Raw genomic sequence first — 57671 nt, 5'->3', positions numbered from 1 at the left:
TGATAGCATTTTGTTAACACTTTGCTATCTTTCTATCAACAAATTGCTTGCACCTACGTGCAGCCTATCCACTTCTTTTTTTAGAGCAACATAAAAACGTAGCAGGTCCCACCTTCGCTCGCGAAATTATTCTTTTAACTTATCCCGAAAAATCTTGCTCCCTTCGCCCACTAAGTTTTTAACATTGTTATTTTTGCGGTCTTGTCAGACAGCCTCTCACACGCATAAACGCAGCAAATTCGTCTCATACACGCTAACTCCACGAAGCTCATAGACAAGATCGACTAAAAACCACCACCAAGCGCTCGCGCATACAAAAAATAGTGAAAATTTAGGGGGTGAAGCGCCTCCTACCTCACGTCGTTACAGGTTTACAACAGAGAGGAGACCCCCTAGACGCTTCGGGTATCAAAAATCATGATGTGAAAATGCTACTACACCAGCTTTTTCTGGTAGGAGACGCTTCGTGGTAAGAGCATAAGGAGTGTGTATGTCAAAAAATGCTCCGCCGCATTTTTCTCCAGCCAGCAGAGCTGCCCCCACTCCTTACTGCGGAAATCACTCAGCCGTGATATTCCTTGCCCTCATTAGCATTCGGGTGCTCCAGCGACTTTCGCCGCGTTATTTATAAGTGATTTCGCCATCATGTATGGCGCTGTGAAGTGGGTGACAAACGAAAAAGGAGCTGATTACAAATGATCTACTGTATTTTAGCAGAACTACTCAATGATGCTGATCTATCATTTTACATCATGATGTTGATCGTAATTGCGGTGTACAATGTGAGTAAAATAATTCGAGAAAAAATTCATCAACATCGATATGAACGTGAAATCGAAATTGGAGAAAGACAAAAAGCGATCATTACAAAAGAAGAAATGACTCGTTTTGAAAGAGAACAACTAAAAAGGATTGAAATGGAGGATTCTTGGTATGAACGATAATACTATTTGCGAGGAAATTATGACATTGAAGCAAGTCAAAAGAAAACGTAAAAATAAAGATATACCTGAAAAAATCACATCGTCTATCAGCTTAGCACAATGGATGTCTAATTTGATCGGTAATGAAACAAGGGAGCACTTAATTGTTGTTTGTCTGGATACAAAAAATCAGATTAGCAGCTACTCGACGGTCAGCATAGGCTCATTGAATCAATCGATTGCTCATCCGCGCGATGTGTTACAGCGAGCATTGCTATCAAATGCTGCAAGAATCACGATCCTTCACAATCATCGTGAGACACGTTCGTAATTGAAAAGATTACGCGCACTGTCTTAAGTTTAAAGCTTAAAGAGAGTTGTGAACTCTTTGCCTGACAGGTGAAATGATAGAGTAACGCCTTGAAGCGCCTGCTCTAATACTCCGACATGCGTTAATTTTATGTGTTGAAAATTGGCGTGTGAATCTCGCTGAAGTCGGCCGAAAGATACCGTCTGTTGATTAATAAAATAGTGAACTGCAACGAAATCTCTCCAGCGGTGGAGGGTGTATCCGATAGGCCGGGAGTCGTTAAAAACTCGATAAGGTGAGAATGTGATAAAACACTGACGAATTGGCGAATGAAATGTCTATAAGTGGCGAGCACCTAGAAATGGGTTCGGGGCTGACAGTATGTCAGTTGTGTTCCGTGGGCAAGTACCTATGATGGTTTCGAAAGCACCATGCACAGTTACAGGCTGTGGAGAGGACACTAGGCAAGAGCCAGCACCTAAGTTGAGACATTTTGATAAGGCGAAGGGAACGTGGAAAGCTGTCAACGTGGAAAGAGCACACTTTAGGAAACGTTTGAAAGGAAAATCTTTGATATAACTTTCATTTATGGCAGTGAGAGTGGAGGCACGAGCAATGAAGTTTCTGTAATGGAAATGGAGCAACAGCCTCTAGTCGTTGTTTAATTTTATTTCAACTCAGTCATAAACAAGGATTCTCGTATGACTAAAAAGGTCACGAGCCTGTGAAGGGACGTGATAGACCTTGAAAGACAATTTTAAAAAGATACCAAGAATGAAAAACACACGGTTGCGCCATGCAGAATATTATGGCATGGCTGAAATCTTTGATTCACTCTATGAGCGCAGTACAAAAGGAGAAAAATTCACCAATCTAATGAACATTATCATGTCTGAAGACAACATTTTGTTAGCATACCGTAACATCAAAAGAAATAATGGGGGCGCTACTCCCGGTATCGATAAAGTAACCATCAAAGATATCGAAAAATTAGATACGGATGAATTTATCCAAACTGTACACAAGCGTTTCAATCGCTATAATCCGCGTAAAGTTCGTCGCATTGAGATCCCCAAACCGAATGGGAAAACCAGACCATTAGGAATACCATCTATGTGGGATCGAATCGCACAACAATGTATTTTACAAGTCTTGGAACCGATTTGTGAACCGAAATTCTATAAACACAGTTTCGGTTTTCGCCCCAATCGTTCTGCTGAAAATGCCGTTTCAATCTGTGCTCAACGAATCAATCTTTTAAAAATGCAATATGTTGTAGATGTTGATATCAAAGGATTTTTCGATGAAGTCAAACACACGAAATTGATGCGGCAAATTTGGACATTGGGAATTAGAGACAAACAATTACTTGTAATACTGCGAAAAATGTTGAAAGCACCTATTCAAATGCCGAACGGAACAACTGTTTATCCAACGAAAGGTACACCACAAAGCGGAATCTTGTCTCCGCTTTTGGCAAACATCAACCTGAATGAGTTTGATTGGTGGATTGCTGGACAATGGGAAAGCTTTCAATGTCGTGAAATCAACGATTATTACAACAAAGTAACCGGGTTAATGTCACATAGTTACCGCTACAAACACTTACGTAAAACATCCGGTTTGAAAGAAATGTATATCGTTCGCTACGCAGACGATTTCAAAATTTTTGCACGAACAAGAGCGGAAGCAAGTCAGATTTTTATCGCAAGTAGAATGTGGCTGGAAGAACGACTTGCCTTGCCTATTTCAGAGGAAAAATCTAAAATCACAAATTTAAAGAAACACAGTAGTGAATTTTTAGGCTTTAAGCTCAAAATGGAACGAAAAGGCTATACTCGCAACGGCAAAAAGAAATTTGTCTGTCAAAGCCACATTTGTGATAAAGCGAAAAAGCGAATCAAGAAACAACTCAAAGACCAAATTAAAGTGATACAGAAATCAGCAAACGGCTCTGAAATCACCAAGAACATCCAAATATACAACAGCATGGTGGTAGGGATTCACAACTATTATCAAATTGCGACCCAAGTCAATGCCGATTTAATGCCGATCCAGTATCAGCTGACCCAAGTGGAAAAACATCGTTTTAAACACTTAGGTCTAAAGAAAACAGCAAAATACATTACCCGTGATAAAGGAATCAAACCGTACCTTAAATCAAAAATGACAAGGTATGTCAATGACGTACCCATCATTCCGATTGGTTTTATCAAAACGAAAGCGGCATTATCGTTGAAAAATGGTGTTTGTAAATACACCAAAGCTGGAAGAACACTTTTGCACAAACAGCTACATAACGTTAGTGATGCACAATTACAATGGTTACGAAGCCATCCCATCATCAACGAGCGTGCAACAGTGGAATTCAACGATAATCGAATTTCGTTATATGTAGCGCAAAAAGGCAAATGCGCAATTACCGGAAAGGATCTAGTTCTAACCGAAATGCACTGCCACCACAAGATTCCTTGGTCGAAATCTAAAGATGACAGATATTCTAACTTAATCCTTATTTCTGACAGTGTTCATCAGTTGATTCATGCCACAAAGGAATCAACCATCATGGCTTATCTAAAAGAGTTAGACTTGACGAAAAACCAGATGGTTAAGTTAAATAAATTACGGGTAGCGACAGGAAACACATCACTTTCATTCTCTAATCAATTTAAAACTGGACTGAGACAACATGAAATAAGTAAATAACGATGGAACGCCGTGTAAGGTGAAAGCCGTACGTACGGTGTGAAGCGAGGGAAAAGCTGGAGATTATCTCAAAGGCTTACCTATCGCTATCTAGCGGCAATCCTGCACCGTCAAAAAATGACGACGACTTTACAAATCGTATGCAATCAGCCTGCGAAATCATCGGTATCAGTCTTCTTGATCATATCATCGTCACTGATACGAACAGGTATTACTCATAAATCGTTGTTACATCAAATTAAAGTAAGTAAAACACACCAAACACAAGTATAAACATTACAATATAGAAAAATATAATGTAATGGATATAAGTGAAGTAATATTACTAAGATCATCTAATTCTGTGTTTTCTGTGTCCATGGACTTCAAATTGTACTAAATGCTGTTGTATCAATCATTATCACTTTCTTCTTTGCACATATACAAAAATACTTATTGTACTTTTGCACAAAAAAAGAGATACAGTTCCCTGTACCTCTTTTTGTACTCAAGGACGCCATTAACTTGGCTTCAAGTTTTTTATCACCATCATCCAAACATTAAGAAAATCACAGTTCACGGATTTCGACATACTCATGCCTCATTACTCTTTGAGGCAGATGCGGATATGAAACAAGCGCAAGATCGCCTTCGCCATTCCAATATTAAAACACCTATGAATACCTATATCCATGTAACACAAGAAGGAAAAGATGAAACAGCCTCACTCTTTGATGATTTTATGGCTAATGGTAAACATGTGGGTCAAAGTTTGGGTCAAAAGAAAAACCCCACTCAATAAGAGTGGGGTACACGTTGATGCGACAACGTTTATTTGATTATTTAGCTAAAGCATCTTTAGCTTGGTCAGCTAATGCAGTAAATGCTGCTGCATCGTGGACAGCTAAGTCGGCTAACATTTTACGGTTGATGTCGATTTCAGCTAATTTCAAACCGTGCATCAATTTTGAGTAGCTCAAGCCATTCATACGTGCTGCTGCGTTGATACGAGCAATCCACAATTTACGGAAGTCGCGTTTCTTTTGACGACGATCGCGATATGCGTAGTTGTATGAATTCATTACTTGTTCTTTTGCTGTTTTAAATAAAGTGTGTTTTGAACCGTAGTAACCTTTTGCTAATTTTAGCATTCTTTTACGACGTTTACGAGTGACTGTTCCACCTTTAACACGTGCCATGTTTAATTCCTCCTAATAAAAATAAATCTTCAAATTTCGATCTTTTTGTTTTTTTTATTTCATTTTTGCTAGTTGTTGGCGAATACGTTTGAAGTCGCCACTAGAAACCATGCTTGCTTTACGCAATTGACGGCGTTGTTTTTTAGTTTTACCGTGGAAACGGTGACTTGTAAACGCGCGGAAACGTTTTAATCCGCCTTTACCAGTACGTTTGAAACGTTTTGCTGATCCGCGGTGTGTTTTTTGTTTTGGCATGACTATATTTCCTCCTCAAAATCTTTCGTTATCCGACTATCGACTGTCCAACAGTCAGTGAGTCATTCAAATTACTTACTGTCGTTTTTCGGTGCCAGCGTCAAGAACATGCTGCGTCCGTCCATTTTCGCTTTTTGCTCAACTGTCGCAATATCAGCAGTTTCTTCAGCTAAGCGATCCAAGACTTTTTGACCAATTTCTTTGTGGGTAATGGCACGGCCTTTGAAGCGGATAGAAGCTTTCACTTTATCGCCCTTCTCTAAGAACTTACGTGCATTACGAAGTTTTGTATTGAAGTCATTCACGTCAATTGTTGGACTTAAACGAACTTCTTTAACATTGATCACTTTTTGTTTTTTACGCGCCTCGCGGTCTTTCTTTTGTTGCTCGAAACGGTATTTTCCGTAGTCCATGATTCGCGCAACTGGTGGCTTCGCACTTGGGGCAACTAACACAAGATCTAAATTTGCTTGTTCTGCAATTTTCAATGCTTCTGCTTTTGTCTTAACTCCTAATTGCTCACCATCTGAACCGATCAATCGTAACTCACGTGCACGAATGCCGTCGTTAACCATCATATCCTTTGCTATGGTCATTCACCTCCAAATATTATGAGAGAAAGAAAAGCGTACCGAATATTCGGCAATAAAAAAACGAGTTCTCTTCCAGAACCCGCACGTACTTCACCTAATTCAATAGATGAAAACTATCTAGCCCAGTGACTGAATCAACTAAGGCGAGAAGCGGGTGCTTCTGCTTTTATTTCTCAACTTCAATAGTATAGCAAATATAGATTTCTTTGTCAATCTTTTTCACTAGAGACTCTCAAAACATTTCCCTATCATTTATTTGCTTTAGTTGGATACTTGCCTAAACCAAAAACCTCTTTTCACTATCAAAAAACACACTTCAGCAGACACTCAACTTTTTTGGTGACCGTCTTCCTTGAAACTACCGAATCCTACGCCACAATGCGATCAGCATCCAAACTGACAATATCAGACTGATGAATAAGGCGATCCCCCAACCAAAGACAGAATGTGTAAAAGGCAATTGTAGATTCATACCGAAAAACCCTGTCACAATGGTAGGAACGGTCAGAATCAATGACCAGACTGTCAAAAATTTCATCGTGTCATTTAAGTTGTTGTTCAACAAATTATTATACGTTCCCGAAAGTTGATCAAGGATCTGGGAGGCCAAATTGGTCATTTCCACTGCCTGTTTTGCTTCAATCAATGCATCATCCAATTGTTCCTTCTCTTTTTCAGTGAGCTTTCGATAAATCGCTAATGCTTTGATTTGTTCTAATAATACGACATTTTGTTTTGTACCAGTCACTAGATAAACTAAACCAACTTCGAGGTCAGATAAAGCTAGTAAATTGCGGTTCGTAGTTTTTTCTCGCAACTTTTGGTTTAAGCGTTGTCGTTCACTATTCACTTCTTCAATCAACGGGAAGAAGGAATCTGAAATCAGAAAGAGCGTACGAAAAAGTAAACTATATACATTTATCTCGGAATCTCGATCTAAGATTGAACGAATCAGGCGAATCACATATTCTGTATTTTGAGTCGTAAATGTAAATAGACCATTTTCTTTTAGAATAAATGCTACTGGACTTGTTTCATAGTGGTTTTCGATTTTTTGTTGATGAGGAACATTAGTGACCAAAAGTAAAATATCATCAAGAGTATCATATTCCACACGAGCTCGTTCATTTTTATCTAAAGAATAGGTAAGCATCTCATCACTAATGCCATACTCTTCCTTAAGATTTTTGATTCCCATTACATCATCTCTAGGCACATTCAGCCAAAAATTTTGATCAAAATTAAAAAAATGTTTTTCTCTCATACCGTCCCCTTCTTCCTGTGCTGATAGATTCATTAGGTATCTCACGACGATTCTTCTAAGTATTCTTGGCGAATTTACAAATCGTTAGCACTTCTGACCGCTGTCTCGCTTTTAAAAATAAATAAGCCGATGAAAAGCGAAAATAGCTCTCCTATTTTCAATTTCTTCGGCTTAGATATCGAAGTTAGATCCTGTCTTCTTTATACTATCATTTTTTATTGGACTCAAGAAACAAAGACTTCTTGACGAATTTCTGCTAACTTTGCTTCAATCATGTTCAGCACTTCTACTTTTGCTTGGGGATCTTCCACAAAATTGAATCGATCGCCATCAATTTGGATTTTGGGACTTTCATTGTACTCGTCATACCATTGATCATAGCGACGATTCAATTCTTTGTAATAATCATATAAACTTGGATCGAAGGAAAGTTGTTCATATGATCGTCCTCTTTTTTCGATCCGTTCAAGCATCGTATCAAATGAAACACGAATATGAACCAATAAATCCGGATGTTTTTTATGTGCGGCATACGGCAACTCTTCCAGCATATTGGCTAATAGCTCGTCGTATACTCGAACTTCTGTTTCAGTTGCCCGCCCCAAATCAGCATTCAAATGAAAAAGCAAAGAATCTTCATAGATCGAACGATCTAAAACATTGTTGTCTTCTTTCATTGCCTGCTTGATACTTTCAAAACGTTTATTCAAAAAATAGATTTGTAACAAAAACGCATACTGCTCAGGATTGGCATAAAATAAAGGCAATACCTCATTATCCTCGATTGACTCATAAAAAGCTCGACTTCCAAAGTGTTCAGCCATCATTTCTGTTAAACTTGATTTTCCAGCGCCAATGGTACCTGCTAAAACAATCACACTCATTAACCTCCAACTCACTTTATCACTAAATGTTGTGTCTTTTTCCAATTCTTTTTAAATATACCCCCAATATCTGGTGGTGTCAATTAGGAATAACAGGATATTTCCATTCATAAAATTCAATAAAATCTTAAGAAAAAAGAGGTTTTTCAACAGAAAACGTATTCTTTATTTTACTTCTGGGAAGGTTTTAGTAAAATAAAGATGAATTGTTTTTTGAACTTCTATGTTATACAATCTGTTCGTTAGCGCAAAGGATCCAAGGCGCTTTATTTTTTGCTCAAAAAAGTTATGGGAATAAAAGAAGGAGTTAGATTATGGCAAATTATGGCCAAGGGGAATCAAATGGTAAAATTATTCTGATGGGCGAACATGCAGTTGTCTACGGCGAACCGGCAATCGCTTTTCCTTTTCAGGCAGCAAAAGTAGTTGCTTCCTTGAATGAACGCATCACTTCGTCAGGAGATCAGCTTGTTTCTTCCTACTATACAGGAATACTGCGCGATGCCCCACATTCGTTAAAAAACATCAAGCAGTTAGTATTCAACTTAAAAAAGAAACTGCAAATTGAGCAATCATTAGAGTTAACTATTCACAGCACTATCCCTGCCGAACGTGGAATGGGCTCAAGCGCTGCAGTAGCTACGGCAGTTACTCGTGCCTTTTACGATTATCTCGAACAACCACTTTCTCGCGAACAGCTCTTGACAAATGTCCAAATTTCAGAAAAAATTGCCCATGGTAATCCTAGTGGTATCGATGCTGCGGCAACAAGCAGTTTAGAACCAATCTACTTTGTGAAAGGACACCCGTTTGATTATTTCTCTTTAAATATCGACGCTTTTTTGATTGTCGCTGATACCGGAATCAAAGGTCAGACGCGAGCAGTGGTCAAAGACGTTGCTCATTTATTTGAAAAAGATCAGCAGAAAGTTGGACAAAAAATCCAACAACTAGGATACTTAACAAGGCAAGCCAAAAAAGCCATTGTTAAAAATAACCCCGAGCATTTAGCCCAAGCGATGAATGAAGCCCAACTAATTTTAAAAAATTTAACGATCAGCAACGATTTTCTTGATGTATTGATCGAAACCGCTAGAGATTCAGGCGCTTTGGGAGCAAAACTAACTGGTGGTGGTCGAGGTGGCTGCATGATTGCGCTAGCTCAAACAAAAACAAAAGCCCAAGAAATCAGCGAAGCCCTCTTACAAGCGGGAGCAGCTGCAACTTGGATTCAAGGATTAGGAGTACATACCTATGTTTAAAGGCAAAGCACGAGCATATACGAATATCGCCCTTATCAAGTACTGGGGTAAAAAAAATGAATCGTTAATTCTCCCGATGAATAACAGCTTATCACTCACATTAGATGCATTTTATACGGAAACTGAAGTCAGCTTTTCAGAAGCTTACACAGAAGACCAATTTTATTTAGATAATCAATTGCAAGATGAAAAAGCAACCAAAAAAATCAGTACTTTTTTGGATATTGTGAGAGAAAAAGCGGGTACCACGAAAAAAGCAAAAGTGATCAGCCAGAATTTCGTTCCGACTGCTGCGGGTTTAGCTTCTTCTGCCAGCGGCTTAGCGGCTTTAGCCGGAGCATGCAACGAGGCATTGAAATTAGGGTTAGATGACCAAGCTTTATCAAGACTGGCTCGTAGAGGATCAGGTTCCGCTTGTCGGAGTATTTTTGGTGGATTTGTTGAATGGGAAAAAGGACACAATGACCAAAGTTCGTATGCTCATCCAATTTCCTCAGACGGTTTTGAAGATCACTTAGCGATGGTCTTTCTATTGTTGAATGAACAAAAAAAGGATGTCTCAAGTCGTGATGGTATGCGCCGAACGGTTGAAACTTCAAGTTTTTATCAAGGATGGTTAGATTCTGTCGAAGCCGATCTTTATCAATTAAAACAAGCAATCAAAACTAAGAACTTTCAACTTCTAGGTGAAACTATGGAACAAAATGGGTTAAAAATGCACGGAACGACATTAGCTGCACGTCCGCCATTTACCTACTGGTCTCCTGATAGTTTAAAAGCCATGCAAGCGGTACGGGATTTAAGAAATCAGGGGATTCCTTGTTACTTTACTATGGATGCTGGCCCAAATGTGAAAGTGCTAGTTCAAAAAGACCATCTAGATAAGGTCAAAACAACATTTAGTGACTTATTTAGTAGCCAACAAGTCATTTCGGCTTTTGCAGGTCCAGGAATGACGATTATTGAATAAAGGGAGATTTTTATGATTGAAGTATCTGCACCAGGAAAACTTTATATTGCTGGAGAATACGCAGTTGTTGAAACCGGACATCCGGCTATCATCGTAGCCATTGATCAGTTTGTTACTGTAACCGTTGAAACCGCACGAAAAGTCGGCAGCATCCAATCTGAGCAATATAGTGGCATGCCGATTCGTTGGACTCGGCGTGATGGTGAACTTGTCTTGGATATTCGTGAAAATCCATTTCATTATATCCTTGCTGCCATTCGTTTGACTGAAAAATACGCACGAGAAAAAAATATTTTACTTTCTTTTTATGACCTAAAAGTGACAAGTGAATTGGATAGTTCTAACGGACGCAAATACGGTCTAGGCTCAAGTGGCGCCGTAACTGTCGCAACAGTCAAGGCATTGAATATGTTTTATGCGTTAAATCTTACACAGATTGAAATTTTCAAAATTGCTGCACTAGCAAATTTAACGGTTCAAGATAATGGCTCTTGTGGAGATATTGCAGCTAGTTGTTATGGTGGTTGGATTGCTTTTTCAACCTTTGATCACCAGTGGCTCCAAGAACAAGAAAAACAACATACAATCGTTGAACTCATCGAAATGGATTGGCCTGGTTTATCCATTGAGTCTCTTCCGACACCGAAAGATCTGCGTTTACTGATTGGTTGGACTGGCAGTCCTGCATCAACTTCTGATTTAGTCGATCAAGTCCATCGCTCACGTAAGGAAAAAATGGTAGCCTATCAAAAATTTTTACAAGATAGTACCTTATGCGTCCATGAAATGATTAAAGGATTCAAAGAGAATAACATTGATTTGATTCAAGCTATGATTAGAAAAAACCGACAACTACTCCATGAGCTATCTTCAATTACGGGCGTATTGATCGAAACGCCTGCTTTAAATAAATTATGTAGCTTAGCAGAAGAATACGAGGGCGCAGCAAAATCATCTGGAGCAGGTGGTGGCGATTGTGGTATCGTAATCGTGGATCAAAAATCCGGTATCTTGCCTTTGATGAGCGCTTGGGAATTAGCAGAAATTACACCCTTGCCATTACACGTCTATAGTAACCAACGAAAGGAAAAAGGATGAATCGAAAAGATGAACATGTCTCATTAGCTAAAGCTTTTCATAGTAAACAAAAAAATGAATTTGATACGGTTCGAATCGTTCATAACCCCTTACCTGAAGTTTCCATGTCAGAGATTGATCTACATACGACTGTTGCTGGCTTAACTTTAGACTATCCTTTATATATCAATGCTATGACTGGCGGAAGTGAAAAAACTAAAAAAATCAACCATGATTTAGCGATGATCGCAAAAGAAACAAATTTAATGATTGCCACGGGTTCAGTCAGTGCAGCTTTAAAAGATCCTGCTTTAAGCGATTCTTACACGATCATGCGTGACGTTTATCCAGAAGGAAAGATCCTTGCCAACGTAGGAGCCGGCACCTCTTTAGCACGAGCAAAAGAGGCGATTGAACTATTTCAAGCCGATGCTTTACAACTCCATCTCAATGCACCACAAGAATTGGTGATGCCTGAAGGGGATCGTGATTTTTCCAATTGGAAAGAATTGATCAAAGAAATCAGCGAAGGCATTTCGGTTCCTTTGATCGTGAAAGAAGTCGGTTTTGGTATGACTAGAGAAACGATCGATGAACTAGCCGAGTTGGGGGTTCAGACAATCGATATCAGTGGCCGAAGCGGAACCAGCTTTACTCAAATCGAAAATGCTCGTCGCAAAAAAAGAGAGTTAGATTATTTAGTCGATTGGGGACAATCAACGGTTACTTCTCTGCTAGAGGCAAACGAAGCCCAACATCAAGTAGAGATTCTTGCTTCTGGTGGTATTCGCAATGCCTTCGACCTCTTCAAAGCACTTTGTCTTGGTGCCAATGCAGTAGGCGTTTCTGGAACGATCTTAACGCATCTCATGACACACGGCGTGGCAGAAACGATCCAACTAGTCCAACAATGGCAAGCAGAACTTCAACGGCTATTGACCATGGTAGGAGCTAAAACTATCCAAGAACTTCATCACCAACCCTTGATCTTATCTGGAACTACTAAAGATTGGTGCGAAGCCCGAGGAATTCCTCTGACCAAATATGGCACACGAAAGAAATAAACAAATCGATTCAACTCAAAAAGGTTGTCCAATCATCGAAAAGATGAATGACGACCTTTTTTGTCTACAAAAATACAAAGTTTTCTTAGAATGAGATTTTCTTATGGCGTTGACTCTATTTTATCATTCACCAATCACTTCATACATTTGTTCTAGTTTTCATGCGATAAATAATAGGATACCAACTCTTTTTCATCTGATAAACAAAAATAAAACCTATGTATCTTTGACAAACGGCTATAATTCCATTCCTGGCATCATTGGCGGAGCGCTAGGTTTTATTATACCCATCCCCTTCCCTATCTCAAGATTACTCGTTTCACATACTTTCCCTAGTTCTTTGCTTATTAAATCAGTCAATTGTTTTTTCCCCTGCTGTTTTTCCTGAACTGCTGTTTCACGCTTAAAGTTATCTGGATTGGTTAGTAGATAACTATAAATATCTCTCCAACTCATCTGAAGATCTCGTTCTATTTTTTTTCGTTTTTTATCCACTTTACCACCACTAAATAGATTGAGCGTTTTTCCGCCAGGGTTAATCCTGAATCGTATAATTTTTTCTAGCTGCATAGATCTTTTAAGATATAAACGTATTATGACATAATAGTCTATTTTATTTTGATTAAAACAAGGATTCTTTACATTCCCTAATTTTTTTAACGTTTGATCTAGCTCTTTAAGGTTGTGGAGATTATTTTTTAATTGTTGCTTTCGTTGTTTTTCAGTCAATTCTTTAGTAACCAGTTTTAGTTCTTTTGTTGTTACTTTTTTTTTTGCTGCTATATTTTTTTCGGTTGCTGCTTCCTCTTTTAGTTTGTCATCCTCCGGTGTATTTTTTTCATCTGCGACAACTTTAGTGTTCACCACGTACTTTAATAAAGAATGATCGATCCATTTTTCACCTCTCCTACCAGTTAAATACTGCATTTCCTTCGTCAGTTTTTTTATCTCAGACTTGCAATTTTTGATTTCTTTTGCTATTTCGTTAAGCTCTTTTTTTTTGCTCTTGATCGTTTCACCATGTACTCGCTTGGTGCTTTTATATAATGCATTTTTTTTGCTTTCACTGCGTTTTGAAGTTCCTGCTCACAATCTTCCTTTTTTTTAATTTGAGAATGCTTTTTCTTATACCAATCCTCTCTTTTCTTAGCCCGTTCTTCAATTTCTCTCTTTAGTTCATTTTTCAACTCTATGTATAGCTCAGTGTATTTGTGTACGTTCTCAAGTGGTTCTAAGTTTTCCCGCAATTTGACTTCTAATGAATCAACGGTTGACATCAATTGTTCTTTTCCCATATTTTCTTGATTTTTTGTTTTCTCAAATAATGGTTTTGTCATCCTAACAACTTCCTTTCTTTTTTCATTTTTACTTATCTAAAGTAACACGGTTTACTAGTCTTGATAAAACTACTTTTTCTAAAAAAGCGAATTAATCGTTTTTTTCTAACAAAAGAAATTCCTACGCTAGTTCTAACGATATTGATCCCCTTTCCGACAAAAAAAGCCCCTCTTTCCAGATCATCTTTATCTGGAAAAGGGGCTTGATTAACTATACTTGTATTGAATTAACCATTATAAGCATCAATAATGATTTGTTTTAGCTCACTGATCAATGGCTCTTTTGGATTTGCTGTTGTACATTGATCTTCATAAGCAAGTTCTGCCATACGGTCAACCGTTGAATCTAAGGTTTCTTGTGTTACACCTTGCGCCTTCAAGCTCATATTGATTCCAACTGATTGTCCTAATTCATAAACTGCTGTTGCTAAAGCTTCAACTAATTCCGCTGTTGTTTGTCCTTTTAACCCTAAGAACTTAGCAATATCTGCATAGTCTGTATCTGCACGGAAGTAATCATATTTAGGGAACATTGCATGTTTTTGTGGATCTTTTGCATTATAGCGGATGATATGTGGTAATAAAATGGCATTTGTACGACCATGTGGGATACCATATTCTCCACCAATTTTATGCGCAACTGAGTGACAAATTCCTAAGAAGGCGTTCGCAAATGCCATCCCTGCCATTGTAGAAGCGTTGTGCATTTTTTCTCGTGATTCCATATCAGGAGTTTTCACTGATTTTTCTAGGTAATCGAAGACTAATTTGATTGCTTGTAAGCTCAAGCCTCTTGTATAATCAGAAGCCATAACAGAAACATAAGACTCAATCGCATGAGTTAATACGTCCATCCCTGTATCTGCCGTGACAGAAGCTGGTACTGACATGACAAATTGTGGGTCGACGATTGCTACATCTGGTGTTAATGCATAATCTGCCAATGGATATTTCACATGTGTATCACTATCTGTGATAACGGCAAAAGGTGTTACTTCAGAACCCGTTCCTGAAGTTGTCGGAATACACACAAATTGTGTTTTTTCTGGTTTATCGATCTTATATGTCCGTTTACGGATATCTAAGAATTTTTGTTTTGCTCCAAAGAATGAAGTATCTGGGTGTTCATAGAACATCCACATTCCTTTAGCAGCATCCATTGCAGAACCGCCACCTAATGCAATCACTGTGTCTGGTTTGAAATCAGCCATCAATTTCGTTCCTGCATAGACTGTGTTTGTTGAAGGATTTGGCTCAACTTCTGAGAAGACTTCGATTTTCACATCATTCTTACGTCTTGATAGTACTTCACGAACCGTATCACAGTAACCAAACTGCACCATACCAGGATCACAAACGATCATGACACGCTCTACGTTTTCCATTTTTTCTAAATAAAGCAAAGAGTTCTTTTCAAAGAAGATTTTTGGTGGTAATTTGAACCATTGCATATTATTTCTCCGTTTCGCTACAGTTTTGACATTGATCAAGTTGATGGCACTTACATTTCTAGAAACAGAATTTTTACCATATGAACCACAACCTAAAGTTAGTGAAGGGATCATTTCGTTATAGATATTTCCGATTCCACCTTCTGCTGAAGGAGTATTTACTAAGATACGGCAAGCTTTCATCCGTAGACCAAACTTCACATGAAGCTCTTCATCCTCTGAGTGAATCACTGCAGTATGGCCTAATCCGCCTAAGTTCAACATTCCTTCGCATAATTCAAAGGCATGTTCTGTATTGTTTGCTTTAACCATTGCAAGTACTGGAGAAAGTTTTTCACGTGAAAGTGGGTAATCCGCTCCGACACCTTCTAATTCAGCTACTAACATTTTTGTCCCTTCTGGAACTTTGATGCCAGCTAGTTTTGCAATGTCCATTGCAGAATGTCCAACGATTGCTGGATTTACTGCGTATTTACCTTCATTCATCACTGCATCTTCTAATTTTGAAAGTTCAGCTGGTTTCACAAAATAGACTTGATGTGCTTGGAATTCTGCTTTAACTGCAGCATAGACTTCTTTGTCAACGATTACTGCTTGCTCAGAAGCACAAATCATTCCGTTATCAAACGTTTTAGAAACGATCAAGTCATTCACTGCTCGTTTGATTTTTGCTGTTTTTTCAATATATGCTGGTACATTACCTGGTCCAACACCTAAAGCTGGCTTTCCTGTTGAATAAGCAGATTTCACCATTCCTGCCCCACCAGTAGCTAAAACAATTGCGATCCCTGGATGATTCATCAACATTGAAGTCGCTTCAATCGATGGATGTTCAATCCATTGAATACAATTTTCAGGCGCGCCAGCTGCGATCGCTGCATCACGAACGACACGCGCTGCTTCAGCAGAAGATTTTTGAGCACTTGGATGGAATGCAAAAACGATTGGGTTTCTTGTTTTCAACGCGATCATTGATTTAAAAATTGTCGTTGATGTTGGGTTAGTTGTTGGAGTTACCCCACAAACCACACCAACTGGTTCAGCAATTTCAATCAAGCCTTTTTGAACATCTTCATTGATGACACCAACTGTTTTATCGTGCTTGATGTTATTCCAAATATATTCAGAAGCATACATATTTTTGATCGCTTTATCTTCATAGATTCCACGACCAGTTTCTTCAACTGCCATTTTAGCTAACGGCATATGTTGATCTAATGCTGCCATTGCCATTTCATGCACAATATGATCTACTTTTTCTTGATCAAAGTTTTCCATCTCTTTTAATGCGACATTTGCTTTCGTTGCTAATTCATCAATCATTCCTTGAACATCAATAGTTTTTGGTTGTTCTTTCTCCATTACTTTAGCCATTGTCTTCCTCCTAATGGGTCATGGTTGTTTGTTAATTAATTCACATTCTCATCATACAACAAACCTTTTCAGATGTAAACCTTTATTGTGATTTTTTTCACAGTTTTTTAAATTTCGATTAAATCCTTTATTTATCAGTATTTTTATTTATTATCCTAATTATCCAAAGTATTTTATCAAAAAAACAGTTTATTCAAAACTTAACAAAGTTAGAGTTTTAGGATAAAAAAAGAGCCCGAGACACCGTCTCAGACTCAACTACTAAGCTTTACCTATTTGTTTTCTTTACTATCTTCAGGTGTTTCAACAGTTTCAGTAGCTTCTTCTTTCACTTCTACTGTTTCAGCAACTTTTGGTTCTGTTTTTTCTACCGTATTTACTGTCGAATCATTGGTTACGACAGTTCCAGGTTTAACCGTTTTGATGGCTGCTCGATCGTATTCTAGAAAAATCCCTTCACAATCTATAACGACTGTGCGTTTTTCATTGTCGATCTCTGAAACAACACCATGTAATCCGCCGATTGTAACTACTTCATCGCCTGATTTCATACTGTCTAGTAAATTTTGTCGTTCTTGTTGTTGTTTCTTTTGTGAACGTGACATAAAATACCACATTGCTAAAAGAGCAACGAACATGACTAACATTGGTAATGATCCCATTTTTTTCACCTCACTAACATGTATCTACACACTCAACTTTAGCAGAAAAAGGCGTGAGACACTAGTTTTTTACATAAATTTAGTGAAAAAGATTAGAAACTTTTGGCATTCTCTTTATTAAACCCATATTCCTCAAAAAAGGCTGCTCGAAATTCTAATAAATTGTCATCCATGATCGCTTGACGCACTTGTTTCATCAAGTTTAATAAGAAGTACAAGTTATGGTAAGACGTTAACCGTATCCCAAATGTTTCATCACATTTGATCAAATGACGAATATACGCACGTGTATAATTTTTACATGTGTAGCAGTCACATTTCTCATCGATTGGGCGGAAGTCATGTGCGTATTGTGCATTTTTCACGACTAAGCGTCCTTGTGAAGTCATACAAGTACCATTTCTTGCGATACGTGTAGGCAAGACACAGTCAAACATATCGACTCCTCTAATCACGCCATCAATCAATGAATCTGCTGCACCAACACCCATTAAATAACGTGGTTTATCCTCAGGGATCAATGGTGTTGTAAACTCTAATACACGATTCATTTCTGATTTAGGTTCGCCAACAGACAAACCACCGATTGAATAGCCAGGGAAATCCATTGAGATCAAATCTTTTGCACTTTGGCGACGTAAATCTTCAAACCCAGCTCCTTGAATGATACCAAATAATCCTTGACGATCAGGATTCAGATGGGCTTTTAAGCCTCGCTCAGCCCAACGTGAGGTTCTTTCCACTGATTTTTTGACATAATCATAGCTTTCATCAAAAGGAGGACATTCATCAAAGCTCATCATGATGTCTGATCCTAATTTATTTTGGATATTAATTGCTTTTTCTGGTGATAAAAACATCCGAGAACCATTTAAATGATTTTTAAAATGGACACCCTCTTCTTCGATGTTACGCATATCGCTTAGCGAGAACACTTGAAAACCACCTGAATCTGTCAAAATCGGTTGATCCCAATTCATGAACTTGTGTAAGCCGCCTGCTTCTTCTACCAAGTCTTCTCCAGGTCTTAACCATAAATGGTACGTATTACTTAAAATGACTCCCGCGCCCATTGCTTTTAATTCTTCAGGTGACATGGTTTTGACAGTTGCTAGTGTTCCCACAGGCATAAACATTGGTGTGGGAAATGTCCCATGAGGAGTAATCAATTCACCAAGACGGGCACCGGTATGTTTTTCTTTTTTGATTAAACGATAACGAATGGCAGGTTGTGTCATTCAATTCCCTACTTTCTCTATAATAATCGCATTGACAACTCCCATCATCATAATCGTTCTAACTCTTTTTTGCAAGGGTTCATTGGGTAACAGGTGTTTATTTAACCTTCATTTTTTAAAGGAATTATAATAACAGATAAAAGATAAAGAAAGCTAAATTGTTTCTTCTTTGTTATACTTATGGCATAAATAAAAAGGAGTGAAACTCATGCTATCTTCAAAAGAACTGAAACAACAAGCAAAAGACAGTTTAAAAGGACGCTGGGGGCAAGCTGTATTATTGAATTTAGTCCCAACGTTAATCACAATTGCACTCATTATGATCATAGCTATTCCGACCGCTTTATTATTGGCTCATACCTATAATGATCCTGCAGCTGTCCAAGATATGGCAAACAATACCAACGGAGGTGCTGCTTCTAGCGGTGGTGGTATTGTGTCTGGTATTATCAGCGCACTATTTATGAGTGGGATCTCATGGACCTATCTAGATATCCTGCGTGGAACCAAATCGACCATCGAACCATTTAAAGATGCCTTTCGTGGTTTTACAGGATTATTTCTTGGTGGTGTGATTTTACTAGCTATTTTGATTTCGATCTTTACTACTTTATGGGCGTTATTATTCGTTATTCCTGGTATCATCAAAAGTTATTCTTATTCCCAAAGTTACTTCATTTACTATGATGTTATCACTGAAACAGGGGAAAAACCAGGAGTGCTCAATACGATCACTGCTAGTCGTAAATTAATGGATGGCTACAAAGGTAAATTGTTCTGGCTTGATCTATCCTTTATTGGCTGGCATATCTTAGCCATGCTAACTGCTGGAATTGGTTATTTATGGTTAAATCCTTATATTACAGCAACTAAAGCAGCTTTTTATGAACAATTGCCAAAAAACGTATAGAAATCAATGTCCAATGAAGCGACCCTCAAAAGTTAGATCAAAAATCTAACTTTTGAGGGTCGCTTCACATGTTTCAGCCGCAGTCGCTTTTTTCATTTCGCTCACTTCTGCTCAGATTTTAGAACTTCGCCAGTATACGCATCAACTTTGACTGTCACTTTTTTTATTTTTTCTTTAATAGTAATTGTCCAATACGATTTTCCTGATTGTCTTTCAAGGAACCACTTTACCGCTTTTCCTGTCCCAGTCGTTTTTTCAGCTACATTTTCAGCTACTTTAGTAACTTCCGATAAACTTTTTAAGTTTTTGATATTGAACAGATCTGCGGATTGCTCGGTAGTGGCTTGTTCGTGTTTGTTTCGTATGCGATATACTTTTTTTTTTGATATTCGCTGTTTTAGTTGAAATTCTTACGCTGCATTCTTTAGTTGCATCTCTACCAGTAATTTCGTAATAGTAAGGACCAACAGTCTGACTAACTTTAACAGAAGTAATCGCTTGATGAGGATAACAAGTCTGATAAGTTTCAAGTGCTTCTTTTAATGATACATTGAATTTTTCCGGCTCCTCAATTTCATCCGCAGATGTGGACGAACTAGAAACATTGGCAACCTTGATTTCTTTCGTTTCATTCCCATAATTTTCATAAGGATAATTAAAAACAAACATCACCAACATCCCCAAACTAAAACTAGTTAATACCGTTAAACACCATACAAACAACTTCATCTTTTCCGCTCCTTCACAATCAATTGTTAGATTCTTGAAATGAACGATTAATCGTTCTTTTTTTAGGAGTTTGAGGCTGGATGAATTGAATCCTCCAGCCTCATTGAGAGAATATAAGAGATAAAGCAAATAATATATCCCTATGTCTTTATTCTACTTAAATCTTTCATCTTATTTTTTTTATTTTTTTACCATCTAGTCATGAACAAATAAAAAAAAAACATATTAGAAAAGCTCCCCCATGGCTTTTCTAATATGTTTCATCATTACTTTTGATGGAAAGGAACGATTTTAGAAGTCAGTGTCACTGATTTCTAAATTTACTGTTACATTTCCACGCAAAGCTTTTGAGTAAGGGCAAACTTGATCTGCTTCTTCAACAAAACGTATTGCTTCATCTTTCGGCATATCTTTGATAAAGACTGTCAAAAGAACTTCTATTGTAAAATCTGCCTCTCCATGATTCAGCAAGGCAACGTTTGCTTTTACTGAACTAGGTTGATTGATGTTCTTTCTAGATAAAACTAATTCTAAGGCACCGTTAAAACAGGCACTATAAGCTGCTGCAAAGAGCTCTTCGGGATTTGTTGCATCCGTGTTTTGGGTTCCAGGTGCTGCGACATCATACAAAAATTTTTTCTCTTGTGAATAAATTTTACCACTACGGCCACCTGTATTAATAGTAGCTACCTCATAAATTTTGCTCATAAATTTCGCCCTCCAAAGTTGATTGTAAATATAGTAGTTGGCATCTAGGTAATTGGGTATCACATAAAAGGTTAGTGTATAGGAATGATTGGGTTGTTTACAAGAATAGTAAATTTTACCTGAAACCAAACTGCGTCTATTTACTTCTTTACTCTAAAGGATTATTCAACGTCATTTTTTCTTAAAAAAAATACGAATCTACTGTTTATTGAAATTATTAAAAATTTTGAGCAAGGAAACTACTCGTGTTCAATTTTCTTTTTTCCATTTCCCTAAACCACTCAAAATAGGGTTATAGCCAAACAAAGACGTTAGTAAAAAATAGATAGGGACGGCTATAGAAACTTGGAGTAGATTAGTCAAAAAGGTAGGTGACATGCCATTTGTAATTATTCTTGTAACGAACCACATAATAATGGATGAACAAAAAATAACCAGTAAGTTTTTTTTCTTAAAGCTAAAATTTGTTTGATTCAAGAATGATTTTGTACGTACCACTGTTACAAAAATTTCTGCTAAAAGGTTTGAAAAAACCACTCCAAAAAAACCGATCCACGGTAACAAGATTAAATTAGATAAAATATTGATAACCGCACCAATTAATACAGATTTATTGTAGATTTTTACTTTGCCAATCGGTATCAAATATTGTCTAGAAATGGACATACCTAAGGGCATCACAACGATCAAAATAGAAAAAAGTGGAATAACTTTATTGATGAATAAGAATTCTTTCCCAAAAAACCAGGGAACTAATTTATCGTAAACCGTAAGCATCCCGAACATCGCTGGAACACTAAAATATAATTGTAAATGAATCGTCTTATCAATGATGTCCACCATCTTATTAATGTTTCCTTTGGCATATAACCCACTCATGTGCGGTAATAGCACCATATCAAGCGTTGTAATAACCGTGATAAATACCGTATTGATTGTTAATGAATTAGTGTAATAACCAACAGCTGTACTACCAATAAAAACACCCAATAAAGTCTTGTTTAGATTCGTATAAAGTAAAATAGCAACCTGTGGGATAAAAAATTCAAAAGATGATCGGATATGTCTAAAGCTATCTAAGAATGCTACCTTTTTAAAATTTATATGTTTATGAATAAATAGCCATGTCAATAGTTGAGATAATAAGGTTCCTACTGACTGTAGTAAAACATATAAAATCGTATCAGAAGAATCTTTAATCAAAAAGATAATTAAAATGAAAGTAACAAATTGAATTCCCAGATTGATCATGCTCGTTTTTCTGAAATCCTCGATTCCCATAAAAAACCACGAAATGTCAAACATAACAGCTATAATAGTGAGACTTTGTATATAGAAATAGATCTTATTACCTAAAAAAGTAGTAAATAACAAAAAAACTAAAAGTGTAATACATGTTAAAACTGCTTTTAATAAACAGATTTCCCAAAACGTTTTTGAAATATTTTCTTTACGATTATAAACTAATGCGATTTCTCGATTCCCATACATCGAGATCCCTAAACTAGCGACTAACACAAAATATTGAGTAATCGAATTGGTGTAATTAAAAATCCCTAATCCTCCAGGACCTAATGCTTTTGAAACAATTGGGACTGTAATGATTGGCATGATAATCTTTGTCAGTTGAAATAATGACTGATACCCAAAATTTTTAAGCACATGTTTCAATTCTATTAGTCCCTTCCAAATATATCTCGCGTATAGACTTTCATTTCTACATCTTTGAGTAACGGATCAAATCGATTGGCTAATATCACATCTGAATGCTTCTTGAACTCATCAATGTCCTTTATTACTTTAAATGTCGAAAAATGCTCCTTCTTCACTGTCGGTTCATAAATGACTACGTTAATGCCTTGATCTTTCAAAAGACGCATGATACTTAAAATAGATGAATATCTGAAATTATCAGAGCCCGCCTTCATTGTTAAACGATAAATCCCTACTACATCTGGATTTTTTTCCATGATACGATCTGCAATAAATGTTTTTCTTGTATCATTTGACTGAACGATGGCTTGGATCAGATCATTTGGCACGTGCTGGTAATTCGCTAGTAATTGTTTCGTATCCTTCGGTAAACAATATCCGCCATAACCAAAAGAAGGATTATTATAATAGTCCCCTATTCTTGGGTCCGTTGAAACCCCCGAGATAATTTGAGCTGTATCTAATCCATTCATTTCAGCATAAGTATCAAGTTCATTGAAATAAGCAATCCTTAATGCTAAATAGGTATTAGAAAACAGTTTGATCGCTTCTGCTTCTGTTGAATCAGTTAAAATAACAGGAACATTTTTTATTCGAGTATTTTTTTTAAACATCGAAGCAATTTTTTGTCCTCTTTTCGTGTTTTCGCCTACAACGATACGAGAAGGATAGAGATTATCATACAATGCTTTTCCTTCCCGCAAAAATTCTGGTGAAAAAATAAAATCCTCTGATTGATATTTCTTTTTTAAATACTTAATATAACCTAAAGGAATCGTTGACTTAATGATAAATACAGCATCCGTACGTACTGCCTTTACCTTTTCGATTACTTCTTCTATGGAGGAAGTATCGAATAGGTTTTTTTCTTCATCATAATCGGTTGGAGTAGCAATCAAAATAAATTCTCCCCATGATGCTGCACTTTTGAAGTCTTGTGTAAAAGTTATTCCCAATTCTCTATTATTCAAAAATTCTTGGATCTCTTTATCTTCGATTGGGGAACAACCTTTTATTAGTTTCTCGATTTTTTTCTGATCGATATCATAAGCAACCACATCATTATTTTGGGCAAGCAACAATGCATTTGCTAGCCCTACATAGCCCATACCGAAAACAGATAGTCTCATTTCTTACACCTTACTTATTTTTTTATTTTTTGCTTGTTTTAAAATTTTTTGTATTTTTTTATTATCCCCCCATACAGCCTTAGAATCATATTTTCTATCGGGATAGGCACCATAATCCAAATGAATATTCAAGTGATTATCTGCAATGAATTGTTCGACACGTTCTTTTAATTTAACAGGATAACCTGAGCAAATATTAATGATTCCTGAGATTTCGTCTTGTTCAACAGCTGCTGCTACTTGAAAACAAAAATCATCATAGTCTAAAAAATCGTATTGGTTTTCCCCCATTGTAAAAGGAAAGTTTACCTCTTCTTCCTTGGCTTTCTCAATGATTTTTGAAAAAACCGAACTACCACCCGGTTGATTCGATACAATGTAATAAGCACGCAACCATTGAAATTTTTTATTGGTTTCTTTAGCCATAAACGAACTAAAATTTCTCAATGAATCTTTTGCAATGCCATAGTAACTCATTGGGTGTGTACTAGTGAATTCGTTAATGCAGCCTTCATAAAATCCAACTTCATGCATCGATCCCATCACTACGATTTTATCGATTCCTGATAAGAAAAATTTTTTTAAAAATAGTGCATGATCGGATAAGTTTCTAATATGACTTTCTGCATTATGGATAAACCCATCTTGCCATGCAAGATGGACTAATACGTTCGGTTCACCAAAATAATGATACGGATCAGAAATATCAAAAAGATTTTCTTGATAGATAGTGGCTTCTTTATTTATTCGATTCGTTCTGACATCTGTCGCAATAACTTCATTTCCATCATTGATCAGTTGGTCTACAATTCCAGTTCCTAAATAACCGTTTGCTCCAGTTACTAATATTTTCATCAATTCTCACTCCCCAAATTTACTATTTTTTCTATTATTTTTTCCCATGAGAAGAGGTCGAGTAACACCTGATCCCCAACAGGGATACGTTTTTTTTCCAAAAATTGAAGCATTTCGTTGATTGAGATCGGTGAATCATCATCCTTTACTTGATAAATATTTTGTTTTACTGCACTAAAAAATGGTGTTTCGCCTGATGTAATCACTGGAATTCCTTGATAAAGTGCTTCGGATACTTTGATAGCTGTCTCAATATTGGCACCTCGTAGATGTAACTTTAATGTACCGATAGCCATTGAAGCTTCACCATAAAGCTGTTCTAATTCTTGACGATCTTTATACCCATGAAATATAACGTATCCTTGTAATCGGTAAGATGCTACCAGTTGTTTTAACTCTTCAATTGCTGGTCCCCCACCAACAATGTCAAAGAAGACCTCTGGTGCTATCTCATCTTTTGTCCGATAATAATATTCAAGTCCTTCAATTAAACGATCCAGCCCATGATAAGGATAAAAATTTCCAACAGCAACTACCCGATGTGTAGGCTGTTCTTCATTTTTCTGATATAAATTGACTGGCAAATTATCCGGATCTACACCATTGTAAAAAGAAACCATCTTCGCCTTTTTTTTATTACTTGTCTTCGCCTCAATTACTGCAATCTTATTGCATTTTTTTTCATACAATCGATCACCTAAGTAATTCCATACTAGACTCAATCCACCCTTTAACTTATTGGGTGCTACATTCAATTGTTCTTTATAATAAGGATAAGTAGGAATTTCCATAATCGTTTGAATTGTTTTTTGCTGAGAGATACTTAGCAGTTCACTCATTATTTTTGTATAATATTGATCCCGAAAATAGAAATGAGTCCATTCTCTCGACAACAATAATTTTTTTGTTGCTATTTGGATATCTTTTATTTTTTGACGGTGATTCGTTGCATCACTCTTTGTTAATAAACTGTCGTGAATCATCTGCTTGTCATAAAACTCACGTACTCTTATTTCTTGTTTTTTAAAATAAAGTAACCAACATTGCTTTTTATGATTGCTCATATACTTTGCTTGGGAACAGTTCTTTTTAAAAATACCTTTATTTTCTTCTGCAGAAATCCCACTCAAAAATAAGATGCTCATTGTATTTTGTCCTTTCTTATAGCCATTCATTCTGATAAAATAGCGGATTAAAAATCCTTTCAGGTATAGAGATCGAAAAATAAGAAACATAAAACCAAGCCAGAAGGTGAATAACTAACATCCCCCACAAAACGAGTTGATAATAGGTGACTTTTTTGTATTTATAACTAGCATTGATCACAGAAATATAAATCAAAGGCAATATACCTCTGGCTAAACGGTAAAATTCCACAGAATACCAAAGCAAAGGAATAAACATCAATAAAATCACCGAAGCATAAAACACATATTGTGAGAATAGTTTATTTTTTTGACTGATTGTACTTTTAGGAAATCCTAAATGTGCCCAGTATGCTAACCCCACATTCAGCAAGAAAAGAAAAATAACTTGTATCGAACCATTTGTTATTTTTTCAGTATATTGTTGGATTCTTCCGGAATTTGTTGAGAACTCTTCGATTAAATAATTCAAATAGGGAGGAGTTCCACTATAGATTACATAGATCAACTCCAGAAAAATTGCACCACCAACCATTAGTTGAATAAAAAACTTTTTGTTTTTTGAAGATAAAAATAAAAACGGTAGATAAAATAAACTGATCGTATGAAATAAGCTAGCGCTAATTATGCCAAAAAAATATTTTATTTTTTTATTTTCTACTAAATATGGAAATGAATAAATCACAAGAGATATCGCCACTAAATTCCTTAGTTGAATAGCATCAATAAAAAATAAAAATAACGTATAAATAATTATAAATAGATGAGTATTTACGCAATATTTTTTAACTGTCGCACCGATTAATAGGGTTGCAAATAAAAAGACCAACCCACGCATACCAAAGAGTCCTAAATTTAATTGTCGGCAAAACTGTGCAAAATAGTAAAAGCCGAATTCTGTCGCTTTATATTTGATACGTGCATCATCAAAATAAGTTGCTTTATAGTAGACCATGTCTGTATTTTCAGTACCACCTGCAAAAATCAATCCGAGGATCAAAACACTTAATAAGAGTAAATATTTATTGCGTTTATTTCTGAAAACTTCAATAAAATTAAGTATCAGTACAGCAAAATAAGCAACGATGATCATCCAGCAGACACCCTATTCAACATTTTTTTTATAAAACTGGTTCCATAAATCAACTGATTCAAGGTTCGATATCTCCGTTTTTCCATTAAACGACTCACCAGACATAAATAGTTTCTATAATACCGTGATGATTCTATGATTAAAGGTTTCTGTATTTTCTCTTTGGACAATAGTTGTTGGATATCTTGTAGCATCTTTTTTTGATTCGCTGTATTCATGCCGAATTGGGTATAGATATTCAACCCATGTCGTAAAAAATAAGTATAGCGATATTTTTGATAGTAGGGATAAACGCGTTCATTCCATTCAATTTCTCCAATTGTTTCTATAAATATTTGAAAATCTTTCACAGCTGAGGGATTATTTTTTAAAGAAGTACTCGTCAATTCACGTTGACTATATTGATAAACTACTTCGGGGACCAGCTGAATCGTTTGACATTTAGAAACATAGTTAAAATTGAATAAAGTATCTTCTTGCCCATAACGAAATCTTTCATCGAATTTCAAATCATACTCATCTATTATTTTTTTCGGTACAAACAATTCCATAAATGGAGAAACGTCATTCGATGATCTAAATTAAACAAAGCATAAGCAATCTCTTTTTGATCCTTTAATTGCTTTTCTTCATAGGAGTAATCTATTTCAGACAAAAGCAGTTGTTTCTTATCAATCAACTGCATCGATTTGCCGCCTACGATCATATCTGCATCTCCGATTTTGTTAGACAAATAGACATAGATATTGGGATCAATTGCATCGTCTTGATCGATAAAACTAACAAATTCGCCTGTCGCATAAGCTAAACCTGTATTACGGGCTGCACAGATCCCCGCGTTTGTTTGATGAATCAATAATATACGTTCATCTTGTTGTGCAAATTTTTGGCAAATTTGATAACTATCATCTTGTGAACCATCATCAATCAAAATCAACTCGATGTTTTTGTAGGGCTGATTCAATAACGCTTGGAGTGTATTTTCTAAATACAAGCTTCCATTATAGATTGGAACAATCACGCTAATTCTCTTCAATTTTCTTACTCCTTTCCACTGAAGATCCGATCGAGCCAAGTGGATAATTGATAGTTTTTGTAAAGTTGATCATTTAGTAAATGGTAGTCTGTCTCAATAAAACGTTGTGGAATAACTGGCTTTTTTCGGTCAACTACGCAAATGTTATCAGGATGGTAAAAATCATAATTTTTCACTTCTGGATTTGTTGTAATCAGTTTTCTTCTCATTCCATGTGTCTCAATCGTACGCATCGTGAGACCTGATTGATTTGCTAGCTCTAGATCCAAAATAATTTTGCTCTCTTTAACCACTTCATTAACGATTGTTTGCGGAAGTGGTTGATAGATGAATTCTTCTTTTTTGGCTGTTGCGAGTGTCTTAGTTCCATATTTGTAATAATAAAAATGCCAGATAGAAGGAAGATATAGTTTGAAATAGTAGCTATATTGTTTTTTCTCACAAAGTTCTTTTACTTGATTGATAAATGAGTAACGCATGCTATGACCGAATCCCACAAAAGAAAAAAGATAGGTTGGCTCTTTTTTGTTTTTCTCATCGGAATTTATGTAGAATAATGGCAAAAAATTTAATTCTGCGTATTTCTTGCAGTCTTTCGCATCAAAACTATATAAATAATTAAAATAATCAAAGTATCTAGTCACTTGTGAAAATGTAGCAATTGAATCCCACAAATAGGCTAATTTAGGGATCGGTCCAACAATATCGGTCACCTCTTTGATGAACTTTTCAGGAAACAGTACTGGATTGATAACGAAAAAGTAATCATAATTTTCTTGTCCTATCGCTAATAAAATTTGCTTCAGATAACTCTCTCTTAAGGTATTGAACTTTGTAGAAAGTTTCATTTTGAGGTGTGAGTCCGAAGGGATCGCATTATAATACGTCACTTTTGCGCCTTTTCTTTCTAATTCTTCGATGATCAGCTGTGGATAATCGTAAAATTTCCATGCAATAAACAATATTTTTTTATCCTTTAAGCGTTTGTCCATACTATGCCTTCTCTCAATTTTCTCCGTTGTACTGTTTTGTAATCTCTCGAATCATTTGATTTAATGAATAATTTTTTTGATAGATCGCTATTATTTGTTGTTTGTCACAGCTATGCTCTGCATTTAGGATTGCTCGTGCAAATGAGTGAGGACTATCTGTATTTAATAAGCAACCACCTGTTTGTTCAATAATTTCTTCTACTCCTGTCACCTTTTTGCCAATAATCGGAACACCAGCGCGAATCGCTTCGATCAAAGAATAAGGCAACCCTTCATATCTCGAAGTGATCAAATAATGATCATACCCTGCAACGATTCGTTCACTATCCGTTCTTTCTCCTAATAAATGGACATTTCCCGTCAAATCGTGCTTGATTAAAAATGCTTTGACTTCTTTGAATAGTGGTCCATCCCCTGCCCAGACAAAATGATAATTAGGGTCTTGTTGAATGACTTCTTTTGCTACTTCCATAAATAAAAAAGGGTCTTTTTGAAAAGAAAGACGTGCGTTGTTACCAATAACAATATTCGATTCCTTCAACCCTAGAGATTCTTTGATCGTTTTTTTAGAAGGAAAGTCGATTGCAGGCAATCCATTGCGGATGACTATAAATTTGGATGGGTTATCAAGGTGTAATTTTATACCTGCCATCCGTTCTTCTTCAGATACATTAAACGTCTTCTTCGTTGCATACCTACTTAGCATCTTCTCTATCCAAATAAATAGTGTCTTCTTAGATTGCTTAAATTCCGAAGATAAGAAAGAATACGCATGTGGTGTATAAAAAACTTGCTCAATACGATTTCTTTTAGCAGCTATTCGCCCTAGCGCACCGGCTTTCGAACTATGACAATGCACAATATCCGGTTGAATTTCTTTCATTTGTTGTTTCAAGAAACGGTAAGTAACATAATCATTTTTCACATCGACATTTCTAGTAAAGGTAGGACAGGGAATAAAGGTAGCTCGATCTTTTAACTGCATATATTGATCAGAAAAACAGTGATCCATTTTTTTTGTTCCATGAATAAAGTAAAGATCAAATTCTTCTTGGTCTAATTGTTCAATCAATTGAACGATATGTTTTCTTAAGCCGCCTTCCATTGATTCACTCAAGAGCAAAACTTTTTTTTTCATTTCCCTATCAACACGCTCCTTCAGGACGCAAAATAACAAAAAATGTACGATAGATGATTTTGAAATCAATATAAATACTTCGCTTTTCGATATATTCTAAATCTAGCATCACCATTTCAGAAAAACCGATATTGCTACGCCCGTTAATTTGCCATAAACCGGTACAACCTGGTTTGACCAATAGTCTTTGCTCATCATATTTCGTATATTGCGAAACCTCTCTTTGTAAAGATGGACGAGGACCAACTAAACTCATTTCACCTTTCAAAACATTCCATAGTTGTGGTAATTCATCTAAGCTTGTTTTACGAATGAATCGTCCAAATTTTGTTACACGTGGGTCATCTTTCATCTTGAACATCGCCCCTTCTACTTCATTCTTGCTCAGTAGCGTGGGGAGCTTTTTTTCTGCATCGACACACATCGAACGAAATTTATACATTTTGAATAACTGCTTATTTTTGCCTACTCGGTATTGGGAAAAAATGATTGGTTTTCCCGGCTCTTCCAGATATATCCTAAGAGCAATCCAAAGTAAGAGAGGTGATAAAACCACAAGGCCAATAAAGCTAAAAACAATATCAATGATTCTTTTAGAAAGTTCATATAATTTTTTGCGTTTCAGCTTCACACGATAAAATTGGACTCTCGAGCCAAAGCCCTCTTGAAATTTTTTCGTAACCTCGATATTTTCACTCATCCCATTGCCACCTTTCTTTATCGAATGGATCAAATCAACGAAAGAAACTAAATCGACGATGTTTCACTCTTTGATAAGTAAACGGCTCAATTTTGTTTTCGTATAGGATATCCATCGGCATTTTCTTTAATGATTTAACTTTTTCATTACCATAATCTTTTTGAATAATGTGATATGCTTCTTTTAAATAAAAATTCCTTTTTTCTAAACTATGGGCATCGGAAGCAATCATTTGAACCATATTTAATTGAATCATTGTTTTGGCAGTCTTTTGGATTTTTCGTCCAAACAAACCGACGATACTTGGTGCCGTTCCTTGAGCTAGCGCCCCCATATCTAAGAAAGGCAACAGTTTATTCGGATCATTAATGAATATCCTATTTCTTTCTGGGTGGACGATGATTGGTATATAGCCTTTAGCAATTAATTCAAAAAAGAGCTTTGTTGCATAAAGGGGAACGTCATTCGTCGGGAACTCTATTAGTAGAAACTGTTTTTGCTGCCCAAAACCAATAATTTCTCTTTTTTCTAAATCTTCTATCAACGTACCAGTAATACGATTTTCTTGACCTACGAGCAATTTCAGCTCAATATTGTTACGATCAAATTCAGTTTGTAATTTTGCTACTTCATTGGCTACATTCGTAGCGGGATTCAAAAATCGCCCATTCTTATGATGGGGGGTACACATCAAATGTGTGATTCCTTGTTCTCTGGCTTTCAACGCCATTTTGAGACTTTCATCGATGGTTTTCGGCCCATCGTCAACTCCTGGTAAAATATGACAATGTAAATCGATCATTTTTGAGCCCTACCTTTATTGATAACGACCTTTCTTTTTATCTCACTGATTACATACATTCCAATAGCCATAACCACAGCAAGTATCCCTGCATATATAAATGTTTGGACGAAAGACAATAAGTACCCCCGTACAAAGTAATAAACACTTTCCGTTAAAATACCGATACGATCAATCACACCACTAAAATAGATCCATGTGGGTAATAATAGGAGTGTTCCGCCAGCGCCTAAAAACATCAAGGCGACAAATCGGAATTTTTGATGTGACCAATGAATGGTATGGAGTAATAGCAGAAGTAGGCAAACCAAGATCACACCATTTCCAATAATCAATTGATTCAGCAACGGCTTAAATTGCTTCACTTTATTCACATAGTTAGCTAAAAATGGAATTTCTAACGATTTTTCGGTTGCTTCGATCGAAGAATCCACTAGCCTATTGATTACTTGTTCTTTGTCTTTCGTTACTTGTATGTTTTTTGTTTGAATATAGTGATTTAAATGTTGTTGGATTTTCTCTTTGATTTCTTCTTCTCCAGATAAATCGTATGTTTTCCTCATATAAAGGCTAGTTACATACTTTTTGACATTAGTTTGGACAAATGATAACGAGACAATCTCTTTTAACTGATTCGCCGGGACATTGCTACCTCTTCCAATATCTTGAATTTTCTCGTTAATTTCTTATTGAACTAATTTTGTATATCGAGAATTTTCCATTTGCTTGCTCATGAAATTAGGATTTGCTAAGGTTACTCTGATACAAAGCAAAGACAAAAAGCAAAGACATGCAACCGAGCAAATATAGGTCAAAAATAAGCGTGCTGTTTTCTTTCTTAAACCTTTCTTCATGCCGACTATCCTTTGTTTATTTATTTTCATTGATCATCGGTCCTGCATGTAATTTTGCAGTTACAAATAATCGTTGATCCGTTAAGCCAATGCTGTCGATCGGATAACAGGTATATAGTATTAATTTGGCATTATTTCTTTGACGAATCTCCTGCTTTATCTGAGTATCATGTTTATTGGCTACTCTTACTTCTTCTACCTCATATTGATAGCTACCGTAATTCGTTTGGATTGTTATAATCTCTTGCGCTTTGATGTTAATTAACTTGCCAAATGAATCACTATTATGCCCAGCAATCAATGTAGTTCCTATTTCTCCTGGAAAAGTGGAACCCATATATTGTCCCGCGCCTTTTCTTAAAATAGTTGCTGAATCGCCAAAATATAATGGTGTTTTTAATTGGATCGAAGGGACAGATATCTCTCCATACAATTGACCATAATGAGGAAATTGAATTTTACTAGAAGAAATCTCGCTTTCTCCATTCGTAGAAAGTTGTTTGATAGCTTCTTTATGATTGTTCTCTTTAAATGTGGGTGCCTCTGCAAGTAACAATGTCTGGATAGAGGAGGTGACAAAGTGAATGACTGGTTTGCCAATCACATAAATCAAAGAATAATTGATGACCAAAAAAAGAAACGCCAACAGACATCCGTTAACTATTCGATTTAGCCCTCCCTTGATTCCTCTCTTACTCACTTCTACGTGCCACCCAATATGCGCCTCCAGCCAACATCAATACAGCACCTAAAGCCACATAGCTCGTGGTATAATCTGCACCGGTTTGTTTGATTTCATCTTCTGTAGAATAAATAGGAGTACCTGAAGGATCAACAACCGAAACGCCATCTCGATAAAAAGTCACTCTCAGATTTAAAATTTCTCCAATTTTTAAGACAATCGTTTTTAATTGCTCAATCACTGGACGTGGTAAAGCTTTGATCAGATTTTTTAGTGAATGGATCGAACGAACATCGACATTTTGTGAATTATCTAAGATCAATTGACGTGCTTCTCTTAAGTAATTTGCTACCTTTAACGCATTTTCATCTGACACCTGATGGACCTTCAGATAATTTTCTGCTTTTGTGATATCTGTAATATCAAAATCATATTTTTTCCCTTTCACCGTTACACCGGTATAAAGCTCATTTAAAATATCTCTTTCTGCGTTGGTGATTGCCCCTTGTGTTTCAGCATGAACTGCTGTCGGCAACAATAAGCAGATAACTGACACCAATGTAAACAATATCCCTTTAAAATTTTTCATGATCTCTCCGCCTTTCGTTAATAAATCCTGTAAATTTAGGATTAACTATGTCTTTTATTCTACTGAGAACCCTCACTTGATTTTTTTTGTTTTTTTAGCCTTCAAACGAATTACTTAAAAAAATAAAAAATGATTTGTATACATAAAAAGAGTTTGAGACAAAAAATTTTTGTCTCAAACTCTTTCATAATTATAAAAGGAAATAAATGAGAGACCTCAGTGACAGCCTCTTACGACAAATGATTTTTTTCAAAACTTAGGGTCTTCTTTGAAAAAGTTCTTTTGTTTTGTCATTCGTGTACTTTGATGCTTTTCTCTTTAGCAAAGAGTTTCATTTGGAACATGATAGCAGATCACGATCCATAGTAGTAATAGCCTTGATTTTCATCCTCTTTAGAAGCATTGTAAACTACTCCTAAAATATTGGCATTTACTAATTCCAGTAGATGTTTAGCTATTCGAAAATTCGCTTTTTTTGTTAACTTTTCACTGACTACCATAATCGTTCCATCCACTTTTGAAGACAATATTTGTGCATCTGTCACGGCAGTCAAGGGAGGGGTATCGAATATGATCATGTCATAGGTTGCTTCCAACTCCTCAATCACTTCTTCTAAGCGAGAAGAACCTAATAATTCAGCCGGATTAGGAGGTTTCGGTCCACTTGTCATAACAGAAAGATTTTTTTCAAAACTTTCTTGTATACATTCTTTAGCCTTGATGTTTGTACCTAATAATGTGCTAAGACCTACATGTTTCTCTAAAGAAAAAATTTTGTCTAGGGTTGGCTTCCGCATATCTGCATCTATGATCAATACTTTTTGCCCTAGATTTGCGTAAACCACTGCTAAATTAGCTGCTGTAGTTGATTTACCTTCACCTACACCTGGCGAAGTAACCACTAATGTTTGCACTTTTTTACCATAAGGAAAACTATATTGGATATTGGTCCGAATCGTTCGATAGCGTTCTGTAATCGGTGAAGTTTTATCCATGATTGTAATTAAATTTTTTCTGACTGTGGCATTTCTTCCTCTTCTTGTCTTTCTCATTGATTACACCCTTACTTCTTTTTTCGATTTTTTTTCTCATTGTCATCCATATAAGGGATACTTCCCAGTACCACCATATTAAATTCATTTTGAATCGTCTCACTATCACTGATTGTTCGATCCATGAATTCTAATATCATAATGATCATCAAACCAATAAATAAACCAATAAGCAATCCTTTGGCCAAAACTATTTTTTTATGTGGCTCTGTTGGTGTTGCACTAAGCGTAGCTTTTGAAATAATCGAAATGCGATCTACATTGAGTAATTTTTTTGCATTCTTCTGAAATTTTTCGGCTGTAACGTTAGCAATGTATTGGGCAAGTTTTGGATCAGGATCCGTTGCGACAATCGAAAACATTTGAGAATTTTCCTTTTGTTTGATACTTATAAGGTTTCGTAATTGCTCAATTGTTAAATGGACACCAAAATTTTTCGCTAAGTCTTGAGACACCTCATCCATTATCAAGTCTCCAGTAATAATGTCTTTATAGGTGGTAATCATTTGCAAGTTGCTGTTGACATCATTAATGTCTGCCGTTTCGTTTTTAGGTAAAGTAACGATTAATTGGGCTTGTGATTCATACTTTGGGACTAAGACAAATGCAATCAAAAGCATGGACATAATTAAACCTAATAAAGCAGAAATCACAATCGCAAATTTTCTTTTTTTTATGATACGCCAAAATTTCTCTATGTTTACTGTTTGCTCCATCCTTATCTCTGATTCTCCTAAATAAAATTATTTATAAACTATTTTTGCTCGTTAATTGACGATGTTCACTTTGAAAGAAAATAATACTTTTTTTATCTTTCTTAGTTGCTATCAATTATCTAAGGGATACTACAGTCAACTATTGACTTAATCAATCTTACTGAAATTAGTTTTTTCATTATCCGTTACATATTTGATGACTGTATATTGCTTGAATGAATCTGGTTTTTCAAATGAAATCACTAGATCAAAATCAGACTCTTTACCTTCATAACTATATTTCCCATAAATTTCTTTGACATTTTTATATTCTTGGCCTTTTCCTTTAACTGTCTTTAAATCAGCTGTTGATAATGTTTCTTTAATAAACTTCAATTTTTTTGGGTCCAATTTATTATTTTGGGTAATCGTTTTTTCAGCAATTTTTGTTAATTGCTTTACTTCTATATCTTGCTTATCGGCCCATGTCATTTCACTACTTGTCTGCGTTGGTTGACTGGAAGAAGCTGTACTATCAGTGCTAGTTGTATTAGTAGTTTTAGTTGATTTACCTGCCGAGCAGCCTGCCAATGCGAAGACAACCATACTTGCTAAAATTATTTTTTTCATTTGTTCATCTCTCCTTAAAATCATTTATCTCATTCTTCCTAAATTAGTACAAAAAAATTTAGTTGCTATATTAGTATAGTATTTTCGTTCATAATACTTTCCTAATTTTTTTATAGAACCCCACAAAAAAATTAATAATAAAAAAAATCCCTTTTAAAATTGCTTATAGAATAACTATAGTTACCTTTATTTATATTGGTTCCCCCAAAATTTAACGAACAAAAAATGGATATTTTGCGTTATAAAGTGATATTTACCAAGCGAAGGAAACTTCAAATGGAAGAGAATCAAATCTGTTTAGGAGAATTTAAAATGATTGAAGATTATATAGAAAAAGACATTATTAGAAAAGTAAAGTTAGTTGAATTTTTATTTGAATTAAAAGAACTGAACGTAAGCGAAACTGCAGAAAGATTGGGTGTGACATTCAACACAATCAAAGCGGATTTCCAAAAATTAGTCATTCGACTCGAAGATGATATCGACTATTATAAAATGACTAGTAGTCATCTACTGATATTTTTCAAACCATCTATTAGGCGCTATGATCTCATCAAACAAATTTACCAAGATTTTAATTTTTTAAGAGTTTGTTCCCGATATATCATGGGAGAAAATGATTATTTAACACTTGTGGATGAAGAGTTTTTATCTGTGACAAAAGTATTCAAAATAAAAAAAGATGTAGAGAACTATTTTGCAGAAGCACTCACCCCACTTACGAAGGAACCCGAAGAATCGCATGAGTTACAGTATCGCTTTTTGATCCTTTCAGTTTGGATGCGGTGTGACTATTTAGATACACAAATTGATCCCATAACAATGGAAAAAGCTGAAAAATATGCAGACAAACTACTTCATATCCTGTCTAATCGTTTAAATAAAACTCAATATACTTTCTTCAAATCCGCCATCTATCTTTCATTGGAACGGCGAAAAAGCAATCCAATTGTCTTTCCAAACGACACTATGAACATTTTTAAAGATGGTATCATTTTCAATATGTTTAGAGAGATTTTCATACAAATCGAGGAACCTTTAACAGATGAAGAGATAGCCTATCTAACCCTTATTTACCGTACACTTCCTTACAATTCACCAAATTATTTCATGATCGAGATCGATTATCATTATGTAAGAAATCGCTTGATCACCAAGTTTAAAGAAATCGATTTATTGATCGAAATGTTTGAAAAAGAATTTGGTGTGAATTTATTTGGCAATATTTTGTTTGAAGTCCCCCTCTTTAACCTGCTATACACGTGTGCTTTGAACGTTGGTAATTTCTTAGTTACCAAACATATTTTCTTAAGTGCAGAGCAACTAGATTTATTAAATAAAGTCAAGTTTATTTTAAATAAATGGATTGAAGAACTTGATACTCCTATTCATCATATTCCTTATTTTCATCTGCAAGAATTTTGTCAGTTGACCTTTTTCATCTTGACCCATGGGAACCAATCAAAAATAGGTGTGGTCATCGTAGCAGAAAGTGAAACTTCGCATATCGTATTTCGGAATTCATTAGAAAAGAAAATGTCTACAAGTGATTTATTGATTGACACTACCCTTTATTATTCCATGGACGATGTGCCTAAATATATCAAAAAAACCGGTCATCTAATTATTTGTGAGCGAACGCTTTTGAATAAGGAAACCTTTAACACCGAGAATATTTTCCCAATCTCATTGAATTCCATCTCTAAGGATATCAATAAGATTGCGACACGTATCATGAACTTTGATTGATCTTCACTTGATACTGAAAAGAATTAGCAAGCAAGATCCAATTTGCTTGCTAATTCTTTTTTCTTTTCTATCACTAATAAAAAAGCTAGTTCAGTACCAATGATTTCACTCTGTTTGTTCGAATAAGCAATATTTCTTTTTTCCACTCAGTAAACTAGTTTGAACAAACTAAGAGCAAGGATGGGACAAAGATTATTTCTCTTCAAATCGCTACTATATAATCTTTATAATCTTTTGCTAATTCTTCTTCTGGCTCTTCGATGATATATCCTTGTTCCTTCAGCACTTTCTTAGTAACAACATAGTGTTTGACACCTGCTTCTACAATAACGACATTCGTTAAAATATTACTAATCTTCCCTGTAGCTAATTCCCCAGAGACAGCACAGGCCGAAACAGTGATTCCACGTTCTAATTTCATGATCATTTCTCCTAACTTCCTAAAATTACTTACTGTTATCATTATAAAAATTTACTTCTGCTCATTTTACAATTATTTTGGTAAAAATTTCTTCTAAGTTACTAAAAATGAAAAACATTCGTTCAAAGACCTTAAAGAATACTTTTTGCAATGAACTAGCAGAAAAAGAGAGCCGCTTTCCTCTTTTCTTAATTTATATTTTAGCAAAACATACAGATAACATTTTTTTATCTATTTCACCTCTGCCTATTTTTTTATCAATAAAATTAACTATCCATTTTTTTTCATTTTTAAACATACTGCTATATTCATACTAAAAACTTAAATGAATCTAGTTGAAAGATAGGATAGAAATAATACATTTCTTTAGCTTCCTTCGGTCAATGACTCTATTTAGTTGCACAAAGTATTAATTTTAACTATTTCTTCCTTTTTTTTAGAACAGCCTCAATAATTGAAAAAAAATCAAAGTCAGTTGGAATTTTTTACTTTTATATCAAAAAGACGAACTTTAACAAAAAAACGCTCAAAGCGTTCTCTATGCTTTGAGCGTCTTTCATACCTTTTATTTAACAGGTACATTTACAGAAACAAGTTGTTTTCCATCGAAACTTAGACTTTCAATTGTAAAACTATTTGCTGAAGCTGGAATCTTATTACCAATATAAACTTCAAATTGGTTGCCTTCTTTTAATTTAAAGCCTGGTTTGTATTCCTTATTATCAACAGTTAATTTGATAGAACGGATATCTCCTTTGTAAGTCCCTGTTAGATACTCTGAATTACGTGTATATTCATTTGGAACTAATTCTGGTTGGGAAACTGAAACTTCTTGACTTACTAAGACATTTCCAGATTTATCTAGACCTTCTAATTTTATAGATTTTGAATCAGCCGTGATTTTATTACCAATATAAACTTCAAATTGGTTTTCACCAGTGATTTTAAAACCAGGATTGCTTTCTTGTCCATCTACTACTAATTTGAATTTCTTAATGCCGTCACCGTTGAATGTACCTCTCATATATTCATCGCCACGGACATATTCATTGATACTTAAAGTTGGGGATTGCACAGTGATTTCTTTTGAAGTCAATTGTTGTCCTGATTTATCTAATCCAATCAGCGTAAATGTCGTTGTTCCTACTGGTACTTTGTTACCAATATATACTTCAAATTTATTACCTTCAGTGATTTTAAATCCTGGGTAATTTTCTTGTCCATTAACTACTAATTTGAATTTTTTAATTGCTTGACCTGTGAACGTCCCTGTTACATACTCATTGCCAGCTAGGTATTCATTTGGTTGTAACTCAGGATTTTGTACATTCACATCTTGAGAAACAATTTCTTGACCTGTTTTATCTATTCCCACTACTTTAATAGAATTAACATTTGCTGGTACTTTATTACCAACGTAAATCTCAAATTTACCGTCAGTTAATTTGAATCCTGGGAAGCTTTCTTGTCCATTAATAATCAATTTGAATTTTTTAACGCCTTCCCCTGCAACAGTACCTGTTAAGTATTCATTACCACGAATGTACTCATTAATTGTCAATTGCGGTGCTTCTACTGTTACATTTTGTTCGACAATTGTTTTACCGGCTTTATCTAATGCTTCAATCTTAATAACTTTTGAACTTCCAGTAATTTTACTTCCGATATAAACTTCAAATTTACCATTTTCTAATTTAAAGCCTGGTTCATATACTTTACCATCAACAGTTAGTCGGAATTTATTAATGCTGTTGCCTTGGTAAGAGCCTGTCATGTATTCACTACCTAAAACAAATTTATCGACAGACAATGATGGTGCTTGAACTTGTACTGTTTGAGAAGCAACTTGTGTGCCTGCTGGGTTAAATGCTTTTAATGTAAACTCAGTTGTTCCTTCTGGGACACGATTTCCTACATATACTTCAAGTTTTCCATTTTTTAATTTAAAACCAGGTTCATAGGTTTGTCCATTGACAATCAATTGGAATTTTTTGATGTTCCCAGTAATTGTACCCGTTACATATTGATCTCCTAATGTATATGGATTAAGTGTTAATGTTTGTTTCGATTTTTCTTCAAGTGCTTCTTGTGCTTTTTGGATTTTGGCTAATAATTCTGTTTTTGTTTCGCTTGCTTTTAAAGCATCCACTTTTGCTTTGGCTGCATTGATTTGCTCTTGCGTATTTTCTGGTTTTGGTGTATCTCCATTGAATAACGCATTTACTGCTTCTGTGGCTGCTTGTATTGTGGCTGGATCATCTACTAACGCATCTTGCGCTTTCTGGATTTTCTCTAATAACTCTGTTTTTACTTGGCCATCTTTCAATGCATCTACTTTTGCTTTGGCTGCATTGATTTGGTCTTGCGTGTTTTCTGGTTTTGGTGTATCTCCATTGAATAACGCATTTACTGCTTCTGTAGCTGCTTGTACTTTTGCAGCTTCTTCAGCTGTTGCAGCGTCCAATGCTTGCTGTGCTGTTGTGATTTTTGCTAATAATTCTGTTTTGTCCGTACCATCCAATAAGTTATTCACTTGATTTTTAGCTTGATTGATTTGGTCCTGTGTATTGTTTGCTTTTGGTGTGTCACCATCAAACAAACTGTTTACTGCATTACTTGCATTGTCATAACTTGATGATTGTAAATTCCATTTTCTTTGGTCATTGAGTTTAAAAGTATAAGATTTACTTACTGTATTTGATAATGAAACATTTTTATTAACCGTTAGTGGTGCTTCCGTCGTAGTAATCGTCATAGTAGCACCACGACTACCAATAAAAGTAGGGAAAATACGTTGACTCACTGTATTTTGGTACGTGCCACCTTTGTATTCTTGTTTAAATAGATTTTCATATGATGTATATTTTGGTTGGGTGATTTGAATACTACCATAAGTGTTATTTCCAGGTAATTGACCAGCAAATGTGCGAACATATACACCATGTGGGTTCGCATCTATTTGAGCAACAATTTGTCCTGTGGAAGATTTAATTTGTATCTCCTGCAACATCGCTTGCAAATCATTAAGTTTAGCCTGTAGTGCTGGTTTTTGCGCAGCAATCACTGGATTTATATCTGGTAAAGCATCAATTTGTTTTTGTATATTATCGAATGCAGACTGAGTCGCATCTTTGGTCAAACCAGGTTTGTCTATCCCCATGTCACTTGAGCTATATAGACTATTCAAAGTGTTCGTGATCTGTTGAGGAGAATTCGTTAAAAGATCTTCTGCTGCTTGTAAGTTAGGTGCGATATATTCTTTCCAATAACCAGAATCTTGAGGAACGATTGGTTGTAAGCTACGTCTAATTGCTTCAATTCCGGCTTGGTTAACACCCTCTTGTAAACTTCCATCTGCTTTAAATATAGCAGACATATACCCATTGATTTCGCTAGAATGTTCTAATAAACTTTGAGGTGCATTTGATGACGCACTAATACCTATGGTACTACCCGCTACTTCAGGTCCATATCCAGTCCACGTCACTTTACAATCTGTTGTAGTGGTGTTTGCTACAAATGTAAGTGTTGTTGTGTAATGTCTTGTTGGAGGATTACTTGTTTCAGTGAATGAATTTTCGACCTTTACATCTTTAGCGTTCACATTAAAGTTAATCGGATCATTTCCACGTGTAGCATACGTTAAAACAACTTTATAACGCGCACCGATTAACGTAGGCCATTTCACTGTATAACCACTTTTAAACGGTCCATTCTGACTTGGGAAATTATTCCAAGCATACTGTAAAGCCTCTGTAGAATTATTTGTTGCTTTTACCGAGGTTTCAGAAGACAGTGACGCTTCCGTTTTTTTTGTTTCTCCGACTTTTTCCTCAGTTGTGACTGCTTTAGAAGATTGAGTCTCTTTATTTGGAAGATTAGAGGTCTCAGTCTTTCCTTGATCTGTTGTTTCTTGTGCATAAGCCATTGACATTCCAGGACCTGCTACACTTGAAACAAGCACTAAGCCTGCAGCTGACGCAGCAAGTAGTTGTTTTCTAAGTTTTTTGCTTTTTGATAGATTTTTCTTTCCCATTTTACATTAAAACCTCCTATTAAATTGTCAATAAATTTTTATTGATAGACAAATTATAGGCGACCTCCAAAAAAATTTTTTTCACGTTTTTTCAATTTCAAGAATACTTATGTTAAAAAATAAAAATCTCCAATCGAATAAACGTCTATCCTTTTTCCAATAAAAAATGATTGCTCTCCTAAAGTTATCCACATCAAATATTGTTACATCAATGTCTTAACTCATTTCTAGCAAAATAAATTTCTTCTATCTTTTTTGAAATATAAAAAAAAAATATCTGAGCCACTAATAATATGCTTAGGTCCTAAACAGAAATCTTTATTTGGATAGGAGAAAGGATGAAATACAATGAAAAAGAAAATAATTGTTACTTCAGCTACTGGTATCATGCTATTTTCAAATTTACTTTTACCAAGTGCCCAAGTACTAGCTACCCAAGAAAATCTCTCATCAACTAATACTCAAGTTATTCCTAAAGCCTCAACGCAAAGTTTTACATTAAAAGGCTACGATAATACAACTTTTGCTCAAATCAGTGTTGCTAACAGTAACCTTCACTTGCAAACCTTCGCTGTTCAACCACATTGGGGCTTCTATGGAGATACTTACGCAAGTTTACAAATTAAGCGTGGAACACAAGACGTCTACAAAAAAAGCTTTGTCGGCAACCAAAAATTGACAGCTGAACAAAAAGATATTCCTTTGCAGGATGGAGATATCGTAACAATCACTCATCGTGAAGCGAATGATACTCGTTTTGCTGTCAATGACCCATCATTAAAAGGTAATACTTCTGGCGATTACACTTATGTCGTTAAAAATGGCAAATTAAGCAATATTACTTTACAACTAGCAGAAGCGACAAAAGCAGTCAATGATTTATTCAATGGCGACACACCTAAACTGGGCATCACCCAAGAACAAGCAGATGCAGCAGCGGCTAAACTTAACGCACTACCAAATTATCTGCCCCAACTTGGTCAATTATGGAATAAGCTAGAAAAAGCTTACAATGCTATCAGTGTCCATGCTGAGACACAAGGTTTCACCCTAAAAGGTTACTATGATCGAACATTTGCTCAAATTAGTGTAGTGAATAGTACTCTTCACTTACAAACAATGGCCGTTGAACCACACTCAAGATTTTATAGTGATATTTACGCAAGTTTACAAGTTAAACGTAGAACACAAGTGGTTTATCAAAAGGACTTTGTCGGCAATCAAAAATTGACAGCTGAACAAAAAGATATTCCTTTGCAGGATGGAGATATCGTAACGATCACTCATCGTGAAGCGAATGATACTCGTTTTGTTGCTACAGATCCTTCTTTAAAGGGCAATACTGCCGGCAATTACACCTATTTTGTTAAAAATGGCAAATTAGAAAACATCACTTTGCAACTGGCAGAAGCAACGAAAGCTGTCAACGAGTTGTTCAATGGCGACACACCTAAACTGGGCATTACCCAAGAGCAAGCAGATGCAGCAGCAGCTAAACTTAATGCACTACCGGATTATCTAACTCAACGCGATCAGTTATGGAATAAGCTGGAAAAGGCCTACAATGCCATCAGTGTTCAAGCTGAAACACAAGGATTTACCTTAAAAGGTTATGATAATACAACCTTTGCTCAAATCAGTGTTGCTAGAAGTAACCTCCACTTACAAACCCTCGCTGTCCAACCACATTGGGGCTTCTATGGAGATACTTACGCAAGTTTACAAATTAAACGTGGGACACAAGTGGTTTATCAAAAAAACTTTGTCGGCAACCAAAAATTGACAGCCGAACAAAAAGATATTCCTTTACAAAATGGGGATATCGTAACGATCACACATCGTGAAGCGAATGATACTCGTTTTGTTGCTACAGATCCTTCTTTAAAGGGCAATACTGCCGGCAATTACACCTATCTTGTTAAAAATGGCAAATTAGAAAACATCACTTCGCAACTGGCAGAAGCGACGAAAGCCGTCAATGCTTTATTCGATGGCGAAACACCTAAAGCTGAAAATACACAAGAACAATTAAACACAGCTTTAGAAAAAATCAATGCTTTACCTAACGGATTAGCTGAACGAACAGCTTTACAAAAAAAATATGACCAAGCTTATCTTGCATTAAAAACCTATAAAAAAACGATGTTCACCACAGCATATCCAGGAAATACTGCTGCTGCAGGAATTTTAATGGGGAAAGATCATGATCGTCAAGATTTAGGTATCCAATTAACAAAAGGTGCAAAAATTACCATTAGACAAACGAATCCAAAATTCACTTCAAAAATGACGTTGCGTTTATTAACCAATAATTCAAGTACTGAATCTGCTATTGATTTCACAACAAACAATGTCACACTAACTGCTAAAGCTTTAGCAGTACCATTTGTTTATACGCCATATAATCAAGAAAATGGGGAAAAACCACAATTAGAATTTACTGTAGAAGGACAAAAAATCCTATTACCAGTCTTTAGTAAAAATGGGGATATCGAAGCATTTAAAGATACTTGGAATCAAACAAAAGGTTATGGATTGATCAAAGGAAAGAGATTTCAAACTTTCTTACCTGAACAAAATCGCAATCAAGCTTTAAAAGTGGACCTCAACCGTCTAATTGATAAATATGATAATGATATTATCGGATCCTATAATGAATTATTAGGTTTATCTGACAATGACCCAAATCCATTGAACCGTTCTTCAGAACGTAGATATTTCTATAAAGCAGATGCTTCAGGTGCGGGTGCTCTTTATTATGGTGGCCTTTGGGCAGCACAAACTAGTACGTCTGGCGACGCTTGGTTAGGCGATGGTTGGGGAGTGCTTCATGAAACTGGTCACGGCTATCAAGGAAGCTTTATGAACAAAGGAATGGATGTCGGTGAAGTTTGGAATAATCTATATGGTGTAATTTATAATTACAAACACATGGGTAAAACTGCTGCCGATAAAAATTCTTGGCTTTATGATTATGGACACAAACAATCCATTGAAAATGCATTAAAGAATACAATCAATAGTGCTGATCCAAAATTCAATAGTCAAGATTTACGTAAAAAATTAGTCATTCTTTCAAACATCGTTGATAAAGCAGGAAATGAAGGCTTTACAAATTTCTATACAAACTACCGAAAATTTGCTAGTCAGTCAGGATTCAATGCCAATAACTATCCATTACCAGATTTGATCACAACTGAAATGGGTGCACCGAAGAAAGTGGACTTTTCTGCTGTCTTAAATGCTTGGGGCTTATCAGTATCAGAAAAAGCGAAAAAAGCAGCCGCAGATAATGGCTACCAACAAGTGGCTCATTTGGCACAAGTGGTTCCTGATAATCGATTAGATGCAGCGATTCAACAATTGACACAAAATAATCGTCTAAGTTCCGTTTTATCTTTAGTTACAAATGAAGAATTAAAACCATTGAATCTAACAAGCAACGTTACATTGAAGTTTAAAGATGGCAACTTGTTCGAAGGTATGAAATTGCGTATTTTAGATGGAAATAAACTTTATAAAGAAATTACTTTAGGTAGCGATCCAGTTACGATCAACAACATGCCAAATGGTGTATACTCTCTTGAATTGGGAACAGACACTGGTTATATCCAAAAACCATATCTTTTTGTGAAAGACAATGGTACAGTAACTATTTCATTAAATAACTATCTCAAAGAAGCCACAGAAGCTGTTGACCACTTATTCCAAGACAATGATCATTCGAAAATCAAGACAAATCTGATGCAAAAAGATATTGATCAAGCCAAGAAAAAAGTAACGGCTTTACCAAACAGTAGCCAAAAAGATAACTTATTGACACGATTAAATAATGCTTTTGATCAATTGCAAGAGTTTACTTTCAAAGGATTAGGAAACTTCCATTTTGCTTCCTTTGACGTAGCAAATGGCGTAGCAACCGTACGTACAATAGCTGGTACTCCGCATAGTTACTTCAATGATCGCTATGCAAGTATCACTATTTCACGTAATAATGAAACGCTCTATCAAAAAGAATACATTGGAGATCGTCATTATGATGCTAAAACGGATACGATCAATTTGAAGGAGGGCGACACAGTTACTGTGACACACCGAGAAGCAAATGCAACTCGTTTAGCCATCAATCATGAGAACTTGAAACACAATACAAGAGGAACATACCATTACGATGTACGTAACGGACAATTAGTTCTAAGAAAGTAAAAAATGTTATTAAAAATTCTATACTAACTATTTTACTGAAGCTGGAGCAACGATTGCGGCTCTTTGTCAATCATGAAGAGACTGGGACAAAACTTGTCTCAGTCTCTTCTAGTATTTCTAAATACGAATAAACGGTGAGATAAAACTAGTATCTTCGGAAAATTTGAGGAGCACCAAGCAGGTAACAATCAACATCAAAAACTAGTGTTTGTATTTCTTGTCAATTTTCGGAAATTCTTTCTTATTTCTTGATACTGAACAATTTTGTCTCAACCTCAAATTATAGAGTCACTATTGCCCCAGCCACTTTATTAAGGATGATTATTTTATGAAACGATCACGCAATCAAAAAATTGATCACTTGAGAGCATTAGCAATTTTGTGTATCATTCTTGCTCATACAGGATTACAAGGAATCCTGTTCAATTTGCGTTGTTTTGATGTGCCATTAATGGCCTTTTGTTTAGCTATTTCTTATTACTATAGCAGCAAGAATCTCTCCTATATTTCCTATGTCAAAAAAAGATTCACTCGTTTAATGGTTCCAACTTATATATTTCTGGCGTTATTATTTACATCACTTTTTTTCATTGCTCAGATTACCGATACACCTTATCAATTTAATATTTTTTATATTTTGCACGCTTTTTTCATGGATACAGGTTATGGTTATGCTTGGATTATGCGAACGTTTTTTCTTGTATCTTTACTCATGCCCTTCCTGTATAAATTGAGCAAAAAATATCAGCACTTTGTGGAAATACTTGGTATTTTCACTTTATTATTAATCCTCCAAATCTTTTTAGTTTATTTGATTCCTTATGTTCCAAGCTCATGGCAAATCCTTTATACTCAACTCGTTCCTTTAGCTTTTGGCTATTGTCCGATTGCTTTACTATGATTACTTGTTTTTCAATTAGACCGAAAAAAACTATTACACTTATCAATTGTTATCTTATGTTACTTAAGCATTAGTTTCTATCTCTACGGACTCCATGGATTAACTTACTTTAAATACCCACCACAGTTGCCTTTTATTTTATATGGCTGTTTCTGTGGCTGTTTCTTATGGTATATGTTAGCTAAATATGAAGGGAATTTCTTCGCCCCTATCAGTAATTATCTTTCTCTTCATTCACAAGAACTTTATTTTATTCATATTTTCTATATTTATATTTATGAGTTTTATTTACCAAAGGAAGGAAGTCTGTTAAACAATTGGTTCTTTAATTTTATCTATTTACTTTCTATGTCATTACTTACGTTGTTTTTGATCAATCAAGGCAAAAAGAAAGTAAAACAAATTAAGAACAAAACACGCCAAGTAGAATGTGACGAGTAACCGCAGAAGCAGGAAAGAGAAATCTCTCGCATCAATTTTCCCTACTGAAAGTCAGCTGTTTAAACGTCTTTTAGCCATTTTTTACATGTGAAAGAGCTTGGGCTGTTCGTTTTTATCCCAAGCTCTTTTGATTTATTCTTCTTCTGCTTCAGGCAATTGATGAAATTTAATCAACTCATTCACAGCCACAGGTACGACTGATAAAAAGCCTACTAACAACCAATGGTTTAAGCTAACATGCACTAAGCCAAAGAGTTCTTGGGTAAACGGTAAAAGTGCAATGATCGTAGTGATGACCAATGAAAGTACCGCCATTTCCAATAACGATTTATTCGTTGCTAAGTTCACTTTGAAAATTGACTGACTGCTACGCACATTGAATACATGGAGGATTGACGAGTATGCTAACACTAAAAAGGCAACCGTCTGTCCCACTTCTTGTCCTGCATCGACCCAAGGGCTAATGGTATCGACATAGCTTCCCAAATAATAACCAAACAGAGTCACGATCGTAAATATAGTCGCATTGATCGCAATTTTTTGTAATAATCCTCGAGCAAAAATCCCTTCATTCTTAGGAATCGGTGCTTCGTCCATGATCCCTTTTTCTGCTGGTTCACGCCCCAAAGCAAATCCAGGCAACCCATCAGCAACCACGTTGACAAACAACAATTGAACTGCTGTAAACGGTGCTCCCCAGCCCACTAGCATCGCAATCAACACAATAAAAATTTCTGAGACATTACAACTCAACAAAAAGTTGATCGCTTTACGAATGTTTTGATAGACGGAACGTCCTTGACTAACCGCATCGACGATCGTTGCAAAGTTGTCATCGGTCAAGATCATATCTGATGCACTCTGTGCCACGTCAGTTCCAGTGATTCCCATTGCACACCCTACGTCACTTGCCTTCAAGGCGGGTGCATCGTTGACGCCATCTCCAGTCATAGCAACCACTGCACCAGTTCGTTGCCATGATTTAACGATCCGGATCTTGTCTTCTGGCGTAACACGAGCATAAACAGAAAGGTCTTTGACACGCTCGTCTAATTCATCATCAGATAGTGCTTGTAGTTCTGAGCCCGACAGTGCTTCGGCTGGATTTGATAAAATCCCTAATTCTTTGGCTATGGCACTAGCCGTAACAACATGATCTCCTGTGATCATCACTGTTTTGATTCCTGCTTTTTTCGCTCGTTTGATTGCTCCTTTACTTTCAGGACGAGGCGGATCAATCATACCGATCAAACCAATCAAACGTAAATCTTTTTCTAATGCTTCTGACGTGATTTCTTGCGGTTCTTCTTCATAAGTAGCATAACCTACCGCAATGACCCTTAAAGCTTTTTTCCCAAAACTGTCATTGACGATCGTGGCCTGTTCAATGTCTCCTGAAGTAAAACGCGAAGCTAGGACGTCAAAAGCGCCTTTCGTAATTGAAATATATTTTTCACCCATTTGATGAACCGTTGTCATCATCTTACGGTCTGAATCAAAGGGTAGTTCTGCCACTCTCGGGTACTTTTCTTCTAATTCCTCTTTTGTGTGATAATTTTCTTCAACCGCTCGTACGATCGCGGCTTCTGTAGGGTTTCCTTTGACAATCAATTCATCATTTTCTTTTTCGACCGTCACATCGGTACAAAGAGCAGCCATCTTCAAGATTTCCATCGCACTGTTGGTCATTGAGTCCTCTACATCAGTCACTTCATCTTCTTTGCTCCAAACTCGGCGGACACGCATTTTATTTTGTGTCAGCGTTCCCGTTTTATCTGAACAAATCACATTGGCTGTTCCTAAAGTCTCAACTGCGGGGAGCTGACGAATAATGGCATGTTTCTTCGCCATTTTTTGGACACCATATGCTAAAGTCAATGTAACGATAACTGTCAATGTTTCTGGTACCGCAGCGACGGCTAAAGAAATGGATGTCATAAACATTTCCAGTAAGGGTTCTCCTTGGAGTTCACCAATAATAAACACTAACGCTGCAGCAGCTAATGCGATAAAACTGATGCGTTTGCCTAGTTGATTCAATCGAATTTGTAATGGTGTTTTTTGAGCAGTGTTGTCATTTAAAAGTCCAGCAATCTTACCCATTTCGGTTTTCATCCCGATAGCGGTCACAATCGCTTTCCCACGACCAGCTGCGACTGTACATCCTTTAAACACCATATTGATTTGATCACCTAAGGCATCATCTTCTTGACTCACATAATCTGCATCTTTTTCGACCGCTTCACTTTCACCAGTCAGTGCCGATTCCTCTACTCTTAATTGCGAGGTTTCAACTAATCGAGCATCCGCCGCAATGGCTGAGCCAGATTCCAAGACCAGAACATCTCCCACAACTAGGTGTTCAGCATCCACTTTTTCAACTTTGCCATCTCGGATGACTGTGGCAGTTTGCTTGTTCATATCCTGAAGAGATTCCAACGCTTTTTCGGCATTTCCTTCTTGTACGATAGCTAATACTGAATTAATGATTACGATCGCAATGATCAACAGTCCTTCAAATAAATCCCCATGTTCGGTGGCAAAGGCAGTATAAAAAGAAATGACTGCTGCTACAAGTAAAATAATCGTAGTAAAATCAGATAAACTTCGTAAAAACTTTTTTGCCAATGACTCTTTAGGCGCTTCCTCAAATTTGTTTTTCCCTTGTACTTGACTTCTTTTTTCTGCTTCTTGGGTCGTTAACCCCTGTTCAATTGTTGTTTTTGTTTCACTCTCCACTTCTTTCACTGTTTTCTTAAAATCATCCATCCTATTCCTCCTTTATTTTAAGCACACAAAAAAGGTACTTATTTTACTATAGCATTGTTAAATTGCCTTATTCAACTATACCGCTTGTTGCTTCTCTAAAATAAGCATATCTCGTGAGCTTCTTTTTTGCAACCGCTAACAAAGTGTGCTATATTATAAGTGTAAGGAAGGAGGATACCATCAAATAAACAAAAGAATTTCTCGATAGATTAGTATAAGCAAACAAAGTTGTTAAAAGGTACAGGTTTCACCAATGAGGTCATGTGAAGTATAATCTTTTACAAATAGTGAATGCGTATGAGGCGTTAGATCATGCAGTATCTAAACCAGAAGTAACATGATACGTAAAAAAGAAGAACATGAATATCTGAAAACTGAATAGAATCAAGAGATGTTTCAACTGTTGAAGATGTAACAAAAACAAGATTTTTTGTTTATCAAGAAGAAATTCAACACGGTACTTTGCATGGGTCATGGAAAGTTACACTTATTTTGTTTATTTGATTCCTTCCGCATACGAAGAGCTGGGCTTATCGAGAGCCCAGCTTTTTTTGTCGCCTGAGTTTATTTATCTTCTGCAAGAAACGAATCCATGTCTCCTACACTTTTTAATTCCAACTAAAACAAAGAATAGAAAAAAATCAGTCAAAGAACCCATTTTTCTAGTTGAGGATTCTTTGACTGATAATTTATAATGGGCAATTACTGCCATTTTGTTTAATCGTATTGAAACAGCTTTTTTATCTTTATTTGACAAACATTGCATCGCCGAAACTAAAGAAGCGATAACGTTCATCAATAGCATGTTGGTAAGCTGCTAATGTTAATTCTCGTCCAGCAAAGGCACTCACTAACATGACTAACGTTGATTTTGGTAAATGGAAGTTTGTTGAAAAGGCCTCTACTACTTTAAATTGATAACCTGGTGTGATGAAAATATCTGTCCAACCACTATCTGCTTTGATTTCACCATCAAATTTAGTTCCAATCGTTTCAAGTGTACGGATCGAAGTCGTTCCTACGGCGATGATCTTGCCCCCATTTTGACGGACTTGATTTAAGCGACTTGCTGCTTCTTCTGTTAGACGATAAAATTCACTGTGCATATGGTGTTCTTCAATCTTGTCCACACTGACCGGCCGGAATGTTCCTAACCCTACGTGAAGTGTCAAATAAACGAGTTCTACCCCTTTTGCTTCGATTTCTGCTAACAATTCTTTGGTAAAATGTAATCCAGCTGTAGGAGCTGCTGCTGACCCGTTTTCTTTTGCATAAACAGTTTGGTAACGATCTGGATCCTCTAAACGTTCTTTGATATAAGGAGGTAAAGGCATTTCGCCCAATGATTCCAACGTTTCAAGAAAAATACCTTCGTATTCAAATTCAATGATTCTTCCGCCATGTTCTAATTCTTCTTTGACAACTGCTTGTAAGCGACCATCACCAAATGTAATTCGTGTACCTACTTTCGCTCGTTTTGCCGGTTTGATCAACGTTTCCCAAGTATCTCCTTCTGTATTTGTCAAAAGTAATACTTCGAGGTGTGCACCTGTTTCAGTTTTTTCACCATATAAACGAGCTGGCAACACACGTGTATTATTCATCACTAACGCATCTCCTGGATGCAATTCTTCTAAGATGTCATGGAAATGTTTATCCGACATTTCCCCAGTTGTACGATCTAAAACTAGTAACCGAGAATGGTCACGGTCTTTTAGTGGTGTTTGAGCGATCAACTCTTCTGGTAAATCAAAGTCAAAATCTTCTGTTGTTAACATATCGTCACTCACTTTCTATCTTCTGCCTTGTCATTCTAACATTTTTACTGTTACCTTGGCAAAAACCGCACTCGAAAAAAGAAGAAAGAGAAACGAACGAACAAACCGATTTCTTGCAAATAATCGTTTTATTTTTTTATAGATTTGATTGCATCATTGATATGATTGAGTTCAAAACGTTCAATTGTGCCTCCAAACTCCACAGTGATTAAGTCATTCAATTTCTTTGCATCCATTTCTTTGACAATCGCTAAGACCCCTTCTTGTCCTTCTGGGATACAGTTAGCAATATAATGAAAAACATTTTTAGATTTTTTCTCTGCATGATGCGCTTGCCCAAAACCAATGACATCGCCAATTGCCCAGCCAAAGATCGCCCCTAATGGACCACCGAGAAAGCCAATGATAATACCTAAAATACTATCACGCCACTCATTCTTTTCGCCTGAAAGATTCTCAAAATCCATCACTGTAAATCCTCTTTCGTCAAACGCGCGTTGAGCTAACATCACTTGTTGAACCTCAACATCTGGTTTTAGATCATTTCTTTTAAGTTTATTGAACACTTCTAAGCAGTGAACATCTTCCACCATGTTGATCACTATTAGCGTATTTTCCGGCTCTACTTCGATGTTTGGATCTAGAGCTAGATCTTCCATTTCATAAAAAGAAGAATAATCATTTAAATCACCTGAAGCAATTTTAGCCATCAACATTTCTGACTTATTGAGTTGATCGTCAGATACTTTTTGAAAGTTGCCCATTTGATCCTTGATTTCTTTATATTGATCTTCCGTCAAGACTTTCCCATTTTCAGTATTTCTATAATATTGTGCCATTGTCTTTTCAGCTCCTTCAAATAAATTGGATAAACATGTTCTACTAAAAAAATACATCAATTAAGTGACACTTTTTTATTTATTTTTTTTGTAATTATAAAATAAATAAATAAAAAAATGCCTGAGTTTCTCACTCAAGCATTTTTTTGTCTTTAACATTTATTTCTTCAAATGATAACTATACGTACTTATCACGATATTTTCTCGCCAAGATAAACGAAGTCTTAATCGTAAACTTGTTTGATTGTGTAAGATATTTTGCCAACGACGGTTTGGTACAAACTGTGGAATCAATACTGTCGTCGTATAGTTTTGTTTTGCGGCATTTTTACTTACCAGATCAACGTAGCGGATAATTGGATTTTCAATGGAACGATAAGAAGAATGAACAACTGAAAAACGGACATCAGGAAAATGTTTCTTAAAGTCTGCTTCAATTTCTTTTTCTTTTGCTATATCTTCATCCAATGACACGTGCATGGCCACCACATAATCCCCGATCGAACGAGCATAATTGATCGCACCGATATTAACACGTGTGACATTTCCTACTAAAACCAGCACGGTATTTCCATCGTAGTCATGTAACTTAGCGTCCGTTTCCAGTCGTAGCTGTTCTGCTACCTTTTTGTAGTGATCATGAATGCGATAGAAAATATACATCACAATTGGCATGATGATAAAGAATGGCCAAATATCACCTAAGCGGTAAACGAACAAAATCGCAATGATCGCATAAGAGATAAACGCACCTGTGATATTTGCAATAGATTTTCCTAACCAGTTCTTTCCTTCTTTTTTCCATTTAACGACCATTCCTGTTTGCGATAGCGCAAAAGGAATAAATACACCGATCGAGTATAACGGAATCAAACGTTCCGTTGAACCATGGAAAATAAATAAGAGAATAATCGAACCAAAAGCTAATGTCATGATCCCATTTGAGTACCCTAAACGATCGCCACGATCTTGATACATATGTGGCATGAACTTATCTTTTGCCAAATTGTATGCTAATACTGGGAATGCAGAGAATCCAGTATTGGCAGCAACCGCCAAGATCAAAGCGGTAGCAAATTGTAATACATAATACAATACGCCATGGCCAAAGACAGCTTTCCCAATTTGAGACAATACAGTAACTTCTTTTTCAGGTACGATCCCATACCAATAGTTGATGAACGTGATACCGACAAAGAAGAAGCCTAAGATCAAAGCCATCATTGTTAAAGTTGCTGCTGCATTTTTTGCTCGAGGTTTCTTGAAAAATGGTACGGCATTACTAATTGCTTCAACCCCTGTTAAAGAAGAAGAACCAGAAGAGAATGCTCGCAAAATCAATGCGATCGACACCCCTGGGATTGCAGCTCCAGGTAAGGCTGTTGCATGTAATGGTACGGCACCAGTAATGATATTAAACAGTCCGACCGCAATTAGCAACGTAATCACAATGATGAACGTGTAAACAGGGAATAGCAAGAAAGAAGCCGATTCCCTTAACCCGCGTAAATTCAGCATCATCAAGAGCAATACGATTGCAACTGAGATTGCTACTTGGTGACCATACAATGCGGGAATTGCCGAGGTAATCGCTTCGGCACCAGCTGACACGGAAACAGCTACCGTCAACATATAGTCGATCAACAAGGAACCTCCAGCGATCAACCCGGCATTTTTCCCAAGGTTTTCACTGCTGACGACGTAAGCTCCTCCGCCTTGAGGATACGCGTGAATGATTTGACGGTAAGAGAGAGTTAATGAAATCAATAGAATAATAACAAACGCTGCAATTGGCAGTGAATACCAAATGGCTGCAGTTGACAAGGCAACTAAAACAACCACAATCTGCTCTGTACCGTAAGCAATGGATGATAGGGCATCCGATGACAGCAATGCTAACGCGGCAAAACGAGTTAATTTATGCTCGTCGTTTTCAGCAGATTTCAACGGCTTACCTACTAACAACCTTTTTAAGTAGTCCAATTTTTTTACTCCTTTACACACATATTTACTTCAAAATTATTATTGTCAAAATTAAAAAAAATTTATCTTAAACAAGATGTTATAGTACGCTCCCATAATATAAAAGTCAATAAACTTTCATAAAATTAATTGAAAAAAATTAGAAAAAAAACAGTATTTTTTTCAATCGTACGTTAAATTAGCAAATGCCTTACATTTCAACGACTTTTTTCCTTTTCTGTCAAAAAATGTAACATCTCACTCATCGAGATTTTTCTTTCCTATTCAATAAAAACTTTTACTTTTCGTAGAACTTGAACAACCAGAACTTTCCAAAAAATAAGTAAACGGACTGTGATTTTTTCTAGCTATCATCAATCATTGTGGAATCAGCCATAACAAACTTTACTTTTCTATTTTCAATTTTTTCAATTAAACTCGTTGTTTCTACAAAAGAAAAAAATTGCTCCTCTGATCACCTAAGCTCTGTTAATAAAATAAAGGCCTTGTCAGACGAAAATACATGACTATTTCTGTCTAACAAGGTCTTCTTTTTTCAAACTGGTTATTGCTTTAACTACTAGTGGAAAATATGACTCTGATGTGCTGCTTCTTTGAATTTGACCATTTTTTCTTGGACATAAGGCGCAACAGCCGTTCCAATAACACCAAAGCTAACGAATAGACCAATCATGATCCAAATCGCATTTGCAGCATTTGGCCAATAGATTCCTCCTGCTGATTCTCGTAATAGATTAACCGCATGAGTGAATGGCAAGAATGGATTGATCATTTGGAAGAACTTCCCTGATACTTGGATAGGATAGTTCCCACCTCCACCAGAAATCGATAGCACGAGGATAATGATCGCAAGTCCCTTCCCAACATTATCAAATAGCGCCGCTAAAACATACACGATCATCATAAAGGCTAGCGAGATCAAAACAGCAAAGGACACGCTGTAAACTGGATTATGGACATCTACACCTAATAAAAAGATATTTCCTAAAGTAACGATCAAACTTTGTGCGATAGCCATCGTTAAGAACGTGAGCATTCGAGCAACAAATTGTTCTCGTTTTGTAAAATTGTTTCTTTCTTTTTTACCGAGATAATAATCGGTTGTCGCTACACTTGAGAGTAAGACAGCTCCCACCCACAAGCAAAGTGCTGTATAAAACGGCGTACTTGCCGATCCGTTGTTTGCAATTGGATACATCGTATTGGTTTTTAATTCTACTGGTTGCGTAAAGAAGTCACTCTCTTTCGTGGCATCTAGTTTCAATAATTTGATCACTTCTCCTAGATCAACTTCTTTTTCTCCTTTACGAATAGCATCTGCTGCTTTTTGGATACCTGTCTTGATGTTTGGCCAATCGTTATTGATCAAATCAGCTGCTGCATTTACTGCCGTTTCAACTTGTGGCATTTTTTCATTCGCTGTTGTCATCGTACTTGTGATTTCATTTTTGATCGTTGGCCAGTCATTTTGGATAAAGTTAGCAGCTGTACTCAATTTGTTGGCTAACACTGGCAAATCATTATTATACAGATCGGCTCCTTTATTGATCCCATTGACGATCGTTTCCATATTACCATTCAACATGGTGTTTGCATCATGGATCTCTTGTCCGATCGCTGGCATTTCTTTTTGGTACTTCTCTAATATCGCCACTGCATTAGTCACTGTTGCTTTTGTTGAATTTAACAGCGAATCAAAATCGATTTGGTCAGCCTTGCTTAACGCACCTTGAGCTGTTTCAATCGTACTGATGACTTGATTTAATAGTGAATCAACGGTTGAACTGACTTGGTTCACATCGATTCCAGAAATCAAGTTATTGACATTTTTAGCAGCAGTTTGAATTTGCCCTAAGATATTTCTTACGTTATCGATATTTCCTTCTTGAATGGCTTGTTTCAACGCTGGTAGGCGATTTTGTAAGCCGCTTAAAACTGGTTTGATACTATTTAATGTATCAATTATTTTTTGAAGTTTGGTATTACCCGTTTGATTCTGTAACTGTGTCAAAAAGGTAATCAACTGATCAATCGCTTGTTGCTGTGCTGGTAAACTATTGTAGAGATTATCCAATAATTTGAGTAAGTTTCCCTTCTCTTCTTCCGTCAATTGATTATCTGCAATTGCCTGATCGACACTCGCTGTGAATGAATCAATAGACGTTGCTACCTGACTAATCGATTGTATCGTTGTATTCACACTTGTTGTGATACCTGGTAATGCGTCTTTTAATTGCTCTGCACCTGATTTTGTTTGAGTAGCTAGATCTTTTGCTTGTGTTTCTAATTTCTTCACGTCAGGTAAGATTTCTTGGACTTGTTGAATGATCGACAACCCTTGTTTCGCTTCAGTGATTCCTTGATCCATCGTTTCTTGGATTGATGAAAAATCCTGATCGATCTCAGCAATTTGTCGACCTGCATTTTGGATTTCCGGTATTTTTTGTTGTAAATCTAAAATGATTTTCGCTTGCTCTTGGAGCTGTGGCATTTTATCATTCAGTGCAACCACTTTTTGTCCCATTTCATCGACTTGTGGGAGATAGT

50 protein-coding genes and 1 other annotated feature (1 of these 51 cut by a window edge) are annotated in these 57671 nt (G+C 36.1%); of the genes, 13 read left to right on the top strand and 37 right to left on the bottom strand.

Annotated elements, in window-relative coordinates; genetic code table 11:
• Positions 1-695: 695 nt before the first annotated feature.
• The 5 genes from AB3H90_RS08050 (at position 696) to AB3H90_RS08030 (ending at position 4720) form a co-directional block, all read left to right on the top strand.
• Positions 696-944, top strand: a complete 249-nt coding sequence (locus AB3H90_RS08050) for a hypothetical protein (RefSeq protein ID WP_094940870.1) — start codon at positions 696-698, stop codon at positions 942-944.
• The gene (locus AB3H90_RS08045) at positions 934-1254 is read left to right on the top strand and encodes a JAB domain-containing protein (protein WP_094940871.1); all 321 of its coding nucleotides are present in this window, start codon (positions 934-936) and stop codon (positions 1252-1254) included. Before AB3H90_RS08050 ends, AB3H90_RS08045 begins: the two co-directional genes overlap by 11 nt.
• Before the next feature lie 753 nt (positions 1255-2007).
• Positions 2008-3939: a group II intron reverse transcriptase/maturase gene (gene ltrA, locus AB3H90_RS08040; RefSeq protein WP_368016547.1), complete on the top strand. Its 1932-nt coding sequence runs from the start codon at positions 2008-2010 to the stop codon at positions 3937-3939.
• A 56-nt stretch (positions 3940-3995) separates the two neighbouring features.
• Positions 3996-4160 (top strand): JAB domain-containing protein, encoded by a 165-nt coding sequence (locus tag AB3H90_RS08035; RefSeq protein WP_368016546.1) that lies wholly within the window; start codon positions 3996-3998, stop codon positions 4158-4160.
• Between the two features lie 158 nt (positions 4161-4318).
• A complete protein-coding gene (locus tag AB3H90_RS08030) occupies positions 4319-4720 on the top strand; it encodes a tyrosine-type recombinase/integrase (protein ID WP_368016521.1) in 402 nt (133 codons plus the stop codon).
• Positions 4721-4757: 37 nt separating this feature from the next.
• Here the strand turns inward: AB3H90_RS08030 and rplT are convergent, their stop codons facing one another.
• The 5 genes from rplT to AB3H90_RS08005 all read right to left on the bottom strand — a co-directional run bounded on the left by rplT (position 4758) and on the right by AB3H90_RS08005 (position 8113).
• On the bottom strand, positions 4758-5117 hold the full coding sequence (gene rplT, locus AB3H90_RS08025) for a 50S ribosomal protein L20 (protein ID WP_010720283.1): 360 nt from the start codon (positions 5115-5117) through the stop codon (positions 4758-4760).
• Between the two features lie 54 nt (positions 5118-5171).
• Entirely contained in the window at positions 5172-5372 is a 201-nt protein-coding gene (gene rpmI, locus AB3H90_RS08020; RefSeq protein WP_002289309.1) for a 50S ribosomal protein L35, read from the bottom strand.
• Between the two features lie 71 nt (positions 5373-5443).
• On the bottom strand, positions 5444-5968 hold the full coding sequence (gene infC, locus AB3H90_RS08015; protein ID WP_010720284.1) for a translation initiation factor IF-3: 525 nt from the start codon (positions 5966-5968) through the stop codon (positions 5444-5446).
• Between the two features lie 43 nt (positions 5969-6011).
• Positions 6012-6137, bottom strand: a sequence feature (ribosomal protein L20 leader region).
• A gap of 186 nt (positions 6138-6323) precedes the next feature.
• A complete protein-coding gene (locus tag AB3H90_RS08010) occupies positions 6324-7229 on the bottom strand; it encodes a magnesium transporter CorA family protein (protein ID WP_010736889.1) in 906 nt (301 codons plus the stop codon).
• 224 nt (positions 7230-7453) lie between these two features.
• Positions 7454-8113 carry a deoxynucleoside kinase gene (locus AB3H90_RS08005; protein WP_368016520.1) on the bottom strand — a complete coding sequence of 220 codons (660 nt, stop codon included), beginning with the start codon at positions 8111-8113 and terminating at the stop codon, positions 7454-7456.
• 314 nt (positions 8114-8427) lie between these two features.
• Here AB3H90_RS08005 and mvk point away from each other — a divergent pair, with 314 nt between their 5' ends.
• The 4 genes from mvk to fni are packed head-to-tail and all read left to right on the top strand — an operon-like array spanning position 8428 to position 12486.
• A complete protein-coding gene (mvk, locus tag AB3H90_RS08000) occupies positions 8428-9375 on the top strand; it encodes a mevalonate kinase (protein WP_368016519.1) in 948 nt (315 codons plus the stop codon).
• Complete coding sequence (gene mvaD, locus AB3H90_RS07995; protein ID WP_368016517.1) at positions 9368-10345, top strand: diphosphomevalonate decarboxylase; 978 nt, start codon at positions 9368-9370, stop codon at positions 10343-10345. The genes mvk and mvaD overlap by 8 nt, the downstream gene beginning before the upstream one ends.
• A 12-nt stretch (positions 10346-10357) precedes the next feature.
• Positions 10358-11443, top strand: a complete 1086-nt coding sequence (locus AB3H90_RS07990; RefSeq protein WP_010720289.1) for a phosphomevalonate kinase — start codon at positions 10358-10360, stop codon at positions 11441-11443.
• Positions 11440-12486 carry a type 2 isopentenyl-diphosphate Delta-isomerase gene (fni, locus tag AB3H90_RS07985; RefSeq protein WP_034699329.1) on the top strand — a complete coding sequence of 349 codons (1047 nt, stop codon included), beginning with the start codon at positions 11440-11442 and terminating at the stop codon, positions 12484-12486. The genes AB3H90_RS07990 and fni overlap by 4 nt, the downstream gene beginning before the upstream one ends.
• Before the next feature lie 237 nt (positions 12487-12723).
• Here fni and AB3H90_RS07980 read toward each other — a convergent pair whose 3' ends face one another.
• From AB3H90_RS07980 to tgt, 5 genes are all read right to left on the bottom strand, one after another.
• Complete coding sequence (locus AB3H90_RS07980) at positions 12724-13413, bottom strand: hypothetical protein (RefSeq protein ID WP_368016516.1); 690 nt, start codon at positions 13411-13413, stop codon at positions 12724-12726.
• Positions 13414-13463: 50 nt separating this feature from the next.
• Entirely contained in the window at positions 13464-13823 is a 360-nt protein-coding gene (locus AB3H90_RS07975) for a hypothetical protein (protein WP_368016515.1), read from the bottom strand.
• A 227-nt stretch (positions 13824-14050) separates the two neighbouring features.
• On the bottom strand, positions 14051-16648 hold the full coding sequence (adhE, locus tag AB3H90_RS07970) for a bifunctional acetaldehyde-CoA/alcohol dehydrogenase (RefSeq protein ID WP_010736883.1): 2598 nt from the start codon (positions 16646-16648) through the stop codon (positions 14051-14053).
• 272 nt (positions 16649-16920) lie between these two features.
• Positions 16921-17310 (bottom strand): preprotein translocase subunit YajC, encoded by a 390-nt coding sequence (gene yajC, locus AB3H90_RS07965; RefSeq protein ID WP_010720295.1) that lies wholly within the window; start codon positions 17308-17310, stop codon positions 16921-16923.
• Between the two features lie 92 nt (positions 17311-17402).
• Positions 17403-18548 (bottom strand): tRNA guanosine(34) transglycosylase Tgt, encoded by a 1146-nt coding sequence (gene tgt / locus AB3H90_RS07960; protein ID WP_010720296.1) that lies wholly within the window; start codon positions 18546-18548, stop codon positions 17403-17405.
• 208 nt (positions 18549-18756) lie between these two features.
• Between tgt and AB3H90_RS07955 the strand changes: the two genes are divergently transcribed.
• The gene (locus tag AB3H90_RS07955) at positions 18757-19458 is read left to right on the top strand and encodes a DUF975 family protein (RefSeq protein ID WP_010720297.1); all 702 of its coding nucleotides are present in this window, start codon (positions 18757-18759) and stop codon (positions 19456-19458) included.
• Positions 19459-19559: 101 nt separating this feature from the next.
• On the opposite strand, the gene AB3H90_RS07950 is transcribed toward AB3H90_RS07955, so the two are convergent.
• The 20 genes from AB3H90_RS07950 to AB3H90_RS07855 all read right to left on the bottom strand — a co-directional run bounded on the left by AB3H90_RS07950 (position 19560) and on the right by AB3H90_RS07855 (position 36001).
• Complete coding sequence (locus AB3H90_RS07950) at positions 19560-19769, bottom strand: PepSY domain-containing protein (RefSeq protein WP_368016545.1); 210 nt, start codon at positions 19767-19769, stop codon at positions 19560-19562.
• Positions 19735-20187, bottom strand: a complete 453-nt coding sequence (locus tag AB3H90_RS07945) for a hypothetical protein (protein WP_096708536.1) — start codon at positions 20185-20187, stop codon at positions 19735-19737. The genes AB3H90_RS07950 and AB3H90_RS07945 overlap by 35 nt, the downstream gene beginning before the upstream one ends.
• 291 nt (positions 20188-20478) lie before the next feature.
• Positions 20479-20895, bottom strand: a complete 417-nt coding sequence (locus AB3H90_RS07940) for an Ohr family peroxiredoxin (RefSeq protein ID WP_010736880.1) — start codon at positions 20893-20895, stop codon at positions 20479-20481.
• Positions 20896-21144: 249 nt separating this feature from the next.
• Positions 21145-22566: a flippase gene (locus AB3H90_RS07935; protein ID WP_034699342.1), complete on the bottom strand. Its 1422-nt coding sequence runs from the start codon at positions 22564-22566 to the stop codon at positions 21145-21147.
• A gap of 5 nt (positions 22567-22571) precedes the next feature.
• Complete coding sequence (locus AB3H90_RS07930; protein ID WP_368016514.1) at positions 22572-23738, bottom strand: nucleotide sugar dehydrogenase; 1167 nt, start codon at positions 23736-23738, stop codon at positions 22572-22574.
• Between the two features lie 3 nt (positions 23739-23741).
• Positions 23742-24593, bottom strand: coding sequence for an NAD(P)-dependent oxidoreductase (locus AB3H90_RS07925; protein WP_010736877.1), 852 nt, complete (start codon positions 24591-24593; stop codon positions 23742-23744).
• Positions 24593-25738 carry a glycosyltransferase family 4 protein gene (locus tag AB3H90_RS07920; protein WP_034699377.1) on the bottom strand — a complete coding sequence of 382 codons (1146 nt, stop codon included), beginning with the start codon at positions 25736-25738 and terminating at the stop codon, positions 24593-24595. The genes AB3H90_RS07925 and AB3H90_RS07920 overlap by 1 nt, the downstream gene beginning before the upstream one ends.
• Positions 25739-25754: 16 nt before the next feature.
• Positions 25755-26831, bottom strand: a complete 1077-nt coding sequence (locus AB3H90_RS07915) for an EpsG family protein (RefSeq protein ID WP_010720304.1) — start codon at positions 26829-26831, stop codon at positions 25755-25757.
• Positions 26828-27382: a hypothetical protein gene (locus AB3H90_RS07910; RefSeq protein ID WP_368016513.1), complete on the bottom strand. Its 555-nt coding sequence runs from the start codon at positions 27380-27382 to the stop codon at positions 26828-26830. Before AB3H90_RS07910 ends, AB3H90_RS07915 begins: the two co-directional genes overlap by 4 nt.
• A complete protein-coding gene (locus tag AB3H90_RS07905; protein ID WP_014834340.1) occupies positions 27355-27867 on the bottom strand; it encodes a glycosyltransferase family A protein in 513 nt (170 codons plus the stop codon). Before AB3H90_RS07905 ends, AB3H90_RS07910 begins: the two co-directional genes overlap by 28 nt.
• Before the next feature lie 5 nt (positions 27868-27872).
• A complete protein-coding gene (locus AB3H90_RS07900) occupies positions 27873-28859 on the bottom strand; it encodes a hypothetical protein (RefSeq protein ID WP_010720306.1) in 987 nt (328 codons plus the stop codon).
• Between the two features lie 13 nt (positions 28860-28872).
• On the bottom strand, positions 28873-29997 hold the full coding sequence (locus AB3H90_RS07895) for a glycosyltransferase (protein ID WP_010720307.1): 1125 nt from the start codon (positions 29995-29997) through the stop codon (positions 28873-28875).
• Between the two features lie 7 nt (positions 29998-30004).
• A complete protein-coding gene (locus AB3H90_RS07890) occupies positions 30005-30697 on the bottom strand; it encodes a sugar transferase (protein WP_010720308.1) in 693 nt (230 codons plus the stop codon).
• Between the two features lie 34 nt (positions 30698-30731).
• Entirely contained in the window at positions 30732-31499 is a 768-nt protein-coding gene (locus AB3H90_RS07885) for a tyrosine-protein phosphatase (RefSeq protein ID WP_010720309.1), read from the bottom strand.
• The gene (locus tag AB3H90_RS07880) at positions 31496-32062 is read right to left on the bottom strand and encodes a hypothetical protein (RefSeq protein WP_368016512.1); all 567 of its coding nucleotides are present in this window, start codon (positions 32060-32062) and stop codon (positions 31496-31498) included. The genes AB3H90_RS07885 and AB3H90_RS07880 overlap by 4 nt, the downstream gene beginning before the upstream one ends.
• A 307-nt stretch (positions 32063-32369) precedes the next feature.
• Positions 32370-33053 carry a class D sortase gene (locus AB3H90_RS07875; protein ID WP_010736874.1) on the bottom strand — a complete coding sequence of 228 codons (684 nt, stop codon included), beginning with the start codon at positions 33051-33053 and terminating at the stop codon, positions 32370-32372.
• A complete protein-coding gene (locus AB3H90_RS07870) occupies positions 33046-33624 on the bottom strand; it encodes an LPXTG cell wall anchor domain-containing protein (protein ID WP_223603460.1) in 579 nt (192 codons plus the stop codon). The genes AB3H90_RS07875 and AB3H90_RS07870 overlap by 8 nt, the downstream gene beginning before the upstream one ends.
• Positions 33625-33977: 353 nt before the next feature.
• Positions 33978-34676, bottom strand: a complete 699-nt coding sequence (locus AB3H90_RS07865) for a CpsD/CapB family tyrosine-protein kinase (protein WP_010720313.1) — start codon at positions 34674-34676, stop codon at positions 33978-33980.
• Between the two features lie 11 nt (positions 34677-34687).
• The gene (locus AB3H90_RS07860; RefSeq protein WP_010720314.1) at positions 34688-35392 is read right to left on the bottom strand and encodes a YveK family protein; all 705 of its coding nucleotides are present in this window, start codon (positions 35390-35392) and stop codon (positions 34688-34690) included.
• A 147-nt stretch (positions 35393-35539) separates the two neighbouring features.
• A complete protein-coding gene (locus AB3H90_RS07855; RefSeq protein ID WP_010720315.1) occupies positions 35540-36001 on the bottom strand; it encodes a hypothetical protein in 462 nt (153 codons plus the stop codon).
• A gap of 276 nt (positions 36002-36277) precedes the next feature.
• Here AB3H90_RS07855 and AB3H90_RS07850 point away from each other — a divergent pair, with 276 nt between their 5' ends.
• On the top strand, positions 36278-37750 hold the full coding sequence (locus AB3H90_RS07850; protein ID WP_368016510.1) for a helix-turn-helix domain-containing protein: 1473 nt from the start codon (positions 36278-36280) through the stop codon (positions 37748-37750).
• A gap of 202 nt (positions 37751-37952) precedes the next feature.
• Here the strand turns inward: AB3H90_RS07850 and AB3H90_RS07845 are convergent, their stop codons facing one another.
• Positions 37953-38171 (bottom strand): hypothetical protein, encoded by a 219-nt coding sequence (locus tag AB3H90_RS07845; protein WP_010720317.1) that lies wholly within the window; start codon positions 38169-38171, stop codon positions 37953-37955.
• 565 nt (positions 38172-38736) lie between these two features.
• Positions 38737-42207, bottom strand: a complete 3471-nt coding sequence (locus AB3H90_RS07840; RefSeq protein WP_368016509.1) for an immunoglobulin-like domain-containing protein — start codon at positions 42205-42207, stop codon at positions 38737-38739.
• Between the two features lie 348 nt (positions 42208-42555).
• Here AB3H90_RS07840 and AB3H90_RS07835 point away from each other — a divergent pair, with 348 nt between their 5' ends.
• Positions 42556-46413, top strand: coding sequence for a putative mucin/carbohydrate-binding domain-containing protein (locus AB3H90_RS07835; protein WP_368016508.1), 3858 nt, complete (start codon positions 42556-42558; stop codon positions 46411-46413).
• Between the two features lie 328 nt (positions 46414-46741).
• On the top strand, positions 46742-47314 hold the full coding sequence (locus AB3H90_RS07830) for an acyltransferase family protein (RefSeq protein WP_368016507.1): 573 nt from the start codon (positions 46742-46744) through the stop codon (positions 47312-47314).
• Between the two features lie 573 nt (positions 47315-47887).
• Here AB3H90_RS07830 and AB3H90_RS07825 read toward each other — a convergent pair.
• The 5 genes from AB3H90_RS07825 to AB3H90_RS07805 all read right to left on the bottom strand — a co-directional run.
• Positions 47888-50524, bottom strand: a complete 2637-nt coding sequence (locus AB3H90_RS07825; protein WP_368016506.1) for a cation-translocating P-type ATPase — start codon at positions 50522-50524, stop codon at positions 47888-47890.
• A gap of 746 nt (positions 50525-51270) precedes the next feature.
• Positions 51271-52302: a tRNA preQ1(34) S-adenosylmethionine ribosyltransferase-isomerase QueA gene (gene queA / locus AB3H90_RS07820; RefSeq protein ID WP_010736867.1), complete on the bottom strand. Its 1032-nt coding sequence runs from the start codon at positions 52300-52302 to the stop codon at positions 51271-51273.
• A 128-nt stretch (positions 52303-52430) separates the two neighbouring features.
• Positions 52431-53141 carry a hypothetical protein gene (locus tag AB3H90_RS07815; protein WP_368016505.1) on the bottom strand — a complete coding sequence of 237 codons (711 nt, stop codon included), beginning with the start codon at positions 53139-53141 and terminating at the stop codon, positions 52431-52433.
• A gap of 159 nt (positions 53142-53300) precedes the next feature.
• Positions 53301-55124, bottom strand: a complete 1824-nt coding sequence (locus tag AB3H90_RS07810) for an amino acid permease (protein WP_010720326.1) — start codon at positions 55122-55124, stop codon at positions 53301-53303.
• A gap of 559 nt (positions 55125-55683) precedes the next feature.
• A protein-coding gene (locus AB3H90_RS07805) for a YhgE/Pip domain-containing protein (protein ID WP_034866037.1) crosses the window boundary here: on the bottom strand, positions 55684-57671 show its 3' portion. The gene runs 718 nt beyond the window's last position; the window shows 1988 of its 2706 coding nt (coding positions 719-2706); its start codon lies off the right edge, out of view — the gene reads right to left on this strand; its stop codon occupies positions 55684-55686.

Source organism: Enterococcus sp. C63 (assembly GCF_040887215.1).
GTDB classification, from domain to species: Bacteria; Bacillota; Bacilli; order Lactobacillales; family Enterococcaceae; genus Enterococcus_B; species Enterococcus_B hirae.
This window is presented reverse-complemented; position numbering and strand designations above follow the sequence as displayed.

Coding starts and splice junctions, on each gene's coding strand:
- AB3H90_RS08050 (WP_094940870.1), top strand. CDS start 696: ATGATCTACTGTATTTTAGCAGAACTACTCAATGATGCTGATCTATCA.
- AB3H90_RS08045 (WP_094940871.1), top strand. CDS start 934: ATGAACGATAATACTATTTGCGAGGAAATTATGACATTGAAGCAAGTC.
- ltrA (WP_368016547.1), top strand. CDS start 2,008: ATGAAAAACACACGGTTGCGCCATGCAGAATATTATGGCATGGCTGAA.
- AB3H90_RS08030 (WP_368016521.1), top strand. CDS start 4,319: ATGCTGTTGTATCAATCATTATCACTTTCTTCTTTGCACATATACAAA.
- rplT (WP_010720283.1), bottom strand. CDS start 5,117: ATGGCACGTGTTAAAGGTGGAACAGTCACTCGTAAACGTCGTAAAAGA.
- rpmI (WP_002289309.1), bottom strand. CDS start 5,372: ATGCCAAAACAAAAAACACACCGCGGATCAGCAAAACGTTTCAAACGT.
- infC (WP_010720284.1), bottom strand. CDS start 5,968: ATGACCATAGCAAAGGATATGATGGTTAACGACGGCATTCGTGCACGT.
- AB3H90_RS08010 (WP_010736889.1), bottom strand. CDS start 7,229: ATGAGAGAAAAACATTTTTTTAATTTTGATCAAAATTTTTGGCTGAAT.
- AB3H90_RS08005 (WP_368016520.1), bottom strand. CDS start 8,113: ATGAGTGTGATTGTTTTAGCAGGTACCATTGGCGCTGGAAAATCAAGT.
- mvk (WP_368016519.1), top strand. CDS start 8,428: ATGGCAAATTATGGCCAAGGGGAATCAAATGGTAAAATTATTCTGATG.
- mvaD (WP_368016517.1), top strand. CDS start 9,368: ATGTTTAAAGGCAAAGCACGAGCATATACGAATATCGCCCTTATCAAG.
- AB3H90_RS07990 (WP_010720289.1), top strand. CDS start 10,358: ATGATTGAAGTATCTGCACCAGGAAAACTTTATATTGCTGGAGAATAC.
- fni (WP_034699329.1), top strand. CDS start 11,440: ATGAATCGAAAAGATGAACATGTCTCATTAGCTAAAGCTTTTCATAGT.
- AB3H90_RS07980 (WP_368016516.1), bottom strand. CDS start 13,413: ATGCAGTATTTAACTGGTAGGAGAGGTGAAAAATGGATCGATCATTCT.
- AB3H90_RS07975 (WP_368016515.1), bottom strand. CDS start 13,823: ATGACAAAACCATTATTTGAGAAAACAAAAAATCAAGAAAATATGGGA.
- adhE (WP_010736883.1), bottom strand. CDS start 16,648: ATGGCTAAAGTAATGGAGAAAGAACAACCAAAAACTATTGATGTTCAA.
- yajC (WP_010720295.1), bottom strand. CDS start 17,310: ATGGGATCATTACCAATGTTAGTCATGTTCGTTGCTCTTTTAGCAATG.
- tgt (WP_010720296.1), bottom strand. CDS start 18,548: ATGACACAACCTGCCATTCGTTATCGTTTAATCAAAAAAGAAAAACAT.
- AB3H90_RS07955 (WP_010720297.1), top strand. CDS start 18,757: ATGCTATCTTCAAAAGAACTGAAACAACAAGCAAAAGACAGTTTAAAA.
- AB3H90_RS07945 (WP_096708536.1), bottom strand. CDS start 20,187: ATGAAGTTGTTTGTATGGTGTTTAACGGTATTAACTAGTTTTAGTTTG.
- AB3H90_RS07940 (WP_010736880.1), bottom strand. CDS start 20,895: ATGAGCAAAATTTATGAGGTAGCTACTATTAATACAGGTGGCCGTAGT.
- AB3H90_RS07930 (WP_368016514.1), bottom strand. CDS start 23,738: ATGAGACTATCTGTTTTCGGTATGGGCTATGTAGGGCTAGCAAATGCA.
- AB3H90_RS07925 (WP_010736877.1), bottom strand. CDS start 24,593: ATGAAAATATTAGTAACTGGAGCAAACGGTTATTTAGGAACTGGAATT.
- AB3H90_RS07920 (WP_034699377.1), bottom strand. CDS start 25,738: ATGAGCATCTTATTTTTGAGTGGGATTTCTGCAGAAGAAAATAAAGGT.
- AB3H90_RS07915 (WP_010720304.1), bottom strand. CDS start 26,831: ATGATCATCGTTGCTTATTTTGCTGTACTGATACTTAATTTTATTGAA.
- AB3H90_RS07910 (WP_368016513.1), bottom strand. CDS start 27,382: ATGGAATTGTTTGTACCGAAAAAAATAATAGATGAGTATGATTTGAAA.
- AB3H90_RS07900 (WP_010720306.1), bottom strand. CDS start 28,859: ATGGACAAACGCTTAAAGGATAAAAAAATATTGTTTATTGCATGGAAA.
- AB3H90_RS07895 (WP_010720307.1), bottom strand. CDS start 29,997: ATGAAAAAAAAAGTTTTGCTCTTGAGTGAATCAATGGAAGGCGGCTTA.
- AB3H90_RS07890 (WP_010720308.1), bottom strand. CDS start 30,697: ATGAGTGAAAATATCGAGGTTACGAAAAAATTTCAAGAGGGCTTTGGC.
- AB3H90_RS07885 (WP_010720309.1), bottom strand. CDS start 31,499: ATGATCGATTTACATTGTCATATTTTACCAGGAGTTGACGATGGGCCG.
- AB3H90_RS07880 (WP_368016512.1), bottom strand. CDS start 32,062: ATGAGGAAAACATACGATTTATCTGGAGAAGAAGAAATCAAAGAGAAA.
- AB3H90_RS07870 (WP_223603460.1), bottom strand. CDS start 33,624: ATGAAAAATTTTAAAGGGATATTGTTTACATTGGTGTCAGTTATCTGC.
- AB3H90_RS07865 (WP_010720313.1), bottom strand. CDS start 34,676: ATGAGAAAGACAAGAAGAGGAAGAAATGCCACAGTCAGAAAAAATTTA.
- AB3H90_RS07860 (WP_010720314.1), bottom strand. CDS start 35,392: ATGGAGCAAACAGTAAACATAGAGAAATTTTGGCGTATCATAAAAAAA.
- AB3H90_RS07855 (WP_010720315.1), bottom strand. CDS start 36,001: ATGAAAAAAATAATTTTAGCAAGTATGGTTGTCTTCGCATTGGCAGGC.
- AB3H90_RS07850 (WP_368016510.1), top strand. CDS start 36,278: ATGGAAGAGAATCAAATCTGTTTAGGAGAATTTAAAATGATTGAAGAT.
- AB3H90_RS07845 (WP_010720317.1), bottom strand. CDS start 38,171: ATGAAATTAGAACGTGGAATCACTGTTTCGGCCTGTGCTGTCTCTGGG.
- AB3H90_RS07840 (WP_368016509.1), bottom strand. CDS start 42,207: ATGGGAAAGAAAAATCTATCAAAAAGCAAAAAACTTAGAAAACAACTA.
- AB3H90_RS07835 (WP_368016508.1), top strand. CDS start 42,556: ATGAAAAAGAAAATAATTGTTACTTCAGCTACTGGTATCATGCTATTT.
- AB3H90_RS07830 (WP_368016507.1), top strand. CDS start 46,742: ATGAAACGATCACGCAATCAAAAAATTGATCACTTGAGAGCATTAGCA.
- AB3H90_RS07825 (WP_368016506.1), bottom strand. CDS start 50,524: ATGGATGATTTTAAGAAAACAGTGAAAGAAGTGGAGAGTGAAACAAAA.
- queA (WP_010736867.1), bottom strand. CDS start 52,302: ATGTTAACAACAGAAGATTTTGACTTTGATTTACCAGAAGAGTTGATC.
- AB3H90_RS07815 (WP_368016505.1), bottom strand. CDS start 53,141: ATGGCACAATATTATAGAAATACTGAAAATGGGAAAGTCTTGACGGAA.